Origin of the sequence: Halorhodospira sp. 9622 (genome assembly GCF_022228025.1) — a bacterium.
Lineage (GTDB): Bacteria > Pseudomonadota > Gammaproteobacteria > Nitrococcales > Halorhodospiraceae > Halorhodospira > Halorhodospira halophila_A.
Genome location: NZ_JAJNRE010000014.1, coordinates 1 through 57,671 on the forward strand (window position 1 = coordinate 1; position 57,671 = coordinate 57,671).

A 57,671-nucleotide genomic window follows, 5' to 3' on the forward strand; every position below is an offset into this window, starting at 1 on the left:
CCCCCCCGGCCGGGGGGCGATGACCGGTTGCGTCAACCCGCCTTGCTATTCGGGATTTCGCCTGTTCGCTACCCCGGTCAGCTAACGGCCCGGGAGTAGACGATCAAGGCGTGGCCGCAGAGCAGGATCACAAAGCCGAGCTTGATCGCCAGATCGTAGCCGGCGGCGCTGCCACTAGAGCTGAAGAATGCCTCCTGGTCCACCCGCAGCGATGAACTCGGCAGGCTTGCCGCCATACCGCCGCTGCCCGGGAGATTGTCCCCGCGCAGGTCACGGTAGTAGTTCTCGGCCCCAAAGGCGCCGCCGATGATCATGAGCAGGCCGGCGAGGCCGTTGAGGCCGATGATGGTTGCGTCGTACTGCTCACGCAGGGTGCCCGCCGTCTCCCACCAGGCCCACGCGTGCACATTCATGCCCGCATAGACGACGGCGATAACGGCGAGGCCAATCAGGACAAGGGTCTTCTGGATCGCACTAAACATTCCCCACCTCCGCAATGTGCTGGAACGCTGCCCATTCAATATTGCCGGGCGCGGTGCACTGCACAACGTGATTTCCCTGCGGGATTCCTCTTCGCCGGCGTTGCAGGCAGCAGGCTATGTCGCGCCGCAAAAAGCGCGTATATTCTGAGGGTAGTCCAATGCACGGAAGGCTAGGGGCGTGCCCGGATGTCCAACCCGTATCACCGCATCATCCATCAGAACGAGCAGCGCTTTCGGGTCGCCACCGAAGCCGCCGGGATCGGGGTCTGGGAACTGGACATGCGCGCCGGCGTGTTCCACTGGAATCAGCCCATGTACGACCTCTACGGGGTGCCCTACGGCGATGCGCCGCTGACCTTCGCGGCCTGGGAGCAGCGCCTGCTGCCGGAAGACCGCCGGGCCGCGCTGGAGCGGATCTGGGCGGCGGTGGAGCAGGGCCAGCCCTGGGAGACGACCTTTCGCATCCGCCGGCCGGACGGCAGCCTGCGGGATATCCGCTCCGCCGGACAGCAGCTCTACGACGAGCAGGGCCAGCCGAGCCGGATGTTCGGGATCAACGAGGACGTCACCGAGCAGCGCCAGGCCGAGCGGGCCCGTGCCCGTGCCGAGCAGGAGCACCGCGCCTCCCTTCGGGCGATCAGCCATGGGCTGAGCAAGCCGCTGCGGACCCTGGGCCGGGCCCATGAGCGTCTCCGGGCCTCCGCCCTGGATGCCGAGCAGCGCTACGACCTCGAGCAGGCGGAAATGGCCGGCGAGACCCTCCTCGCCCAGGTCCACGCCATCCTTGGACTGGCACAGCCCGAGCCCGATGCAGGCCAACTGCGCGCCGAGCCCTTCGACCTGCGCCGCTGCCTGTCGGAGCAGGTGGCGCTGCTGCGCGAACTCGCCGAGCGCAAGGGACTGCAGCTGCACCTGGAGTGGGGCGGCGCGCTGCCGCGCCGGGTGCGCGGCGATCCGGTACGCTTTCTCCAGGTGGTCAACAACCTCACCCACAACGCCATCCACTTCACCGAGCATGGCTCGGTGACGGTACGCGTGCGGCGGCTTGAGGGGGCGCGGATCGAGGTGGCGGTGGCCGACACCGGGCCGGGGATCGCCGAGGCGGATCAGGCGCGCATCTTCGAGGCCTTCACGCGCGCCTGCAACTCACCCACCTGTGAAACCGGCTGTGGCTTCGGCCTCTACATCTGCCAGCAGATCGTCTCGCTGCTCGGTGGGGAAATCCGGGTGGAGAGCACCCCCGGCGCGGGTGCGGTCTTCAGCTTCTCCGCCGTGCTCCCGGAGGCCGACAACGACGGCGAGGCCTCAATGGTTGGCGATCTGCTCGGTGACGAGGTCCCGTCCCCGGGTGCGGTGGAACTCGATGTGCTGGTCGCCGAGGACGATGCGGCCAGTGGCCGGCTGCTCTACGAACTCCTGCTGCGCATCGGCTGCGCACCCCGTCTGGTGGACAACGGCGTGGACGCCTTCGACGAGTGGCAGCGCCGGCCCCCGGACCTGATGCTCCTCGACCTGCACCTGCCCGATCTCGACGGACGCCGGCTGACCCGGCTGGTGCGTCAGGCCGAAGCCGAGGAGGACATGCCGCGCACCCCCATTGCTATCATCACCGCCCATCCTCTGGCCGACGTGCAGCGCGACTGCCTGCAGGCCGGGGCGGACCGGGTGTTCAAGGAGCGGGTCGGACTGGGTGTCCTGCAGCAGCTCATCGATCACATCCGCAGGCTGCGGGAACAGTCCACCGGCTGTCCGGTCTGAGCGCGTCTACGCCGGCGCCAGGCGGTCGTGCCTCCCCTCAGGGCGTTTGCTGGCCTCCATCCAGCGGGGAGGTCTTCGTGGCCAGACGGCTCAGCCGCTCGGCAGCCGCCTCGTAATCGAACTGCTCGATCTCCGCGCGCAGCGCCTCGATCGTCGATGCCTCGGCGAAGGTGGCCAGGTGCTCCAGGGCCGCCTCCAGAAGCGCCTCCTCGACCAGTTCGTGGCTGTCCAGGGCCCTCTGCAGTGCTGCCAGGGCCTTCCCTCCGGCGGCCTTGTCCCGGCTGCTCGGCCGCGCAGGGGGTGGTGGCGCCTTTGCCAGCGCTGCCAGGCCGCCGGCCAGCTCGGCCAGGGCCGCGCGCACGGCCTCGTGCAGCTCCTCGGGCACGGCCTCGTTGGCCTTCAGGCAGCCGTCGACGGCGGTCGCGGCCTCGGCCAGCCGGGTGGCTCCGACGGTGGCGGCGGTGCTCTTGAGCGTGTGCGCCAGCCTCTGCGCGGTCGCGGTCTCGCCCCGGTCCAGGGCCGCGGGGAGCTGGCCGAGCTCGCCGTCGAGCTGGTCGGTGAAGCGCTGCAGCAGGCGCCGATAGAAAGCCCGATCCCCCTCCAGGTGGCGTAGCCCGAGGGCTTGATCGATCCCCGGCAGGTGCTCGGGCAGCGTGTCGGCTTCATCCCCTTCGTCGACCGGCGTGGAGGCATCCGCTGCGGCGGACGACGGACGGCTCTCACCGAGCCAGTAGGCCAGGCGCTGGTACAGCAGCTGCCGGTCGATGGGCTTGCCGATGTGATCATCCAGGCCGGCTTCACGGGCGCCTGCGCGGTCGCTGTCGAGCACGGCCGCGGTCAGCGCCAGGATGGGCAGCGAGGGGTGGTCTCGGCGGATCTCGCGGGTGGCCTCGTAGCCGTCCATGATGGGCATCTGCAGGTCCATGAGGATCAGGTCGAAGGGCGCCTCGCGGCAGCGCGCTACCGCCTCGGCGCCGTTGCTGGCCAGGATGATCCGGGCGCCGGTCTGTTCCAGCAGCCGCTGCGCCACCTCCTGATTGATGGCGTTGTCTTCGACCAGGAGCAGCGAGCGGCCGGTCAGATCCGGGATCGTCCCGGTCTCGCAGGCGGTTCCGCCGTCGGCATCGCCGCCCAGGGTGGTCTGGATCATGTCCAGGAGCGTGGAGGCGGTGACCGGCTTGGCCAGGTGGCCGTCGATGTGATCGTCCGCTGCCTCGCCCTCCGGCTGGTAAGCGCTGACCAGGATGATGCGGGCGTCGGTGGCGGGCAGGTCGCCGTGCTCGTGTAGGGTTCGCAGGTGCTGTGCCGTATCCCGGCCATCCGGTCCGCCCGGCAGGTGCACGTCGATCAGCATCAGCTTGAAGGGCCGGCCGCTGCCCTCGGCGCTCCGCGCGGCCTCGATCGCTGCCGGGCCGCTGTCGGCCTCGGTGACCGCGAACCCCCATCCCTCCAGGTGTTCGCGCAGGATCTGCCGGGCGATCCGGTGATCGTCGACCACCAGCACGTGCCCCCCGAACGCCTTCGGTTCAAGCGTGGCCGGCGATCGGGCCCCGGCGGTGGGTAGCCGGAGCTCGAACGAGAAGCGCGTGCCGGCGCCCGGCGTCGAGGACAGTTGGAGTTCACCGCCCATGCGCTCGACCAGCCGCTGGCTGATCACCAGCCCCAGGCCGGTGCCGCCGTAGTTGCGGGTGGTGGAGGTGTCCGCCTGGGAGAAGGCCTGGAAGAGGTGGCGGCGCTGCTCGGCGCTGATGCCGATGCCGGTGTCCTCGACGGTGAAGCGCAGCCGCACGCCCTCGGCGTCCTCATCGATGCGCTCGACGGTGAGCCCGACCTGCCCCTTGCGGGTGAACTTGATGGCGTTGGAGAGCAGGTTGCTCAGGACCTGGCCCAGGCGCAGGGCGTCGCCGGTCAGGGATGAGGGGACGCTCGGCTCCACCCGCAGGAACAGCTCCAGGCCCTTTTCGCCGGCCGTCTCGCCGAACAGGGTCGCCATCTGATCGGTGAGCTCGTGGAGGTCGAACGGGTGCGGGTCGAGGGTGAGCTTGTCCGCCTCGATCTTGGAGTAGTCGAGGATGTCGTTGATGATCCCCAGCAGCATCCGCGAGGCGTTGTGCATCTTCTCCGCGTAGCTGCGCTGGGTGGGCGCGAGATCGGTGTCAAGCAGCAGCTGTCCCAGGCCGATGACGGCGTTCATCGGCGTGCGGATCTCGTGGCTCATGTTGGCCAAGAAGTCGCTCTTGGCCCGGTTCGCGCTCTCCGCCTGCTCCTTGGCCCGGCGCAGGGTCCGTTCCACCGCCTTGCGCTCGGAGATATCCTGGATGACCGACCAGATCACCGTCCGCCCGGTCTGCGGGTCCGTCATGCGGAACCCGTTGAGCAAAACCGGGAAGCGATGCCCGTCGCGGTGGATGAACTCCTTCTCGTACGGCCCATAGTAACCGGTGCCCTCCATGGCCCGGAGTTGCTCCAGCTCTTGCTCTTCGTACTCGCTCGGGGTCAGGTCCCAGTAAGTGAGCCCGGCGAAAGCCTCGCGGGTATAGCCCGCCGATTCGGGCAGCTTGGCGTTGAAGTCGACGAAGGCACCGGTCTCGAAGTCGTTCATCGCCAGCCCCACCGGCGCGAGTTCGAACAGGCCGCGGAAGCGGGCCTCCTGCGCCGCCAGGGCCTCACGGGCCTGGACCCGGTCGGTGATGTCCTCGTTGATCCCCACCACGCGCCGGACCCGGCCCTGTTCGTCGCGGACCGAATGGCCCACGGCGCGGATGTGCCGTACGGTCCCGTCGTCGGGGCGCTCAAAGCGGAATTCTGCCTCGCACGGCTCCTGGGTCCGCAGGGTGCGTTCGACCAGGTCCCGGGTGATCGCCTGACTCTCCGTCGGGAGCAGGGCGCGCCAGCCCGCCAGGCGGTGTTGGAAAACGGTGGGGTCGAAGCCGAAGATGCGGGTCGAGCCGGTATCCCACTCCAGCTGCTCGGTCTCCAGATCCAGTTCCCAAGCGCCGATCCGGGCCGCCGTGGTGGCCAGGCGCAGCCGCTCGTTGAGCCGCCGCTCGTTGCGTTGGGCCTGGCGCTCGGCGGTGATATCTCGCCCGGTGCCCCGGAAGCCGATCAGCGCCCCGTGGTCGTCGAAGATCGGCAGCCCGCTGACCCGCTGCCAGATCCGGGTGCCGTCCGGGTGCAGCGACTCATGTTCCAGGCCCTGCCAGGGGGCCCCGGTCTCGGCCCGCTCGGCGAGCATCGCCTGGATTCGTTGAGCCTCTTCGGCGGGCATGAAATCGACCGGGGAGCGACCGATGATCTCCGCCACCGGTCGGCCGAGAACCGGCTCGATCTGGGCGGTCACCATCTGGTAGATCCCGTTGCGGTCGATCTCCCAGATATACTCGCCGGCCGCGTTGACCACATCGAGAAAGCGCTGCTCGCTGGCCCGCAGGGCCCGGATGGTCTCCTTGCGCTCGGTGATGTCCCGGAAGACGGCGAGCAGCCGGGGGTGTCCGCCAAAATCGATCTGCGAGACCGTGATCTGGACATCGATCAGCGTTCCGTCGCGGCGGCGGTGCTGGCTCTCGAAGTCGTCGCGCCCGTGGCGCCGGATCCGTTCAACGTGCGCGGCGATCTCCTCCGGGGTTTCGACGGCCTCGAAATCGGGGATGGTCAGACCGCATAGCGCCTCCACCGGGTAGCCGAGGTGCTCGGCCGCGGCCGGGTTGCCCTCGAGCACGCGGCCGGTGCCCGGATCGATGAGCAGGGTGGCGTCGGGGAGGTGGGCGAACAGGGTCTGCCACTCGCCGCACCGGCCGGTTGTGCTACCGGGGTTTGCCTCAGCGCCTGTCATGCTGTCACCCCCGAAGCTGCGGTGCCGTGCGTCCCTCCGCCGTACCCTTGTCGGAAGAGGGGTTAAGGGCAGATTAACACAGCGTCCGACGCGGTGCGTCGCAGGGTGTGGGCGGGGCTGCGGCGCCTGCTCAGGGGGCCGGCGCCTGGTGGGTCCGGTTCCGGCCGGCCTGCTTGGCCGCGTAGAGCGCCCGGTCCGCGGCCTGCTGAAGCTGCTCGGCGCTGGCGGTCCCGTCGCCGGCGTTATGGGTGGCCACGCCCACGCTCAGGGTCACGATTCCGGTGGTGGTGTGGCCGTGGGTCAGCTGGAGTGCAGCCACCGCGGTGCGGAATCGTTCGGCCATCCGCCAGGCATCGGCTTTGTCGGTGTAGGGCAGCAGGGCGATGAACTCCTCGCCGCCGTAGCGGGCCACCAGATCGGTGGTTCGCCCCGGTACGCCGGCCAGGGCACGGGCGACGCGGCGCAAGCAGTCGTCACCGGCGCCGTGGCCGTAGTGGTCGTTGAACGGCTTGAAGTGGTCGATGTCCATCATGACCACTGACAGCGGCGTACCGCCGCGCTGGGAGCGCGTCCACTCCTCCCCGAGGCGCTGGTCCAGCACCCGGCGATTGGGCAGGTCGGTCAGCCCGTCGCGCTGCGAGAGCCGCTCCAGCGCGTCGGTCTTGCGCTTGAGCTCGACGTGGTTGCGCACGCGGGTGCGGGTGATCCGCGGGCTGAACGGCTTGATGATGTAGTCCACGGCGCCGAGTTCCAGCCCGCGCTCTTCATCCGCGGCGCTGTCCCGGCCGGTGACGAAGATCACCGGGATGCCCTGGGTGCGCGGGTCGGCCTTGAGTCTGCGGCAGACCTCGTAGCCGTCGGGCTCGGGCATGACCACGTCGAGCAGGATCAGATCCGGCTGCGGATCCGCGGCGGCGATCGCCAGCGCCTTCTCGCCGGCTGCCGTGACCCGGATGCGGTAGTCGTCCTTGAGCAGGTGGGCCAGCGCCTGGATGTTGGTCGGCTCGTCGTCGACGATGAGGATGGTCGGCGGCGTGCCGTCATGTTCGGGCGCCGTGGGGTGTTCTTCCTTCTCCATAGAACGGCATTATGCAGCCTAACGGTGACCCCGAACAGGCACGGCGGAAGCGGCGCTTTTCGAGGATCTGCGCCGGGGCCGCCTGGGTGGGCGGGTCCGTCTTGAGCAGGAGCGGATCGCCTTCGGGTGGGTCCGGGGGCGGCTGCGCCAGCTGTGAGCACCGCCACGGGCCTCGCCGCGATGCGGTTGTGTTGGTAGGGTTGGGCGGTTCGAGGCGAGATCCCGCAGCCACGGAGCCGACCCGTCACCATGGAGCAGCAGCCGGCCGCCACGCCTGCCGAAGGCGCCCTGGACAAGGCCTACCGAACCCTGGTCAACGAGGAGGACGCCCGCGTCTGCCGCGATATCAGCGCGGACGCCTGCCGGGTCGTCCCGGGCAACTTCTTCCTGCAGATCGCCGCGCAGTTCTTCACCAAGCTCGGCGATGCCATCGCCAACCCCAAGACGGTCCTCGCCTGGGTGCTCAGCGCGCTGTCCGCGCCGGGGCTCTTCACGGCCTTCCTGGTGCCGGTGCGCGAGTCCGGCTCGCTGCTGCCGCAGCTGCTGATCGCCAGCTTCGTCCGGCGCCGGGCGGTGCGCAAGTGGACCTACGTGCTCGGCAACCTCCTGCAGGGCGGGGCGGTGCTGGCCATGGCCGGGGTTGCGCTGACCCTCGAGGGGGCGGCCGCCGGTGCCGGCATCATCGCCGCGCTGGTGCTCTTCAGCCTGGCCCGGGGCCTCTGTTCGGTGGCCTCCAAGGACGTCCTCGGCAAGACCGTGCCCAAGACCCGGCGCGGCCAGGTCAACGGCTGGTCCGCGGCCGCCGCCGGACTGGTGACCGTGGGCGTCGGCCTGGCGCTGTGGCTGGGCATGGGCGAGGCCGGGGGAGCCGGTTTCTACGCCCTGCTGCTCGCCGGTGCCGCGGCGCTGTGGGTACTCGGCGCCGGGTTCTACGCCGCCATCCGCGAGGAGCCCGGCGAGACCGCGGGCGGCGCCAACGCCATCCGCGAGGCGGTGGATCGGCTCAGTCTCCTCGCCGAGGATCCGCCGTTCCGGCGTTTCGTCCTGGCCCGCGCGCTGCTGCTCTGCTCGGCGCTGACCGCCCCGTTCATCGTCATGCTCGCCTACGAGCAGACCGGGGCGGCCGCCCTGGCGCTGGGGCTGTTCGTCATCGCCGACGGCCTGGCGGATCTGCTCTCCGCGCCGTTCTGGGGGCGCTTTGCGGATGCCTCCAGCCGCCGGGTGATGATCCGCGCCGGGCTGGCCGCTGCGCTGGTGGGCATCGCGCTGGTGGCGCTTGTCCATCTGTTGCCGGGGGTCGCCGGCCACGCTGCCGTCTACCCCGTCTTCTTCTTCCTCCTCGCCGTGGCCCACGCCGGGGTGCGCATGGGCCGCAAGACCTACGTGGTCGATCTGGCCGGCGGCAACAAGCGCACCGACTACGTCGCCGTCAGCAACACCGTCATCGGCGTGGTCCTGCTGCTCACCGGTCTGATCGGGGCCCTGACCGCGGTCATGCCGATCACCGGCGTGATCCTCATCCTCTCGGCCATGGGCCTGGCCGGCGCCTGGCTTTCCGCCCGGCTGCCGGAGGTCACCGAGGAGGCAGCAACCGGATAGGCCGGGGCGCCGGGATTGCCACCGGACCGCGCAGCGGAGAGCATCCATGCTGATCAAGTCGCTCAAGATCCTCCATACCCTCGGGGCCATCGGCTTCACCGGGGCCGTGGCCGTGCACCTGATCCTGCTCGGCCTGGCCCCGGAGCCGACGGCCATCGAGGAGTACGCCGTCATCCGCGGCAGCATCGCCGCCATCGGCAATTGGCTGCTGTTGCCCTCGCTGGCCCTGGTCTTCCTCTCCGGGCTGATGAGCATGGCCCTCTACACTGGCTTCCGGCAGGCCGGCTGGGTGTGGATCAAGGGTATCCTCAGCTTCAGCATCTTCTCGGCCACCCTGGCCTTCATCCACGGCAATGCGGTGCAGGTCGCCGCGGCGGCCGATGCGGCCGCCGCTGGTCGCATCGGCGTCGACGAGATCCCGCGTAACGTCCACAACGAGCCGCTGGTGCTCTGGGTGGTGCTGATCATCTGCATCGCCAATGTCGTTCTCGGCGTGTGGCGACCGCGCCGGCTGCCGGGCGTGATGGAGCTGGGGAATCGTTAGGGCTGCCGGCGTGATGCTCGCATCGCCGGGGCGTGCAGTGACGACGAGGTGAGCCATGTATTCCGATTGGCGGCCGGAAAGGAGTGTCTCGTGCCCCTACTGCGGTGATCCATTCCAGCTGCTCCTCGACACCGATCGAGAGGACACGGAGTACGTGGAGGACTGTCCGGTCTGCTGCGCACCGATCCAGGTGGCGGTGCGCTGGTCGATAGGGGGCGACGAGCCGGAGGTGGTCCTGCGTCGGGATGACGACTAAGCGCTGGTGCTAGCGGACCCGTTTATTGCGCGATGCGCTCAACCCGCTCCATCAACTCGGTTAGATCACTGAGGAAGGTGCGCTGCATGTGGCGCGGGCCGATGCCCGGTGGTACCCAGAAGTCGGGCCGGATGTGGCTGTCGACGGTGATGCGGGTCGCCTCGCCGTCGGCCTCGAGCAGCCACTCGGTCACGCCGCGGCGCAGATCGCTGTGTTCCGGCAGGATGCGCGCCCGGATGCGTTCCGGTGGTTCCTCCTCCATGGCCTCGACGCGGCGCACCCGGCGGCAGATCAGCACCAGACACCCCTCGGTGACGGTGGCCACCAGGACGGCCTCGCCGGCGCCGTCCGGTACGATCCGGCTCTCCAGCAGGCCGGGAGAGAGTTCGGAGAGTCGCTCGTAGTCGGTGAGCACCGCCCAGACCGCCTCGCGCGGGGCGTCGATCCGGGCGACGACGCGCAGCTGGTAGTCGGGACGCGCGACCTGGAAATCCCGCTCAAGGATCTCCACGGCGCCGGCCGGGGGGTGGACGGCGCCGATCAGGACCACCAGGGCGATGGCGAATAGTCCACGGCGCATACCGTCACTCTAGTCGCGCGGCGCCGCCCTGGCGAGCGCCGCCCGCGGCACACGGGCTCCCCCTTGTGCCGGTCGGGCAGGCAGGCTGCCCGGAAACTGGTACCGTGGCGCGCCAAAAGGGGAGAGAGCATGGACTGGAGCGGCGGTTACGTCTCGGATATCAACTACATCAGCGGCTTCTACCGCGAACTCGCCCCGGGCTATCTGAGCTTCGTGGCCCGGCTCCAGGGCGAGCCAGCGCCCGATCCGGCCCGGCCGTTTCGCTACGCCGAGCTCGGCTGCGGCCAGGGGCTGGGCACCAACCTGCTCGCCGCCGCCAATCCCCACGCCGAGTTCGTTGGCATCGACTTCCTGCCCGGGCAGATCGCCAATGCCCGGGACCAGGCCGCGGCGGCGGGGCTGGAGAACGTCACCTTCCACGAGGCGAGCTTCGCCGAGGCTGCGCAGTGGCCCGACGCCGCGCTGGCCCCCTTCGACTACATCACCCTGCACGGGATCTACGCCTGGGTCAGCCCGGCCAACCGGGAGGCCATCGTGCGTTTGCTCGAGCGCTGGCTGAAGCCGGGCGGCCTGGTCTACGTCAGCTACAACGCCATGCCCGGCTGGGCCGGGGTGCTGCCCTTCCAGCGGCTGCTGCGCGAGCACGCCGCCCGCCACCCCGGGCGCAGCGACCGGCAGGTCGAGTCCGGCCTGGCCTTCATGCAGCAGCTCCGCGAGGCCGGGCTCGCCTACTTCGATCGCCATCCGGCGGCGCCGGCCAAGCTCGACGGGCTCGGCGACACCGCCCGGGAGGCCACCTACCTCGCCCACGAGTATCTGAACACCGCCGCTCAGCCGCTCTATTTCACCGACCTGGTCGCCGAGCTGGCGCCGGCCCGCCTGGACTACGTCGGCTCCGCCGATCTGGTGGAGAACTACGACGCCCTGAGCCTTCCCGAGCCGGCACGCGCGGCCCTGGAGGACGTCGCCGATCCCCACTACCGCGAGCTGCTGCGCGACTACGCGGTGAACCGGGTATTCCGCCGGGACGTCTTCATCAAGGGCAGCCGCCGTGGCACGCCGGCGCAGCAGGACGCCGCCGTGCTCCAGACCGCGGTGGCGCCGCTGCTCACCCGCGCTGAGATGACCCCGGTCTTCCACACCCACCTCGGCGAGCTGACCGGGCAGGCGCGGATCTACCAGCCGCTGATGGATCGCATCGCCCGCGGTCCGACCACCCTCGGCGACCTGCGCCAGGCCACCGGGGTCGAGCTGCCGGCGCTGATCCAGGCGTGCGCCGTGCTGGTCGCCACCGGACAGGCCCACCCGGCGCAGCCACCGGTTGATCCCGGGCCCGCGGGGCGGTTGGCCGAGCTGCTCGCCGAGCGCATCCTCGAGGATGAAGCCCACGGCCATCTGCCCGCGCCGGCCATCGGCAGCGCCGTGGCCGCCTCGGACACCGAGATCGTCGCCCTGGTGGCGCTGCGCCAGGGGGCCCCGCAGCGTGCGGAGCGGCTGGCCGAGGCCGTCTGGTCGCGTTTTCGTCCGGTGGGTCGGCGCATGGTGCGCGATGGCCAGGTGTTGGAAGGCGAGCGGGCCAACCTGCGCGAGCTCCAGGAGCGCGCCCGGGGGATCCTGCGCGAGCGCCTGCCGGTCTGGCAGGGCCTGGGGCTGATCGACGCCGGAAGCGACCGGCGCGGCGGCTGAGGCGGCCGCGACACGGTGTCGCGCAGCCCCACGAAACGCAAGGCAATGGTATGGTGCATCGGAGTTGAAACCGGTGGGCGGCAGCGCTGGCAGGGACTGTCATGAACGGATCGGAGCAGACCGAGGCGCAGCGGCTCTACGCCCGCATGTTCGCCGACAATACCGCGGTCAAACTGCTCATCGACCCGGAATCCGGGGCCATCCGCGACGCCAACCCCAGTGCCGTGCGCTTCTACGGGTACCCCCGGGCGGAGCTCTGCGGCATGCGCATCCAGGACATCAATACCCTCGATGATGCGCAGGTGCACGCCGAGATGGCCCGGGCACGGGCCGAGCAGCGTCGCTACTTCCGCTTCCAGCACCGCGTGCAGGGTGGCGAGGTCCGCGATGTCGAGGTCTACAGCGGGCCGCTGGAGCTCGGCGGCCGGCAGTACCTCTACTCCATCGTCCACGACATCACCGATATACGGCGCTATCAGCGCCGGCTCGAGGTCTTCCACGACCTCTTCCGCTCCCTGCCGGTGGGCATCTACCGCAACACCCCCGGCCCGGCGGGGCGCTTTCTCGAGGTCAATCCGGCCATGGTCGAGCTCTTCGAGGCCGAGAGCGAGGCGGAGCTGCTGGCCACGCCGGTGTCGGCGCTCTACCGCGATCCGCAGCGCCGGGCCGAGATCAGCGACCTGATCGAGCGCCACGGCCACGTCGGCTGGGTCGAGCTGCAGGCCCGCACGCTGCGAGGCCGGCCGCTGTGGCTGCGGCTGTCGGTCCGCCGGGTGGAGGACGAGCAGGGCCGGACCGTCTTCGACGGGATGGTCGAGGACATCAGCGAGCATGTGCGCCTGCAGGGCGAGCGCGACCGGCTGCTCGAGGCCATCAATGAGGGCGTCTGCGGGCTCGACCGGGCCGGGCGCTTCACCTTCCTCAATCCCGCGGCCCGGCAGCTGCTCGGCTTTCCCTCGGAGGAGGCAGCCCTCGGCCGGGACGCCCACGCACTGACCCACCACAGCCACCCGGACGGCAGCCCGTACCCCGCGCAGGCGTGCCCGATCTTCCGGGTGATTCGCACCGGCGAACCCCTGGAGGCGTGGCAGGACTACTTCTGGCGGATGGACGGCCGCGGTTTCGACGTGCTCGTCTACGCCGCGCCCCTGCGCGACGAGGACGATGGGATCACCGGCGCGGTGATCTCCTTCCAGGACATCAGCCGGCGCAAGCGCCTCCAGCGCGAGCGCGACCAGATGCTGGAGATTCTCGATTACCATCCCCATCTGATCCAGCGTTTTCTGCCGGATACCACGCTGCTCTACGCCAACCGCATGGTGGCGGAATTGTTCGGAGTGCCGGCGCCAGAGATGGATGGTCGGCGCTGGATCGAATGGCTGGCGCCGGAGCAGCGCGAGCAGCTCGAGGCCTTCCTGTGCCGTTTCAACCGCTCCGAGCCGGTGGGTACCTTGGAGCTGCCGGTTACCGCCGCCACCGGCGAGCAGCGCTGGGTGCAGTGGACCTGCCAGGCCTTCTTCGACGAGGACGGCCTGATCAGCCACTTCCAGGCCGTGGGCATCGACAACACCGAACGGGTCGCGGCCGAGCGGGCCCGCGCCCAGGCCGACCGCGACCGCCAGACCTTCCTCGCCGCCGTCAGCCACGACCTGCGAACGCCGCTCAACGCCATCTACGGCTTCACCGACCTGCTCCAGGCCACCGAGCTGACCGGGCAGCAGCGCGAGTACCTCGACCTGTGCCGCAGCGCCAGCGAGAAGCTGCTGGCGCTGATCGACACGCTGATGGATCTCTCGCGGATGGAGTCGGGGCGGTTGACCCTGCGCGACGAGCCCTTCGAGCTTGCCGAGGTGATCGAGCGGCAGGTGGCGGTCCTGCGCGCCGTCGCCGAGGAGGCCGGGCTGGCGCTTCGCGTCCGCGAGGCGCCGGGTACCCCGCAGTGGGTGCGCGGCGACGCCACCCGCTTCGGGCAGGTCGTGCACAACCTGGTCAGCAACGCCATCCAGTTCACCGAGCGCGGCGAGGTAGTGCTGGAGGTTGCACCGGAGGGGACCGGACGGCTCTACGTCGCCGTCCACGATACCGGCGTGGGCATCGCCCCCGGGGATCGCGAGCACATCTTCAAGGCGTTCGCCCAGGGCAACCCGTCCTTCCGGCGCCAGCCCGGCAACGGCCTGGGCCTGCGCATCTGCCACGAGCTGGTGCGACTGATGGACGGGCGCCTGGCGGTGGCCAGCGAGCCGGGGCAGGGGTCCACGTTCTCCTTCACGGCGCGGCTGCCCCGCGCGGAGCCACCCCGAGCCGAAGGCCCCGGCGCAGCGGTCTCCGGGCAGGCCGCCGGCCTGCGCGTGCTGGTCGCCGAGGACGACGCCACCAACGCCCTGCTCATCCAGGCGCAGCTGGAGCTGGCCGGCGTCCATCCGACGCTGGTGGAGGACGGCCGCCAGGCGGTGGCCGCCTGGCGGGAGCAGGACTGGGACCTGGTGCTCATGGACGTGCAGATGCCCGGGCTCAACGGACCCGATGCGGTGCGGGCCATCCGCGCCCAGGAGGCCGAGCAAGCGTGTGCGCGCACCCCCATCGTCGCCCTGAGCGCCCACGCCGTGGACCAGGTCCGCGAGGAGTGTCTGGCCGCCGGCTGTGACGACTACCTGACCAAGCCGGTGGACCGGCAACGGCTGGCGGCCATGCTGTCGGGGATCGCCGGCGACGGCTGACCCCGGCGCCGCGCGTTATCCTTGGCGGCAGGGGAGGCGGCGCCGAGGAGCAGCCATGTACTACGAGACCTACCGCGAGCCCGACGGGCGCTGGGCCTTCGAGCTCTTCCACCGGGACGGCACCCGGATCGCCCACGGCAGCGGCTACGAGCAGCAGCGCCAGGCCGAGGCCCACGCCGAGGAGCTGATGCGCCGGACCTACCAGCAGCAGTCCATGGGGCTGCCCTGGTAGGGCCGTTGCGGTCTCCTGCGTGCCCGCCGGCGGCCGCCGATTCCCTGCTCTGAAAACCGCCGAGCATCCGCCGGGAAATGCCTGCGCCCCTGCGCCATTTTGCAGCGCAGCATGCCGATGGAGCACCCGCCCAAGCGTGGACAATACCGGTCCATTGGAACGGTTGTTTCGGGTCCGAAGCAGGGGGGGGCGGGGCCTGATTACCAGTTGGTGATCGCCGGTCGGTCGGATCCGCATTGTCCTCTGATTCCCCCCGTTTGATCGGGGGTGTTGCCGTCGGCGCCGGGAGCGGCGCCCATCGGTGCGACCCCCCATGGGCGGCGCCCCTATGGAATCGTTCTAAAAACAGCATCTTGGGCCGATCCGCGGGAGTGGGATGGGGTGGTTCCTGCGCAGTCTCGATGCTCGCGCTGGGAGCGGGACCCGAATGCCCGGGAGGAAATGGAATCCAGGGGGAGATAATGTTTTTCAGGGCCGCTCCATGGTTCGGGGATTTGGTTCGGTTTTGATTGGTTTTGGCGACGGGTGTTCGATTTTTTCTTTTGTTTGGACCGGTTTTGATACACGTGATAGCGCTTATTCTGGAGCCTTAGGGAGCGGTCCACCGATTCGATAGATAATATCCTCAATAGCAGGGGCGGGAGTGTTTCCGTCTTGAAAAAGTTCGGCTATGTGTTCGTCGTTCCCTTATCAGATCAGCAGGTTGCGGTGTCGCTTCGATGCACTGGCAAGTTCATGGACCTCTGCTAGACTCCGGCGGTTTTGATCCGCGGCCCGTTCCGGGCCCGGTGCCGCCTGCCCCGCGACCCTGCTCGAGTGTCGCAAATCTTTACAGCCCGCGCGCTTGCAGAACCTCCGGACCGGTCTAATCTCGAATTAACCGCTGGGCAGCCTGGCGGCGCTGGCCGAAAAAGACCAATCGGCGCGCCCCATACGCCGGTGGTGTCGTCAGGGTGGATGACATCCCCCAAAAATGCTTATCCGCAAATGGAGTCGGAACCATGAAAGAAACCATCGAGCAGGTCACCGAGCAGGCCCACGACGCGGCCATCGCCACCCGCGTCCAGATCGATGAGGCCCGCGAGGCCCTCAAGCGCCGCATGCGCCGCGGTGTGGGGCGCCGCCAGGGCGGGGCGGCCCTCGTAGAGTACGCGTTGCTGGTGGGGCTGATCGCTGTTGCTGTAATTGCTGGCCTGACAGCGGTCGCCGGGGCGCTGTGGGGCGGCGATGACGGTGAAGGCGTGTTTAACACCATTATCGACGAATTGGGTGGATTGGGAAGTGACGACTAACAGCGGTTAACGTCATCTTGCCCCGGGCCAGGGACGGCCCAAGGAGACCCGCCATGCAAGCCCGAGCCCTCTTCATCCTCTTCATCGCCGTGCTCCTCGGCGGCGTGGCGGTCTATCTGGTGCAGACCGCGCTGGTCCCCGAGGAGATCCCGCGGGAGGCCGCCGCGGAGCCCGCCACCCCGATGGTGGACGTGGTCGTCGCCGCCCACGATGTCACCGTGGGCAGTCGGCTGGAGCCGGAGCACCTGACCACGGCCCCGTTCCCCGCCCAGGCCGTGCCCAGCGGCACCTACCGCACTGTCGCCGACGTCATCGGGCTCGGCCCGGAGGCGGACCGCGGCCCGGTGGTTATCCGCGAGATGCGCCAGGGCGAGGTGGTCCTGCCGCACCGCATCTCCCCGCCCGGCGCCCGTGCCGGGCTGACCGTGCGCATCCCCGAGGACAAGCGCGCGGTCACCATCTCCACCGACGAGATCCAGGGCGTGGCCGGCTTCGTCCTCCCCGGTGACCGGGTGGACATCCTCCACACCACCACGGCCGGCCGTCTCAACGACGACCTGGTCACCCGCAAGCTCATGCAGGACATGCAGGTGCTGGCCATCGACCAGATCAGCGACGAGAACGGCGACGACCCGCGCATCGCCCGGGCGGTGACGCTGCTTGCCACCCCCGAGCAGGCGCAGAAGATCACCCTCGCCCAGCGTGTCGGCCAGGTGAAGCTGGCCCTGCGCAGCGAGTTCGACCACGACAAGGAGATCCCGGCGCGGGTGATCCGCACCGTCGATCTCATCAACCGGGACGCGCCGCCGGTGACCCCCGCCGTCCGCAATGCCACCCCGAACCGCCACCGGGTCGAGGTGATCCGCGGCCTGGAGGTGGAGAACGAGCAGGTCGAGCGCGGTGACGAGCCCGCGTCCGCCAACGCAGCCGGCTGAGCCGGGTGCGCACGGACAGGGACAGGAAGATGATTTACCACCAAAGGAGTGCCCGGGCGATGGCCACGGCGATGCGAACAAGAGCGGTTCTGAGCGTGCTGATCGGCTGCCTGCTGGCCGCCGTGGCCGCCCACCAGGCCGCCGCCAATACCCTGGAGTTCGGCGACGATCTCGACGTCGGCGAGATGACCCTGGCCCTGGGCAAGTCCCAGGTGGTCACGGCGCCGACGGACCTCAGTCAGGTGGTGGTGGGCAACCCCAACATCGCCGATGTCCGTCTGCTCTCGTCCCGGCGCGTCCTGCTGCTGGGCAGGGGCGCGGGGCGCACCAACCTCGCCCTGCGCGATGAGGATGACCAGGTCGTGGCCCTGCTCGATCTGGTGGTCACCCACGATACCCAGGGGCTCAAGCGCAAGCTCCACGAGCTCCTGCCTGATGAGACCGGGATCGAGGTGCGCAGCTCCAACGCCGCGGTGATCCTCTCCGGCGAGGTCTCCGACGCACGGGCCCTGGAGACGGCGCTCACCGCCGCGCGCAGTTTCGCCGGCGACGACGTGCGCAACATGCTCCGCGTCGGCGGCGGGCAGCAGGTCATGCTCGAGGTGCGCATCGCCGAGGTCCGCCGCAACTCCCTGCGCGAGCTGGGGGTGCAGGGCCAGATCAGAGGTTCCTCCGACAGCTTCGCTTACGACCTCATCACGGGTGGCTCCGCCGCCTCGGTGCCGGGTGCCTTCGTCGACGGCCTGTTTGAGTGGACCGACGTCATGCTCCGGCTCCAGGCGCTGGAGACCCGGGGCGCGGCCAAGACCCTGGCCGAACCCAACATCGTGGCCATATCCGGGCAGCAGGCCAGCTTCCTGGTCGGCGGCGAGTTCCCGGTGCCGGTGGTGCAGTCCGGCGGATCGGATGCCATCACCATCGACTTCAAGGAGTTCGGGGTCGGGCTCGAGTTCACCCCCACGGTGCTCTCCAGCGAGACCATCAACCTCAAGCTGCAGACCGAGGTCTCCACCCTCGACCGCGACCGCGGCACCCAGGTGCTGGGCACCGCCGTGCCCGGACTCTCCACCCGCCGTGCCGGCACCTCCATCGAACTGGGCGACGGGCAGAGCTTCGCCATCGCCGGGCTGCTGCAGAACGACATGGACAGCGTCATCCGCGAGCTCCCCGGACTGGGCCGCATCCCGATCCTCGGTGCCCTGTTCCGCAGCAGCGCCTACCAGCGTAATGAGACCGAGCTGGCCATCGTGGTCCGTCCGCGCCTGGTCCAGCCCGGACCGGCCGGCACGGTGCGCCTGCCCACGGACACCTTCATCCCGCCGTCGGCCGTCGATCAGTACCTGATGGGTCGCCTGGAGGGGATGCCGCCGCGGGCCGTCCGTCGGGACGAGGGTCGGCAGCGCGAAGAGCAGTCCCGCGAGGGCGGCCTGGAAGGCGCCTACGGCCACGAGTTCTAGGAGGACAGCAGTCATGACACGGAACGGTTCACTGATGATGGCGGGGGCGGTCGCGGCACTGCTGATCGGCAGCGGGTGCGCCGGCACCGGCCAGGAGGGGCTGCGCGACGGCTTCGGCGATGCCGTCCGCCACAACATCGCGCAGCAGACCATCGATCCGGAGGCCGGCGAGCAGGCGACCGAGGCCGCCGGGCTGGACGGCCGCCAGGCCGAGTCGGCGGTACAGCGCTACCGCACCGCCCGGCCCGAGGCGGCCAGCGGGCAACTGATCAATCCGTAACACGGCATACCGACGGCAGAGGCCGTCCGAGGGAAGCAGAATGAAGATCCGGCACCCGCACAAGCAGAACGGGGCCTTCCTGGTGATCAGCGCGGTGGTGTTCATCGTCCTGCTCGGCTTCGCCGCGCTGGCCTTGGATCTGGGACGGGTCTTTGTCCAGCAGAGCGAGATGCAGAACGCCGCCGATGCCGCGGCGCGGTCGGGGGCCTGGGAGCTCGACGGCGAACCCGATGCTCGTAAGCGCGCGGTGATAGCGGCAAAAGATACGCTGAGCCACCGTGGTCGGTTCTCGCGCAACCCGGAACTCCTCGATCAGCTGGTCTACAAGCCGGGTGATCCCGACACGAGCCCGATCGTCTTCTACAGCTGGATCGGCAGCGCCGAAGATCTTGAAGTAGATGAGCCGAATGAGCACTGCGAGCAGAAGCTGAACGGCGAATGGCTACCCGAGCGCGCTCGCTGCCTTAGCACCGACGATCGTTGGGCACGCTACATGGAGATCTGGCTCGACCCGGCGCGCGCCGGCAACGCCGACGCCTACACCGTGGATCTGCTCTTCCTGCCGGCCCTTGAGGTCCTCGGCGACGAGGTCGCGCGTTTTGCGACGGTGAGTGCGCGGGCCGTGGCCGGGAGACACTTCTTTGCCTGCGATTACCCGCCGATGATGCTCTGCAATCCTCTAGAGGGTATTGGTAAAAACTTTTCCCACGCCGTGGCTGAAGGTTATATCCAGGTTGGGGATTCCGTGGTTCTAAGGCAGGAGAATGTGGGTGGGAGTCACATCTGGGCTCCGGGGAATTTCGGTCTTTTGCAAATCCCGAATGGCAAAAAAGGAGAGGTTAATAAGGGATCGGGAGGAGGTGGTGGTAACTCTAACGGCGGTCTCCGTGCCGTAGGCGAATACATTGCTGACCCGAAGGAAAAGCGCGATGATTGTACCACAGGCTGGGTGGGGACAAGGCCAGGGAACCCTCAGAGTCATCCGGTATGGGGATGGAATACACGCTTTGATTATTATAAAAGCTTTAATGCCAAAGATTTTTCTCCGGCGCCTAATGTCATCGAGTATCCGCAGGATATTGGTTCACGTTACGGCAACGAACTTTTTGGGAATGGGGACTGGGATAGGGAGGGGTACTGGGATACGTTCCACGGATACCATGAAGCTTTGCAGCCGCTGGGGTGGGATAGCTGGACGCGCTATGAGGTGTATCAGTGGGAGCTGAACAGCGGACTAATGCCCTGCGACCCGAATGGCCCGGATGGTATTCGCGGGACTAGTGATGACATTGCCTGCCCGCCGGGGCCGATCTCTCACTATGATCTGATGTCTGGTAGATACTCGGATCCGTGGTCAACCCCGGAGCCGGACCGTCGCGCTCTTTACACAGATCCGGCGGACCGCAGCAGCGGTGCCAATCCTATAGTCGAAGGCCTCCCGAACCAAGAGAACATCTCCGAAACAAGGTCCATGGCTGATCGTCGAGTGATCTTTGTAGCCATTGTGGATTGCACGGCACAGAATCTACGCGGTCAACGTCGGGTGTTTGCCGATACATTCGCCAAGTTTTTTGTTCTGCAGGCCGCGACCCAACGGGGTAGCACCGCGGATTATGTTGTGGAGTTCATGGGCCTCGCCAATGAAGACGACGACGAGTACTTCGTCGAGGTGCAGCTCTATGAATAGCCCCCGGCGGTGGCGTGGTGCGGCCCTGGTGGAGCTGGCCCTGGTGTTGATCCCGCTGATGATCATCGTCTTCGGGATCACCGAGTTCGGGCGGGTGCTCTATCAGGAGAACACGCTGACCAAGTCGGTCACGGTTGGGGCCCGCCATATCACCCGCACCGAGGGGCTGCTCGACGGCAGCGACTGCTCGATCAACGATTCGGCGGACTGGGAGGCCGTAAAGCAGGCCGCCGCCAACCTGGTTGTCTGCGGGGACGCCGCCGGTTGCGGCGAACGCCGGGCGGTGGTGCCGGGGCTGCATCCGGGCCTGGTCACGATACCGGCGCCTGAACGCATCGACGCCGTGCCGGGGCGGGCAGTCTGTCGGGTGGTGGTGGCGGCCGAGGTGGAGTTCGACGCCCTCTTCGGGCAGGGCGTGGTGCCCTTTACCGGCATCGGGCGCGTGATGCTCAACGCCCGCACCGAGGAGCGCTGGAGCGATGACTAGGCACTCGCATACGCAGGCGGTCGTGGGGCGCCCTAAACGGCAGCGGGGGGCGGCGATGGTGGAGTTCGCCCTTGGGGTAACGCTCTTCCTGCTGCTGGTCTTCGGCGGCTTCGAGTTCAGCCGGATGCTCTTGGAGTGGGGGCGGACGGTGGAGGCTACCCGGGCCGGCGTGCGCCTGGCGGTGGTGACAACCCCACCCAGCGGTTGTGACCTCGGCAGCCTCGAGTGCCCCGGCGGTTCGGTGGTCTGCAGCCCCGACGCCGACTCGTCGCTGCTGGCGGCCATGCAGCGCCGTCAGCCACTGATCGCCGGGGCTGAGAACGTGCGGCTCACCTACGCCTGCTCCATCACGGGGGCGGCGCGACGGTTGACGCCGGTGCGCCTGGTGCGCGTCGAGGTGGAGGGATTGGAGTTTGAGCCGGTGGTGCCCGGGCTTCTGGGGATCCCGGCGGCGATCGCGATCCCGGCCTTCCCGAGCACGCAGATCGGGGAGTCCCTGCGGGATCTTGAGGTTTCGGCGCCTTAGGGCCGGGGCCATGGCAACGACGGACAGGTGGACAGAACCATGCTCGTAACACTCAATGTGGTAGCGCTCGTCCAGGAGGACGCCACCGCCGATCAGCTCACCGAGGCGCTGGCCCGGGTTCAGGGGATCCATCTTGCCATCCGGCATGTGGCGACCGGGGAGCGTCCCCGCAACCAGCTGGCCAGCGACGAGCAGCCGGATATCATCCTGCTCGAGCTCGGCGGCAACGAGGCCGAGGACCTCCACGAGGTGGAGCAGATCCTCCACCAGACCGGCGGTCGGGTAGCCGTCTTCGTCGTCTGCGGCCAGAGCGACAGCTTCACCGCGCGGCGGATGCTCGGCCTTGGGGTCCGGCGCGTCTACGCCCGGCCGCTGGAGGTCCAGGGCCTGGTTCTCGATGTCATCGAGTGCATGTCGGAGAAGCGCTCGCGGGTCCAGCGGGCCCGATCCCACAAGGGGGCGCTGACCGCCTTCGTCAACGCCAAGGGCGGCAGCGGGGCGACCACGCTGGCGACCAATGTCGCCTGCACCCTGGCCGCGCGCCATAAGCACAAGGTGGCGCTGATCGATCTGGACGTGCAGTTCGGGGCGGCGGCACTCGGCCTCGACCTGCGGGTCGGCTCGGACATCACCAACGCGCTCTTCCAGCCCGAGCGCATCGACCCGCTCTTCCTCCAGGCGCTGATGATTGAGCACGCCAGCGGGCTGCACGTGCTGCCGGCCCCCGGCGATCTCACCGAGGTGGACACCATCCGCCCCGGGGCCACCAGTGCGCTGCTCCAGGCCGCCCTGGATCTCTACGAGGTGGTGATCGTCGATGTGCCGCGGCTCTTCGTGCCTTGGACCCTCGAGGCGCTGCGCATGGCCCACCCGGTGCTGCTGGTCTCCCAGAAGAGCCTGGTGACCATCCGCGACACCAAGGTCCTGCTCGAGCGGCTGCCGCTCAACGGTGTCCCCCGCGAGCAGATCGAAGTGGTCAACAACCGCGCCCAGAGCCGCATCGCCAGCCTGGATATCCAGGCGATGAAGCGCACGCTCAAGCTCGAGTGCATCCACCGCGTCACCAACGACTACGCCACCGCCGTGGCTGCCCAGGACCGGGGTGTACCGGTCGACCAGGTCAACCGCCGCTCGGCGATGACCCAGGACATCGAGCGTCTGGCCGCCTACCTGCACAGCAGCCTCAGTGGCGAGCAGGTACGCAGCCCGGGGCTCTGGGATCGACTCTTCCGCCGTCGCGCCTGAGCGGACCGCGGGATCTGAACGAGGGAAAGGGACATGGCAGAGCTTGCCCGCAACTGGGCCGAGGATCACGCCAGTGCGGTGCGCGCCCTCAAGGGCCGCATCCACAACCACCTGCTGGAACAGCTGAACCTGGAGGTCATCGACCGGCTCGAGCCCGAAGTCGTGCGCCAGCAGATCGCCGCCCTGGTCGCCGAGCGACTGCGCGAGGAGCGTGTGCCGCTCAACGCCGCCGAGCGCGACCGCCTGATCGAGGAGATGCAGTACGAGATGCTCGGCCTCGGCCCGCTGGAGCCGCTGCTGGCCGATACCTCCATCTCCGAGATCCTGGTCAACACCTGTCGGCAGACCTACGTCGAGCGTCGCGGCGTGCTCGAGCGCAGCCCGGTGAGCTTCGGAAGCGACGCCCACCTGATGCGCATCATCGACAAGATCGCCAGCGCCGTCGGCCGCCGCATCGACGAGTCCTCGCCCATGGTCGACGCGCGCCTGGCCGACGGCTCCCGGGTCAACGCCATCATCCCGCCGCTGGCGGTGGACGGCCCGATCCTCTCCATCCGCAAGTTCAGCGCCGATCCCTACTCCATGCAGGATCTCACCGCATTCCGCTCGCTGACCCCCGGCATGGCGTCGTTCCTTGAGGGCGCCATCCGGGCCCGGGTCAACCTGCTGGTCTCCGGTGGCACGGGCAGCGGCAAGACCACGCTGCTCAACGCCCTGTCCGGTTACATCCCGGCCAGCGAGCGGATCATCAGCATCGAGGATTCCGCCGAGCTGCAGCTCCAGCAGCCCCACGTGGTGCGCCTGGAAACCCGCCCGCCGAACATCGAGGGCCGGGGCGAGATCACCCAGCGTGATCTGGTGCGCAACGCCCTGCGTATGCGCCCGGACCGGATCATCGTCGGCGAGGTCCGCGGTGGCGAGGCCATGGATATGCTCCAGGCCATGAACACCGGCCACGACGGCTCGCTGAGCACCATCCACGCCAACTCCGCCCGGGATGCGCTGACCCGCCTCGAGCACATGGTCGGCATGAGCGGCGTGTCCATCCCGCAGCCGGTGGCTCGCCACCAGATCGCCTCGGCGCTGCAGCTGCTGGTCAACATCGAGCGGCTCATCGACGGCCGCCGTGTGGTGACCAGCATCCAGGAGATCACCGGCATGGAGGAGCATGTGGTCACGACCCAGGAGCTGTTCACCTTCACCCGCCAGGGCCTCGACGGCCACGGCGGGGTGACGGGTCACTTCCGGGCGACCGGGATCCGGCCGTGGCTGCTCCAGCGCTTCCGTGAGCGCGGCGTCGCCATCGATGAGTCGATCTTCGACCCGGAGCGGGTCTATGCCTGACGCCACCGGCACCCGGTCCACCCATCCCGCGGGCAGGGTCCCGCCGAGGAGCGAGCCGTGAACACCACCATTATCCTGATCTCCGTGCTGGCCTTCCTGGCCGTCGTCGCGCTGGTCGAGGGGATCTACCTTATCTGGCAGACCTCCTGGGTGGAGGGGCGCAGCAAGATCCGCCGGCGCCTGCGCAGTCTGGCGGCCGCCGGCGAGTCCGATCGCGCGCAGCTGGAGATCCTCCGCGAGCACCCGTACAGCGCCGATCCGGTGCTCAACCGGATCCTGGTGCGCACGCCCGGGGTCAAGGCCGCGGACCGGCTGCTGCAGCAGGCCGGCTCCGACGCTACGGTGGTGCAGCTCTTTGCCCTGCAGGTGTTGGGGACGTTGCTGGTGGCGCTGGTGCTCGTTCTCGGGGCCGGGACCGTGGGGCCACTGGCCGTGCTCGCCGGCGCGCTGCTGGGCGTGGGTGGGCCGGTGCTCTACCTGCGCCAGCGCCGTCAGCGTCGGCAGCGGCGCTTCGTCGAGCTGCTGCCGGACACCATGGACTTCCTCGCCCGCGGCCTGCGTTCCGGCAGCCCGTTCACCGCGTCGCTGCAGTACGCCGCCCGCGAGATGCCGTCGCCGGTCAGTGACGAGCTCGGCATCGCCTTCGACGAGATCAACTACGGCCTGGAGGTCGAACAGGCCCTGCGCAACCTCCAGGAGCGGGTGGCCAGCAAGGACGTGGCCTACTTCGTCACCGCGGTGCTCATCCAGCGGCGGACCGGCGGCAACCTCGCCGAGGTGCTGGTGCGCATCGCGGCGATGCTCCGCGAGCGCCAGCGCACCCTCAAGGAGGTCCAGGTGCAGGCCGCGGAGATGAAGCTCTCCGCCCACGTGCTGATCGCGCTGCCGATCTTTGTCGCCGGCTTCCTCTCCCTGTTCCGCTGGGAGTATATGGCCGTGCTGTTTGAACACCCCGCAGGGCTGACCATCGTCGGCGCGCAGCTGATGATGATGGGCGTGGGGTACCTGGTGATGCGCCGGATGGTCAACTTCCGGATCTAGAGGAGGGTGGGGGGATGGGGGAGATGATGGTGATGCCCGGCACCCAAGTGCTGGCCCTGGTGGCGGTCTTCCTCACCGTGGTCCTGATGGCGTTCGCCCTGTTGTCCTGGGCGCTGTCCGGGCCGGATCCGGTGCAGCGACGGCTGCGGGAGATCGAGACCGCCTCCGGCGGCGGCAGCACGCAGTCCCGGGAGCCGCACTGGTCGGGCACCTTCCTGGTGCGCTGGGTGGAGCCGGCGGGCCGGCTGCTGCTGCCGCGCGAGGACCTGGCCCGTTCGCGTCTCTACCGGCGCCTGGTCCAGGCCGGTTACCGCGGCCCCCGCGCGCTGCCCATTTACCTCGGCGCCAAGGTGCTGCTGGCCGCCGGCCTGCCGGTGGCCGGGGCGCTGGCCGTGGCGGCCTGGGCCTCCTGGGGCGCGCTGTTCCAGCCGCTGACGGCACTCGGCCTGGTCGGGGTGGCGGCCGCCGGCTTCTACCTGCCGGCGTTCTTCCTGCAGCGGCGCATCGAGCAGCGGCGCAGCGCCTTCGAGGAAGGGTTCCCCGACGCGATGGACATGCTGGTGGTCTGCGTCGAGGCCGGGCTCGGCTTGGACGCGGCGATCCAGCGGGTGGGCGAGGAGATGATGCACGCCCATCCGGTGCTCGCCACCGAGCTGCGGGTGATGAGCCTTGAGCTGCGTGCCGGCAAGACGCGCGAGGCGGCGCTGCGCGGGCTGGCCGAGCGGACCGGCATCGACCCGGTGAAATCGCTGACCACGTTGCTGATCCAGGCCGAGCGCTTCGGCACCAGCGTCTCCGCGGCGCTGCGCGAGCACGCCAGCGGCATGCGCCATGCGCGCATCCAGCGGGCCCGGGAGCGTGCGGCGAAGCTGCCGGTGAAGATGATCTTCCCGATCCTGCTGTTCATCTTCCCGGCCCTGTTCCTCGTTGTCCTCGGCCCGGCGGTGATCGGCATTGCCGAGTCGCTGCTCAACGCGGGGGGGTGAACGTGGCCGCAGCCGGGGGGCGAGGCGGCGCACGGCCTGGGCCGCGCTGCGCCGCGGCAATGGGCCTGGCGCTGGGCGTCGTCGGCTGTGCGGCGAGCCCGTCGTACACCGACAACCTGGAACCGTTGGAGCGTTTCAACGGCCGGGTGGTCGAGCCCTTGGGCGGCGAGCTTGAGCGCGGGCGCGCCCTGCTCGCCGAGGGCGAGTACGGCCCCGCCCTCGAGGCGCTGCACGTGGCCCTGGCGCTGCGTCCGGATTCGATCCCGGCGCTGAACGCCGCCGGAGTGGCCTACGATCGGCTCGGCTATCACGAGTTGGCCCAGGCCCACTACTACCGGGCCCTGGCCCGAGAGCCGGCCTCGGTGCAGACGCTGAACAATCTCGGCTACTCGCTGCTGCTCGAGGGCCGCTACGACGCCGCCCTCGCGGTCCTCGCAACGGCCGGGCGGCTGGATGCGGCGCACCCGCGGGTGGCGGCCAACCGGATGCAGGCAGAGTACCGACAGGCCGGCCCGGCGGCCTACACCGTCGAGGTGGTTAACGGCAACGGCGAGCGCGGCATGGCCGCCCGGGTGGGGGAGCGGTTGCGGGCCGAGGGTGAGGTGGTTGGTTATCTGAGCAACCAACCCGGCTTCGATGTGGCCGAGACCACCCTCTACTACCGCCCGGTGGCGCGGGCCGCCGCCGAGGCGGTGGCTGCGGCCCTGCCGCTGGCGGTGCGCATGGAGGCGAGCGAAACGATGCGCCCGGGCGCCGGGGTGCGCCTGGTTCTTGGACACGATCTGCTGGCTCATGCCAGCGCCTTCGAGGGTGGGGGGGAATGACCATGGGCAAGGGAGTGAGCCGCATTGCGGGCGTGCTGGCCGTGCTGGTTTTCGTGGCCGGGTGTGCGTCCACCGGCGGTCGCGAGGGCGCCGCCTTCGAGGACGACATCGACGCGCTGCTCGCCGAGGCGCGCGGCGCCGCACAGGCCGGGGAACGGAACCAGGCGGCCTTCTACTACCGCGAGATCCTGGAGCGGGACGAGGCCCACCCGGATGCGCTGGTCGGCATGGGTCGGATTGCGCTGCGCGGCGGTGACGCCGGGGCGGCCGAGGCGTTGTTCACCCGCGCCCTGGAGGTCGACGAGACGCGCAGCGATGCCCTGGAGGGGCGCGGCAAGGCGCGGCTGCAGCTGGGCGAGCTGGAGGCTGCGATGACCGACCTGGAGGCCGCGGTGGCGGCGGAGCCGGTTCGCTGGATGGCCTGGAACGCCCTCGGTATCGCCGCCGATCTGCAGGGCCGCCACCCTGACGCGAGGGCGCACTACGAGGCGGCCCTCGAGGTGCTGCCCGGCAATCCGTCGGTACTCAACAACCTCGGCTACTCCCTGCTCATGGCGCAGGCCTACGCCGAGGCCGAGACCGTCCTGCGCGAAGGGCTGCGCGGGGCGCCGCGGGATCCGCGGCTGCGCAACAACCTGGGCCTCGCCCTGGCCTGGCAGGCACGCTACGAGGACGCCCTGGAGGTCATGGAGCCAGCCCTCGGGGGCGCGGAGGCGGCGAATAACGTCGGTTACATCGCCTTGCTCAGCGGTGATGGCGCGGCCGCCCTGCGCTATTTCGACCGGGCGCTGGAACTCTATCCGCGTTACTACGCGCTGGCCGAGCAGAACCGCCGCCGCGCCGTGCGCCTGGTTCAGGAGGGCGCTGCCCCGTGATCGGGTCACCAGGCGCGGCGCTCAGCCGCCGCGGATGGCCAGAAAACCGCCGACCACCAACGGTAGGGTGGCCACGGCGGTGACGGTCTGCACGGTGAGGATCGAGGCCATCAGCGGGGCATCGCCGCCAAGCTGGCGGGCGAGGATGTAGCACGACGCCGAGGCCGGTACCCCGGCGAAGAGCACGAGCACCGCCCCGGTGGTCGCGTCCAGACCGGCGGCCAGGACTACGGCGCCGACGCCGGCAGGCAGGAGCAGGAGCTTGATGGCCGATGATGCGATCAGCAGCCGCGGATGGCGGCCGATCTGCCCCCAGTACAGCCCGGCGCCCACCGCCATCAGGCCCAGCGGCAGCGCGGCCTGGCCCAGCGCATCGAGGAAGGCGGCCAGCGGTGCCGGCAAGCCCACCGGCAGCAGGCTGAGTGCGACGCCGAGCAGACAGGCGAGCACCAGCGGGTTGCGCGCCAGGCTCGCCCAGAAACCCGGTGCCTGGCGTCCGGTGCGCCGGCCGTAGCGGATCAGGGCCGCCACCGCCAGCAGGTTCACCAGGGGGACGAGGACCGCCAGGCTGATCGCCGCCAGGGTCACCCCCTCGGTGCCGAACAGTGCCGCCGCCGTGGCCAGTCCCACGTAGGTGTTGGGCCGGAAGGTGCCCTGCAGCGCCGAGGTGAAGCCGGGGCCGTCCGGCTCCAGCAGCGGCCGGGCGAGGAGCAGCAGGGCGCCGGCGATCGCCACGCCGCCGGCGAGGATGGCCACTACGGGCAGCAGTGGCATCTCGCGCAGCGGTGCCTCGGCCAGCCGCACCACCAGCAGCGCCGGCAGGGCGAAGTAGTAGGTCAGCCGCTCCGCCCCGTCCCAGAACAGGGGCGGAACGACCTCCTGACGGCGCAGCACGTGGCCCAGGGCGATGAGTCCGAAGACCGCCGCCAGGGCGCTGGCCAGGGCGCCCGCCAAGCCGGCCTAGCCGCCCTGGCTCGGCACCAGCGGCTGCCGTGAGGCGAAGCGGTACTGCCAGGCCATCAGCACCGCGCCTACCGCGATCCCGGCCAGGTCGCTGTAGATCCCGCCGTAGATCATCGAGATGGCACCGGCGAGCAGCACGCCGCGCAGCAGCCACGAGACGTGGCCGAACAGCCAGCCCTGCACCGCGGCGGCCAGCAGGAAGATGCCCACCGAGGCGGTCACGCCCACCCGGGCGATCTCCGTCCAGGTCCCTTCACCGAGCATGGCCGGGCTGTAGAAGAACATGAACGGCACGATGAACGCCGCCAGCCCGATCTTGAACGCCGTCACCGAGGTGCGCAGCGGATCGGTGCCGGCAATGCCGGCGGCGGCGTAGGCGGCCAGCGCCACCGGCGGGGTGATCGCCGAGATGACTGCGTAGTAGAAGACGAAGAAGTGGGCGATCAGCGGCTCCACGCCGAGCTGCTGCAGCCCGGGCGCCACCACCGAGGCGGCCACGGCGTAGGCGGCGGTCGTCGGCATGCCCATCCCCAGCATGATGGAGATGCACATGGCGAAGAACATCGCCAGCAGCATGGAGGCGTCCGCCACCCCCAGCAGCATGGACGAGAAGCGCGTGCCCACGCCGGTGAGGCTGATCACGCCGACGATGATGCCGGCGCAGGCGCACACCGCCACCAGCGGGATGACCATGCGCCCGCCCATCTCCAGGGCGCGGAGGATGCGGCGGATGCCCATCGCCTCCGGGGTCAGCCAGCTGACCACCACCGCCGAGATCATCGCCACGGTGCCGGCCCGGATCACCGAGTAGCCCTGGAAGAGGGTAAAGATCAGCACCAGGATGGGGATGAACAGGTAGATCTGCCGCAGCATCCGCCCCAGTCCGGGCAGCTGCGCCCGCGGCAGCCCGCGCATGCCCATCTTGGCCGCCTCGTTGTCGACCATGAAGTAGACCGACAGGAAGTAGAGGGCGGCCGGCAGGATGGCGGCGGCGATGATCTCCACGTAGGGGATGCCGGTGATCTCCGCCATGATGAAGGCGCCGGCGCCCATGATCGGCGGCACCAGCTGCCCGCCGGTGGAGGCGGTCGCCTCGATGGCGCCGGCGCTCTTGGCCGGGTAGCCGACCTTGCGCATCAGCGGGATGGTCAGGCTGCCGGTGGCCACCACGTTGCCGGCGGAGGTGCCGTTGATCATCCCCATCAGCCCGGAGGCGAAGATCGACACCTTGGCCGGGCCGCCGCGGGCCCAGCCGGCCACGGCGAAGGCGAAGTTGACGAAGTAATCGCCGACCCGGGAGACCTGCAGGAAGGCGGCAAAGGTGATGAACAGGATGATGTACGTCGAGGAGACCGCGGTGGTCGGGCCGAGGATCCCGCTGTCGGTGTAGAGGTAGGTGAAGAAGCGGGTGAAGGAGTAGCCGCGGTGCTCCAGGAAGCCGGGCAGCCAAGGCCCGACGAAGGAGTAGACGAGGAAGATGGCGGTGATGATCACCAGCGCCAGGCCGGCGATGCGTCGGGTCAGCTCCAGGATCAGCAGCACGCCGGCGGCCGAGATCCACAGCTCCTGGGCCCCGGCAAAGGGGGTCCCGGCCGCCATTTGCCAGCGGGTCAGTGCCAGGATGATGTAGGCACCGACCATCAGCGCGCCGAAGCCGAGGATCCAGTCCGGCCAGTGCACACGGTTGTCCGGACTGCGCAGGAACCAGCCGGCCAGGGTGGCGACGGCCACGCTGGCGAACAGGGTGTAGCCGAACTGCTGGGCCAGCCACGGCGGGAGCTGGGTGGAGGACATGCCATCCACCTGCAGCAGGTAGGCGATGTAGCCGAGTGCGCCCAGGGCCCATAGCATCAGGGCGGTACTGGCCAGCATCAGCAGCCACTGGAGCATCCCGGTGGGCGCGGCCGGCGCGTCGCGGTCCAGGGTCCGCGCCGAGGTCAGCGCAAAGCCGATGAACAGGCCGCCGGCGATGTGCAGGATCCGGAAGGTCCAGGTCTCCAGCGGGATCACGTTCAGGGTGAAGATGTGGAATGCGGTATAGAGCGCGCACGCCCAGAAGAACAGCTGCTTCTGCCAGCCGGTGAGGGCGCGCTCGTTGCTGCCGAGGGGAATCTCCGTTTCGCCCTGGGTCTCGATCGTTGGCTCCGGATTCGTGGATCGATCGCTCATCGATGGGGATGCCTCGGCCTCGGTGATACCGGTGCGGGACCTGCTACCGGGCAGGCCCCCTGACACAGCCCGCCCCCGGTCGCACGGATGCGGCGCGGGGGCGGGGGATCAATGGGCTGTCCCGCTCGGGGTCAGCCGCGCAGGTCCTCGGGGATCTCGTAGCCGTTCTCCTCGAACCAGCGCACGGCGCCCGGGTGCCAGGGCATCCAGTCGTTGTACTGGTGGTTCTCCGGCAGGGTCTCGCGCGAGGCCCGGTGGATGTCCATCATCCGGTCGTGGTTCTCCATGACCGCCCGGGTGACCTCGTAGACCAGCGACTCGGGCATATCCTGGTGGGTGATGGCGAAGTTCCAGATGGAGATCGCCGGGATATCCGCATCCAGGGAGCCGTACAGGTCCGCCTCGATGTCCGCCGGCGAGAGGGCCGGGAAGGCCTCCAGGAGCTGCTCCCGCTGTGCCTCGTCGACGGAGAAGATGTTGGTGTCGATCTCCGCCTCGAGCTGCGAGAACGCCGAGATCGGCGTCCCGGCAGCGAAGGCGAAGGCGTCGATCAGGCCGTCCTGCAGCTGCCCGGCCAGATCCGAGGCGCCGCCGTTGCGGACGCGCACATCGATGCCGAGCTCATCGAAGAACTGCGGGAAGTACATATCCGCAGTGCCGCCGGAGGGGCCGACCCCGACACGCTTGCCCTCCAGATCCTCCATGGAGGTGAGCTCGTCGCCCTCGCGGGTGATGATGTGGAAGGTGGTCTGGTACATGGGGAAGACCGCGCGGATGTTGCGATGCTCCATGCCCGGAGCCAGCTCGCTCTCGCCGTCCCAGGCGGCGCGGGCCGGTCCCATGGTGACCAGGCCGAACTCGTGGTCGCCGGTCTCGACCAGGGTGGCGTTCTGCACCGGCCCGCCGGTGACCTCGCCGCCGGCGCGGATGTCGAGCATCCCGGCGACCATGTCGGCCCAGCCGCTGCCGTAGATGTAGTAGGTGCCGCCCTGGCTGGCGGTGCCCACGGTGAAGCTGCGGGGCCAGTCGTCGCGGTCGGCCAGTGCCGGTGCCGACAGGGCCAGCGCCGAGGTGGCGCAGATGGCGAGTTGCCAGGTTTTCATTCTCATTCTGTTTGCTCCTCCTCCAGAGCCCGGGGAAGCCCTTTGGTGGGCGTTTCGGTGGTTGGCATAACCCGCACCCGTGACCGGGGCGCAGTGCGCTTTATCGCAGGGGGCACCGCTATTGTCAATTCCCAATCCGCCGTGCGGCGACCGGCGCGCCCCCGGTGAGCGGGGTGGTCAGTGAGTGGCCGGCCGCTGCGGAGCCGCATCACGCCGGGGGGCTGCGGTGTTTCTCCGCAGGGTTTTCCACAGGTTTTGTGAACAAGCCCATCCCGGTCTATCTTGCCGGGGAGGACCGGCAACCAGAACCAGAAAGGAGGAGACCGGTATGGCCGACGATGATCAGAACCGCAAGGAGCAGCATGTCGAGGACATGAAGGCGCGCCTGTCCGAGTGGCAGGAGCAGATCGACCGCGTCCGTGCCCAGGCCGAGGAGGCCGGCGAGGAGATGCGCGAGCGCTATCAGGAGCAGCTCCAGGAGCTGGAGGAGAAGTACGAGGAGGGCAAGCAGCGGCTGCGCGAGATGCAGGACGCCAGCGAGGAGGCCTTCCGCGACATGCGCGAGGGCTCGGAGAGCGCGTGGGAGGCGATGACGCGGGCCTTCCGCGATGCGCTGAACCGTTTCCGCTCGTGATGACCCTGCCCGGGCGGGCCCGGTGGCCCGCCCGCACTGCTCCCGCTCACCCCCGCCCCCCAGGTAAACTGGCGCCATGCCAGACTCCGACATCACCGACGCCATCGCCACGGCCTACCGCCGCGTCCGGGACGAGATGCCCGGCTTCCGCGAGCGGGCCGCGCAGAAACGCATGATCTGGGAGGTGGCCAAGGCCCTCGCAGGGGAGCAGGACCACCGCCTGCTTGCCATCGAGGCGCCCACCGGCACCGGCAAGAGCCTCAGCTACCTGCTCGGCGGGGTCCCGGCGGCGCGCAGCCGCGGGCTGCCGCTGGTCATCGCCACGGCCACCGTGGGGTTGCAGGAGCAGATCCTGCACCAGGATCTGCCCAAGCTGGCCCGCTACGCCGGCATCGAGGTGGATGCCACGGTGGCCAAGGGGCGTGGTCGTTACCTGTGCCCGCGCAACCTGGGTGAGCTGGTCGGGCAGTCGGCCAGTGTCGAGGCCGGGGCGCAGCAGGCGTTGGCCGCCGACATCCTGGGCAGCGCCCGCTGGCCGCGCCCGCCTCAGCCGGGCGAGCCCGAGCAGCTGGAGTCCATGGCCGAGGCCCTAACCGAGGGGCGCTGGGGCGGTGACCTGGACGAGTGGGCCGACGGCGTGGCCGACGACCTGCGCCCGATGGTCACCTCCACCAGTCACTCCTGCTCCGGACGGCGGTGTGCCCACTTTGAGGGATGTCCCGTCTACGCCGCCCGCGACCGGGTGTCCCGCGCCGAGGTGGTGATCACCAACCACGACCTCCTCCTCGCCGACCTGCAGCTCGGCGAGGAGGAGGGCGGGGTCCTGCTGCCAGCGCCCGAGCAGGCGCTTTACGTCATCGACGAGGGCCACCACCTGGCCGCCAAGGCGGTGCAGCGCTTCGCTGCCAGTGCCCGCGTCCAGGCGGCGCGGACGTGGCTGGAGGAGGGCGAAGGCGTTGCTACGGACACCGCGGCGGTGCTGCCGGACGATGCGGTCGGCGAGCCGCCGGACGCCGAGGCGCAACGGCTGCAGGAGCGTCTGGGCGAGGTGGCCACCGCGCTGCAGGAGGCGGATACCTTCCTGCAGCACAACTACCGGGCCGATGCCGAGGGTGAACGCTGGCGTTTCCGCGCCGGTCATGCCCCCGAGCCGGTGCGTGAGCTGGCCGGGCGCGTGGCCGGCCCGGCGCGGGGGCTGCACGACGCCCTGCAGGGGTTCTCGGACCGGGTTTACGCCGCCCTGGAGGCGCAGCGGGGCGACACCCAGGAGCTGGAGCGCCAGCTGCCGCGGCTTGGCTTCCTGCGTGAGCGGGCGGCGAACCTGGCCACCACCTGGGAGCTCCTCGCCGAGCAGGACAATGCCGGAACGCCGCCGGTGGCCCGCTGGGTGGAACGCCAGGCGGAGTCCGACGGTGCCGTGGACCATCGGGTCTCGGTCTCGCCGGTCTCGGTGGCCGGCGAGCTCGCCCGGCGCCTGTGGGACCGGTGCGCCGGTGCGGTGATTACCAGCGCCACGCTGACTGCCCTGGGGCGCTTCGATCATCTGCGCAGTGACCTGGGCCTGACCGACGGGGAGGCCATCCGCCAGGGCTGCCTGCCGTCGCCTTTCGACTACAGCCGATCCCTGCTGCACGTGCCGGCGCTGCGCAGCGATCCGCGCGACGCCGAGGCGCACCTGGCCGAGGTCTGCCAGTGGCTGCCCGAGCTCCTCGACCCCTACGAGGCGGCGCTGGTGCTGTTCACCAGCCGTCAGCGCATGGAGCGGGTGGCCCAGGCGCTGCCCGAGGGCCTGCGGGAGCGGCTGCAGTGCCAGGGTGAGCGCTCCCGCGAGGCGATGCTCCAGCGCCACCGCGAGGCCGTGGATGCCGGGCAGGGCAGTATCCTCTTCGGACTGGCGGGTATGGCCGAGGGGGTGGATCTGCCCGGGCGCTACTGCGATCACGTGGTCATCGAGCGCATCCCCTTCGGGGTGCCCACCGAACCGGTGACCGCCACCCTCAGCGAGTGGCTGGAGGATCAGCAGCACTCCTCGTTCCATACCCTGAGCCTGCCGCGGGCATCGCTGCGCCTGACCCAGGCCTGCGGACGGCTGGTCCGCTCCGAGGATGACCGCGGGCGGATCACCATCCTCGACCGGCGGGTGGTGACCCAGCGCTACGGCCGCCAACTCCTCGACGCCCTGCCGCCGTTCCGGCGCCGTCTCGACTAAGGCAGGCATCCCGCAACGAAAAAGGCCGCCGATCCGGTGGATCGGCGGCCCGTTGCCGCGGGGATGGCGGAACGATCCCCTTGGGGTTACTGCTTCTCGATGACCGTGGTCAGCTCCACGCCCAGGGCCACCGGCAGCAGGAAGTAGACGAACACCGTGGTCAGCACGATGGTGACCAGGTTCAACAGCAGCCCGGCGCGCGCCATATCCGGCACGGTCAGGGCCCGGCTGCCGAAGACGACGGCGTTCGGCGGCGTGGCCACCGGCAGCATGAAGGCGCAGGAGGCAGCGACGGCCACGGCGGCCATCAGCACCAGCGGGTTGAAGTTGGTGGCCACGGCCAGCGCGCCCATCAGCGGGATGAACACCGTCGCCGTGGCGGTGTTGGAGGTCACCTCGGTGAGGAAGACCACCAGGGCCACGCAGGCAGCGATGATCAGGAAGATGGAGACGCCGTCGAGCACCTGCAGGGCCTCGGCCAGGCTCTCGGACAGGCCGCTGGCGCCAAAGCCCGCCGCCAGGGCGAAGCCGCCGCCGAAGAGCAGGACGATGTCCCAGGGGATCTTCACGGCGGTGTCCCAGTCGAGCAGCCGCTGCCCCTTTTCCTTGCCCGAGGGCAGCAGGAACAGGGCCAGGGCACCGGCCATGGCGATGCTGGCGTCGCCGAACTCATCGAGCACGCCCTCGGGCAGGAAACCGCGCAGGACCCAGGCCAGGGCCACCAGCACGAAGACGCTCAGCACGCGGCGCTCGGCGGGGTCCATGCGACCGATCTCGGCCAGCTCCTGGCGGATGGTCTCGCGGCCACTGACCAGATGCCCGATGCCGCGGCAGTGGCGGCTGAAAGCCAGATAGACCCAGGCGATGCCGAGAAAGAGCAGGGACAAGGGCAGGCCGAAGGCCATCCAGCTGGCGAAGGTGATCTCGATGTCGTAGAGCTCCTGGGCCTGACCGGCGAGCACCGCGTTCGGTGGCGTGCCGATCAGTGTGGCGATGCCGCCGATTGACGCGGCGTAGGCGACACCGAGCATGAGCACCACGCCAAAGCCGCGGGGCAGCTCCTGTCCGTTCTGCTCGGCTTCCTCCTGGCTCTGCTTGAGCACCGCCAGGGCGATGGGCAGCATCATCATCGCCGTGGCCGTGTTGCTGATCCACATGGACAGCCCGGCGGTGGCCAGCATGAAGCCGAGGATGATGCGCCGGGGCGAGGGACCGACGAGGTTGATGGTGTGCAGGGCGATGCGCCGATGGAGGTTCCAGCGCTGCATGGTCACGGCGATGAAGAAACCACCCAGGAACAGGTAGATCAGGTGGTTGCCGTAGGCCTCGGTGACATCGCCGACCTCCATGACCCCGAGCAGCGGGAAGGCGACGATGGGGACCAGCGCCGTGGCGGCAAGGGGCAGCGCCTCACTGATCCACCAGATGGCCATCAGGATGGCGACCAGGGCGACGTTCCACTCGGCCTGGGTCAATTCGCCGGGCGGGCCGACCAGCAAGCCGGCCAGGGCCACCAATGGCCCCAGGAACAGTCCAATGCGCTGCCGATAAGACTCCATGGATACCTCCATCAGCGTTCGAAGAGCGCATAAGGTGGACCACAAGCCCCCGCCCCCTCAATAGGTCAATAAAAACGGGGTCCGAGCATTGACCCGAACCCCGTCTCCGTGAACCGCATACCGGGTCCCCGCCCCCCGCGGGTTACCAGCCCATATCGCCCTCGGGCGCCGGCTCCTGCTCAGGCATCGGCTCCTGCTCAGGCTGCGGCTCCGGTGCGGGTGCCGGCTCCTGCTGTTCCGGCTCGCCCCACGGGTCCTCGGCAGGCTCCGGTTCGTCGCCGGTGCCGGCGCAGCCGGCGCCGAGCAGCAGGGCGAACAGCGCGATGATTCCAAGCTTGTAGGGCATGGGTGACTCCCCCTGATTGGTGCATTTCCATGGTGCAGACGCTGGCATGCGCCTGGCGGTTGGGACAATGCCACCCCGGCTCGGGTTCACGGCCGCCGCCCGGAAGGGCCTGCCGCTCGCCGTCAGGCCTCGGCGTCGTCGAGCCGTGCGCCGACCGGGGCGTCCACCGGGCGGACGATGGCCCGCGTGCCTTCCAGCCGGACGATGCGCACGGCACTGCCCGGGGCGATCTCGGGGTCGTCGGCGGGGTCGGGGATGGCCATCAGGTGGTCGCCGAAGGCGCGCACGCGCAGGTGGCCGCGCAGGTCGTAGTAGGCCTCGAAGGCGGTGCGGCGCAGGGCACTGTCATCCGCTGAGGGCGGGCCGCCGCCGCGGCCCATGCGCCGGAAGACCCAGACCATGAACGGCAGCGAGGCCAGCCCGGCGAGGATGGCCACGGCGATCTGCGCGACCAGCGGCGCGCCGAGCAGGGCCATGGCCATGCCGGCGAAGGCCATTACCGCCAGGGCCAGCAGCACCCCGGCGCCACCGCCGGCGAGCAGGATCTCGACGCCGAGCAGCACCACCGCCAGGGTGAGCCATACCGTCCACACCGATTGCGGGTCGTTCATCGGGTCCATGGGGCCTCCGCGCAGGGTCCGGATCCCCAAGGTAGCGAGCCGGGCGGCGGGAGGCCAGCCCCGCCGCCATCAGCGCTGGTAGGCCAGCTCCAGGGTCTCGCCCTGGTGCAGGTCGTGGACCTCGTTGCGGTAGCCGATGCGCACCGGCGGCCACGGCCCCTCCTCCAAGCGCAGGGTGAGCCGGGTGTGATTGACCACCAGGTGGATCCAGTGGCCGCGATAATGGATCTTGTGCTCCACCTCGTGGAGCCCATCGGGCAGCATGGGATCGAGCCACAGGATGCCGTCCCGCGGTTCCATGCCGGTGTAGCCGCGCAGCGCCAGGTCCACGGTGCCGGCCATGGCCCCGAGGTGGATGCCCTCCTTGGTGGTGCCGCCCTGGATGTCGCCCAGGTCGCTGATCAGCGCGTTGCCGAACAGATCCCAGGAGCGCTGCCGGTCGGAGCGCGCCAGCACCCACGAGTGGACGATGTTGCTCAGCGTCGAGCCGTGGGAGGTGCGCGCCTCGTAGTAGGCGATGTTGCGCGGGATGGCCTCGGCGTCGAGCTCGTAGCCCATGTCGGCGAACAGGGTTTCGATCTGCTGCCGGGAGAACAGGTAGAAGAGCATCAGCAGGTCGGCCTGCTTGCTCGCCTGGTAGCGGTTGACGTCATCGCCCTCGGCCTCAAGGATCCGGTCGAGCCGCTGGATGTTGCCGTAATGCTCGCGGTAGCCGGCCCAGTCCAGTTCCTCGAGCTGGTCGTAGCCCTCGAACTGGCTGATGATGCCGTCGCCGTGGAAGGGGATGAACATCCGCTGGCTGATCTCCTGCCAGCGGGTGAGTTCCGCCTCGTCGATCGCCAGCCGGTCGAGGAGCTCGCTGCGTGGCGTCGGGCCGATGACCTCCAGGGCCTGGCGGGCGATGCGCAGGCACCAGGCGGCCATGACGTTGGTGTAGGCGTTGTTGGCCAGCCCGATCTCGTCGCTGCCCGGATAGCGCGTGTGGAACTCATCGGGGCCGACGATGCCGCGGATCTCGTAGCGCTGGCGCTGCGGGTTGTAGGTGGCCAGGCTGGCCCAGAACTGGGCGATGCTCAGGATCATCTCGGCGCCGGCGAAGGCCATGAAGTCGGTGTCGCCGGAGACCTCATAGTAGCGCCAGATGTTGTGGGCGATGGCGGCGTTGACGTGGCGCTGGCGGTGGGTGTTGTCCGGCAGCCAGCGCCCCGAGGCCGGGTTGAGGTGCAGGGTCTGCGTCTCCTCGCGGCCGCTGCTGCCGCTCTGCCACGGGTACATGGCCCCACGCAGCCCCTCGGCGGCAGCCGCCCGGCGCGCCTCGGGCAGGCGGCGGTAGCGGTACATCAGCAGGGCGCGGCTGATCTCCGGGCTGTGCAGATTGAGCAGCGGCAGGATGAACAGCTCGTCCCAGAAGATGTGCCCGCGGTAGGCCTCGCCGTGCAGGCCGCGCGCCGGAACGCCCACGTCCAGATCGGTGGTGTGCAGCGAGGTGGTCTGCAGCAGATGGAAGATGTGCAGGCGCAGGACCGTCTGCTCCTCGGCCTCGCCGTTGTTGTCGGTATGCAGCGTCACGTCCCAGCCGCGCCAGTAGCGTTCCCACGCCTTGGCGTGGGTGCGCAGCAGCTCGTCGAAGGCCGGGGCGCGCTCCACCGCGGAAGCCGCATCGATGCCCGGCTCGCAGATGGCCCGGTCCCGGCCGCTGTAGAAGGCGGCGACCTTCTCGACGCGGATCGGCTGCCCCGGCTCGGCCTGCAGGGTCAGGTCGTCACCGATGTAGTCGTCGGTCTCCAGCCGCTCGCGGTGCTCCGGCCCGCGGCCGTCGGCCTGCCAGGCCCGGGTGCGCACTGCGTGGGCCAGGTCGATGCGCGACTGATTGGTCATGCTGCGCAGCATGACCGCCTCGTCGCTGCAGCGTTCGGTGGCGAGGACATCCAGGTGGCGGGTCTCCAGGGCCCGGTAACGGGCCACGCCGAGGTTCTCGACGCCGCCGTCGATCCCTGAGCGGATGTGCAGCGCGCCGGTCCAGTTCACCGGTTCCAGCTCCCAGTGCAGCGCGGCCAGGTGGCTGTCGCCCATATGCACCAGCCGCCGGCTGGTCAGCCGCGTCTCGCGCCCGTGCGGGTCGCGAAAGTGCAGGTGCCAGGTCAGCACCCCGTGGCGCATGTCCAGGGTCTGCCGGTGGTCCAGCCACTCCACGCCGTCGAAGTCGAACCAGTCGCCCTCGGCCGGGCGGAAGTTCAGGCAGAGCCAGTTGGGAAGATTGACCAAGTCCTCGTTCTCCACCTCGCGGCCGGAGACCAGACTGGTGCGCCGGTTGTAGCCGCCGGCCATGTAGGTGCCGGGGTAGTGGATGTCGCCGGCGGCAGCCCCCTCGAAGGCGCCGCGGGTCGCGAAACGGCCATTGCCCAGCACGCAGATCGCCTCGCGATGCTGCTGCTCCTCGGGCAGCCAGCCCTGGTAGGTCAGTTGCCAGCCTTCGGTCTCCGGTAGCGTCATCGCTGAAGCCCCTTCACAGCATCTGCTCGAAGAATTGGCGGACGGCGGCCACGTCGGCCAGCCGGTAGTCGGCGGCGGTGGCGCGGTCGGGCTCGCCGACGAAGATGCCCACGCCGCGGCCCTCCAGGGCCCGGAAGGCGTGCTCATCGGTCCAGTCGTCGCCGATGTAGATGGGCAGGGTGTCGCCGTTGTTCAGCGACAGCGCCTCAAGCAGCCAGAGCACCGCGCGGCCCTTGTCCCAGGCGACGTCCGGCTGCAGCTCGAAGACGCACTTGCCCGGCCCGCAGCGCAGCTGCGGGTGGCGCTCAAGCACCCCGTCCACGGCGGCCCGGACGCGCTCGACCTGATCCTCCGGCGTATTCCGGTAGTGCACGGCGAGGGCGAAGCGCTTGCGCTCGAGCAGGGTGCCCTCGACCGCCGCGAGGGCGTCGTCGAGTTCCTCGGCCGCCGCGGCCAGGGCGTCCAGGCCGGCCTCGGCCTCTTCGTTGCAGCGGTGTACGCCGCCGGGGCCGACGATCTCGAAGCCGTGGCTGCCCGCGTAATAGACCGACTCCAGACCGACGAACGCCTGCAGCGCCTGCAGGTCGCGGCCGCTGACCAGGGCCACGGTGTGGCGGGCGGCCAGCTGCTCCAGCGCCGCGTGCATGGCCGGATCCAGCCGCGCCTCGGCCGGGTCGTCGACGATCGGCGTCAGGGTGCCGTCGTAGTCGAGGAACAGCGGCGTGCTCCGCCCCTCCATGCGCGTGCGCAGTTCATCGAGCACCGCCGGTTCGAACAGCTCCGGGGGGGATTGCATCGCTTGCGCCTCCTGTGGCTCAGCTCAGTTCGGTCAGCGCCGCCACGGCGACGTCGGCGCCGTGGGCACGCAGGACATCGTGATTGTCGTGGCGGGCCACGCCCACCACCAGGGCGAAGGGCCCGGCGGCGCCGGCCTGGACGCCGGAGATGGCGTCTTCGAAGACTACGCTCTGTCCCGGGGCCACCCCCAGCCGCTCGGCGGCGACCAGGAAGATGTCGGCATCCGGCTTGCCACGCAGGCCCAGCTCGCGGGCGGTCTCGCCGTCCACCCGGGCGTCGAACAGGGTCTCGATTCCGGCGGCCTGGATCATCCGACGGCAGTTGCGGCTCGAGGAGACGATGGCCGTGCGCACCCCGGCGGCCCGCCACTGCCGGACCCGCTCCAGCCAGTCCGGGAAGACCTCCACGCCGTCGCGCTCGATGACCGCCTGGATCAGTGCGTCCTTGCGGCGGCCCAGGCCGTGGATGGTGTCGTGTTCCGGTGGGTCGTCCTCTTCGCCCTCGGGCAGGTCGATGCCGCGCGCGGCCAGGAAACGGCGCACGCCCTCCTGGCGCGGCAGGCCGTCGACGTGCTCCCAGTACTCGGTCTCTGCGTCGAAGGGGGCGAAGGGGGTGCCGGTTCGCTCGGCATGCGCCTGCAGGAAGGCGTCGAACATCTCCTTCCACGCCCGGGCGTGCACCGTGGCGGTACGGGTGACCACGCCGTCCATGTCGAAGATGGCGGCCTGGTAATCGGCGATGTCAACGGCTGACGGATCCATTAGGTTCACTTTGGCGCACCTCCTTCGGGTTGTGCAAGGCCTTATGCGTGACCCCGTCGTCATCCCCGTCCGGTGCCGCGAACCGTGGACCGGAAGCCTAGGAGGGCGGGTCGGGCGGGGTGAGCTGTTCCAGCGGCGCCGGTCGCGCCAGCAGGTAGCCCTGGCCCTGGAGGCAGCCGGCCTCCAGCAGGGCGTCGCGCTGGGCCACGGTCTCGATGCCCTCGGCGATCACCTCCAGCTCCAGGCTGTGGCCGAGGGCGAGGATGGCCCGGGTGATCGTCGCCCCGCGGGAGGGCTGATCGACGTTGTCGACAAAGGAGCGGTCGATCTTCAGCCGGTCCACGGGTAGATCCTTGAGGTAACTGAGCGCCGAGTAGCCGGTGCCGAAATCGTCCACGGCCACGCGCACGCCGTGGCGGCGCAGTTCGTCGAGGCGGGCGATGACCCGCGTGTCGGTGTTCACCAGCAGGCTCTCGGTGATCTCCAGCTCCAGGCGGTCGGGTGGCAGCCCGGTCTCGTCCAGGGTGCTCAGCACGCGGCCGACGAAACCGGGATCGGCGAGCTCGGGGGCGGTGATGTTGACCGCCAGGCGCCCCCAGTCCCGCCCGTTGCGGAGCAGAGCCTGGTACTGCCGGCAGGCACGGCGCAGAACCCAGGCGCCGAGCTGGCCCATCAGACCGGCGTGCTCGGCCACCGGGATAAATCGCGCCGGCGAGATCGGACCGCGTTCCGGGTGCGGCCAGCGCAACAGCGCCTCGAGCCCGATCCATTGCCCGCTGGCCAGGTCCGCCTGGGGCTGGAAGTGCAGGTCCAGGGCGTCGCTGGCCAGGGCCTGGCGCAGTTCGGCGCCGAGCTCGATGCGCTCGCGGGCGCGCTCGGTCAGCTCCTCGCTGAAGAAGCGGTAGCCCACGCCCTCGCTCTTGGCCTCGTACATGGCGGCGTCGGCCTGCTCGAGCAGTACGCTGGCGCCCTGGGCCTGGTCCGGGAAGGTGCTCAGGCCGACGCGCAGGGTGATGGGGATCTGGTGGCCCTCGATCTCCAGCGGTGCCTCGGCGGCGGCGATCAGCCGCTCGGCGGTGCCGGCGGCATCGTCGGTGCTGACCAGCTGGGGCAGCAGCACGCCGAACTCGTCGCCGCTGAGCCGTGCCACCGTGGCCGAGTCGCCCACGGCGGCGTCGAGCCGCTCGCCAATGATCCGCAGGGTGCGGTCGCCGATGGCGTGGCCGAGGCTGTCGTTGACGGCGCGGAAATCACTCAGATCGACGATCAGCACCGCCACCGTGCTATCGCCGCCGCGCCGGCGCTGGCGCTGGTGCTGGCGCAGGGCCTGCTCCAGGCGGTCCTGGAAGAGCAGGCGGTTGGGCAGCTCGGTGAGCGGATCTAGGTGCATGACCCGCTCGAGCTGGCTCTGGTACTCCTTGATCCGCGAGATGTCCGAGAACACCCCGATGTAGTGGGTGGGGTGGCCGGACTCGTCGCGCAGCTCGCGGATGGTGGCCAGCTCGGCGAAGGTGGTGCCGTCGTTGCGGCGGTTCCAGATCTCGCCGGTCCAGTAGCCGTGGCTGCGGATTGCCTCCCACATGGCCTCGTAGAAGGCCTGGCTGTGGAAGCCGGAGGCGAGGAAGCGGGGGTTGCGGCCGAGGGCCTGGTCCTCCTCGTAGCCGGTGATGCGGGTGAAGGCCCGGTTGACGGCGACGATGGTGGCCTCGGCGTCGGTGATGATCACCCCCTCGCGGGCCTCCTCGAAGACGATGGCCGCCTGGCGCAGCTCGCGCTCGACGCGCTTACGCTCGGTCACGTCGTGGAGATTGAGGACGAAGGCCGGATCGCCCTCCCAGCGCATGGTCCGCGCCCGCATCTCGACGATCCGGCTGCCGCCTTCGCCGGTCCGCAGTTCGATCTCCTGGGGCGCTCCGGTCGCCACCGGGAAGCCGAAGACCTGGCCGATCAGCTCGGCGGGCGGGTGGCCGGTGAGGGTGCCGGCGGTGGCGTTGGCGTAGACGATCCGCCCGTGGTCATCCACCACCAGGATGCCCTCGGCGGTGTTGCTCAGGACCCGGTCGAGCTGGTGCTCGCGCTCGCGAGCGCGGGACTCGGCGACGCTCAGCCGGTGCTCGCGCCGGCGCTGCTCGGTGATGTCCTCGAGGATGTGCACCGACTGTCTATAGCGGCCTTCGGCGTCGGTGACGGCGAACGAGCGCGAAATGAGGATCTCGCCGGTGGGCAGGGCCAGCTCCTCGGTGATCTCGCCGCTGCCCCGGCGTTCGCCGCAGCGGCCCTGCTCCATGGCGGCGCGGCAGCTGGGCAAGGGGCCGTCCCGGCGGGGGAAGACCTCCCAGTAGGGGCGCAGCCGGAACTCCTCCGGGGCCAGCCCGGCCCGCTCGGCATAGGCCCGGTTGGCGGCGAGGATGCGGTAGTGCTCGTCGTGGATGAACACCGGCTCGGAGAGGGCGTCCAGGGCGCGCAGCCAGTCGCACGCCTCCGCCCCCTGGGCGGCGATGGTCACCGGGGTTGCCAGGACGGCACTGCGTTGATGCTGGGGGTTCCGACCGCTCGGCAAGGGCGGTTCCTCGCTGGTGCCAGTGCCGGGCCAGGAACCCGGCGATCCGTGATGTTGATACGCTATCACATCGACGAAACAGGGGAATGCCCGGGTGCGGCAATCCGATCGCTGCGGTTGTCTTGACACGGTCTCCGGGGTGGGGCGCTGCCGCGTGCCACCGCCGCAGCGGAATATGCATAGGCCGAAGCGTCCTTTCACGGCGCTGTTGCGCGCGGCGTAGCCTCTCGACTCAGACGGCCCCGGATCCGGCGGGGCCGGTACCTATCGAGACGGGAGGCAACCATGTCGTCATCCATCACCCTGACCGCGCGGGGCAGTGCGGCCCCGATCGCCGGCTGGGCCAGCCTCGGCCTGCTTGCCGTCGGGGCGCTCTACCTTGGGGCATTCATCAGCCCCACGCAGGCCGCGCTGCTCATCGTCGGCGGTGCCCTGGGCGTGGTGCTCTACCACGCCGCCTTTGGGTTCACCGCCGCCTGGCGGGTGTTCATCAACGAGCGCCGCGGTCGCGGGCTGCGGGCGCAGATGATCATGCTGGCGGTGGCGGTCCTGCTCTTCTTCCCGCTGCTCGATGCCGGGTCGGCGTTCGGCAACGAGCTCAGCGGCTACGTCTTCCCGGTGGGCGTGGCCGTCGTGGTGGGGTCGTTCCTCTTCGGCCTCGGCATGCAGATCGGCGGCGGTTGCGCCTCGGGGACGCTGTTCACCGTCGGCGGTGGCAATGCCCGGATGGTCATCACGCTGCTCGGGTTCATCCTGGGCTCGGTGATCGCCACCCATCACGTGGACTGGTGGTGGGATCTGCCGGCCTTCGAGGCGGTCTCGGTGGTCGAGGGGCTGGGCGTGACCGGCGGCCTGGCCCTGAGCCTGGCGCTGTTCGCCACCATCTACGCCGGCACCGTGTACTTCGAACGCCGCCGCCACGGCGCGCTGGAACAGCCGGCGGCCGCTGAGCATGCCGGCTGGCAACGGTTCCTGCGTGGCCCCTGGCCGCTGATCTGGGGGGCGGTGGCGCTGGCCGTGCTCAACGCGCTGACGCTGATCCTCTCCGGGCGGCCCTGGGGGATCACCGCCGCCTTCGCCCTTTGGGGTGCCAAGGGCTTCGAGGCGGTGGGCATCGAGGTGGCGCAGTGGGGCTACTGGCAGCTGCCGGGCAACGCCCGGGCGCTGGAGGCCAGCGTGCTGGCTGACGCCACCTCGGTGGTGAACTTCGGCATCATCCTCGGCGCGCTGCTCGCTGCGGTGCTCGCCGGGCGGCTGGCGCCGAGCCTGCGTATCCCGCCGCGGGCCCTGGCGGCATCGATCATCGGCGGGTTGCTGCTCGGCTACGGCGCGCGGCTGGCCTTCGGCTGCAACATCGGCGCCTATTTCGGCGGTATCGCCTCGGGCAGCCTGCACGGCTGGGTGTGGCTGATCTTCGCCTTCCTCGGCAACGTGGTCGGGGTGCGCCTGCGGCCCTGGTTCTTCGGCGACGAGTCGCGGCAGCCGCGCCAGCCCGCCTCCTGCTGAGCGGAGTCCGCGGGTGTACGCTGGGAAGGGGCCGGCCCGGTGCCGACGCGGGGCCGGCCCGCGATCATCAGGCGCCACGAGGGACGGCCATGAAGCTCAGGCAACTGCAGTTCATCCACGAGGTGGTTCACCGCAACCTGAACATCTCGGCGGCGGCGGACGCCCTGTACACGTCGCAGTCCGGGGTGAGCAAGCAGATCCAGGCCCTCGAGGATGAGCTCGGCGTCCAGATCTTCGTGCGCAGCGGCAAGAGCCTCTCCCACCTGACGCCGGCCGGCGAGCGCATCATCGAGGCCACCGCCCGGCTGCTCGAGGAAGCCCGCAACATCCGCGCCATCGCCGCCGACTACGCCGGCCAGGAGCGTGGCCAGCTGACCATCGCCACCACCCAGACCCAGGCCAAGTACGCCCTGCCGCGGGTCATCCAGCGCTTCCGCGCCCGCTATCCCAATGTCAGCCTGCACATGCACCAGGGCACGCCCATGCAGATCGCCGAGCTCGCCGCCCGGGGCGAGGCGGATTTCGCCATCGCCACCGAGGCCATGGAGCACTTCGAGGATCTGGTGATGATGCCCTGCTACCGCTGGAACCGGAGCGTGGTGGTCCCCGCCGACCACCCGCTGGCCGAGGCGGAGCCGCTGACCCTGGAGGCCCTGGCGGCCCACCCGCTGGTCACCTACGTCTTCGGTTTCACCGGGCGCTCGCAGCTCGATGAGGCCTTTCAGGGCGCCGGGCTGGCGCCGGAGGTGGCCTTCACCGCCACCGACGCCGAGGTGATCAAGACCTACGTGCAGCTGGGGGTCGGGGTGGGGATCATCGCCAGCATGGCCTTCGACCCCGATGCCGACGAGGGGCTGGTGGCCCGCGACGCCAGCCACCTCTTCGCCCCGAGCACCACGAGCATCGGCTTCCGCCGCGGCAGCCACCTGCGCGGATTCATGTACGCCTTCATCCACCTCTTCGCGCCGCACCTGACCGAAGAGGTGGTCGAGCAGGCGATCCGGGCGCGCACGCCGGAGGCCCGCCGGGCGCTGCTCGAGGCGCTGGATCCCGCGCTGGACGCGGGTTCGCCCTGAAGTCGGCTCAGGCCTCGTCGGCGAACCCCGCGCCGACCGTCCGGATCAGCCGCTCGAGATCCTGGATCCGGAACGGCTTGACCAGGTAATCGCTGAAGCCCAGCTCCGCGGCGCGCTCACGCTGGGCGGGCAGGGCGTCGGCGCTGACCGCGACCACCGGCACCGCCGGAGCGATCCCCTGCCCACGCAGTGACTCCATGACCTGGAAGCCGTCCATGTCCGGCAGGTGCAGGTCGAGCAGGATCAGATCGAAGGCCTGCTCCGCCGCGATGCCCAGCGCCGAGGCGCCGTCCTCCGCCTCGGTGAGTTCGGCGTCGCTGCGGTTGTCGATCAGACCGCGCACGAGCAGGCGATTGAGGAACTGGTCCTCCACGTAGAGGATGCGCACCGGTCGGATAGGGGGATGGTCCGCCATGGGCGACTCCGCCGCACGGGACGGCCTGGCGGCCTCTTCGGTCGGCGGGTCCGCCGCGGGCAGGCGCAGCTGGAAGCGGCTGCCCCGCTCGGGGCTGGAGTCCAGCAGCGCAAGGGTCCCCGCCATGAATGTCGCCAGGCGCTGGGCGATCAGCAGGCCGATGCCCGTCCCCTCGATGGTACCGCGGTCCTGGTCCAGCCGGTCGAAGGGCAGGAAGAGCCGTTCGCGCTTCTCCGGCGGGATGCCGATGCCGCTGTCGCTGACCACCACGGAGACCGCGTCGCCGTCCGCCTCCGGGCGGGCATCGAGGTGCACGGTGCCGCCGGGGCGATTGTATTTGATGCCGTTGGTGAGCAGATTGAGCAGGATCTGCTTCAGTCGCATGGGGTCGGCCTGCACCCAGAGATCGTCCGGGACCTCGGCGGTCAGGGCGATCCGGTGCTCGCTGGCGTCCCCGCTGCACACCGCCAGGCAGTCCTCCGCCACGCTACACAGCTGCACGGCGGTGGGCGCGACGTGCATCTCCCCGGCCTCGATCCGCGCCAGATCCAGGACATCGTTGATCAGATCCCGCAGGTACCAGCCCGCCCTGAGGATGTCGCCGTAGTAGCGCTGCCGCGACTCGGCGGAGGGCTCCGAGTGCTCGGCGAGCAGCTGCGTAAAGCCGACGATGGCGTTGAGCGGCGTGCGCAGCTCGTGGCTCATCGAGGAGAGGAACTCCGTCTTCGCCTGGCTGGCCTGCTCGGCCTCCGCCTTGGCGGCGAGGAGTTCCGACTGGTAGGCCTCCTGACGGGTGACGTCGCCCTGGATGCCGATGAAGTGGGTCACCGTCCCGGCGGCGTTGCGGACCGGGTCGATACGCAGGTAATTGCGGAACGGGGAGCCGTCCTTGCGGTAGTTGGTCAGGACTACGCTTACCGGCTCCTGGCGGGAGAGGGCCGCGCGCAGGGTGTCCACGTCCGCGGGGTCCGTGTCCGGCCCCTGCAGGAAGCGGCAGTTGTGGCCGATGGCCTCTTCCGGCTCGTAGCCGGTGAGGGTCTTGAACGATCGGTTGCAGTAGGTCACCGGCAGCCCGGGGACCTGGGCATCGGCGACGACCACGCCCTCGGAAGTCGCATCGAGGGCCTGGGCCTGGAGGCGGACCTGGGTCTCGGCGCGCACGACGCTGGTGTAGTTGACCAGCAGCAGGATGCAGCCCTGCAGCCGGCTGGCGCGGCTCCAGTAGGGCAGCAGCCGCAGCAGGTGGTGCTCCCCCTGGCAATCCAGCCACTCCTCCAGCGTGTCGCCCTCGCGCAGGACCCGCTGGACGCGGTCGCCCCAGTCGTAGAGCCCGAGCTGCCCGGAGAGGATGCTCACCGGCTGCTCCAGCCAGTCCTCCTGCAGCTCCAGCAGGGACTGCGCCGCGGCGTTGAAGCGCTTGATCCGTGCGTGGGCGTCGAAGACCACCAGCCCCTCGCTGAGGCTGTCCATCACCGAGGCGAGGTCGTCGTACGCCTCGCTGAGTTCCTCGCTGCGCCGGTTCAGCTCCTCGTTGACGGTGGTCAGCTCTTCGTTGGTGGACTGCAGCTCCTCGTTGCTCGTCTCCAGCTCTTCGTTGGTCGACTGGAGTTCCTCGTTGGAGGACTGCAGCTCCTCATTGGTCGACTGCAGCTCCTCATTGGCCCGTTCCAGCTCCTCGGTGACGACGCTCAGGTGCTCCCGCGTGGCCGTCAACTCGCCGCGCAGGGTGTCGACGGTCCGCTGCGTCCGCTCGTCGCTCTCGGCGATCTCCGGCGGCGGCTCCTCGTAGGCACCGCGCTCGAAGAGGATCAGGTAGCAGACCGAGCCCTCGTCGGTGGCCGCCGGCAGCGGGGTGATCCGCAGGCGCACCCACTCAAGCTCCGGGCGCAGGCGCAGGGCGGTGCCCATCTGCGGGTGGCCCTCGCGGTGGCAGCGATTGAGCAGGGTGATCAGTTCCGAGCGCAGCTCCTCGCGGATCAGGGCCTGGACGCTCAGGCTGGCGTCGCCGTCGGGCAAGTGCATGTAGTTGCCCGCACCGCGGCTGCGCAGCACCGTCCCGGCGGCGGTGACCACGACGTGCTCCGGCGCGAAGAGCTCCTGCAGCCCCTCGGCGATGCGCTGATCCATCTGCGTGCGCCTGGACGCGGCCGGCGGTGGGGGGCTGCTGCGCTCCGGGGCTGGGCCGCCGTTGCCGAACTTCGGTGGGGTGGCACGGACATCGTTGCGCTTGCGGTAGAGCCGCTGCGCCCCGTCGATGGCGGTGTAGAGGTATTCCCGCCCGCTGATCCCCTCGGCCCGCCCCAGGAACAGGTGCCCGACCGGGCGCAGCCCGTAGTGGAACAGCTCCAGGATCCGTTTCTGCGTATCGGGGCGCAGGTAGATCAGCAGGTTGCGGCAGCTGATCAGATCCAGGCGGGTGAAGGGCGGGTCGTTGAGCAGGTCCTGCCGGGCGAACACCATCATGTCGCGCAGCGGCTTGGCGGCGCGCACCCGATCGCCCTCGCGCACGAAGTAGCGCTCAAGCCAGGCGCCGGGCAGGTCGGCCACCGCCCCGGCGGGGTAGATCCCGCTGCGGGCCTCGGTCAGCGCCTCCTCGTCGAGGTCCGTGGCGAAGATCTGAACCGGGCCCGTGATCTCGTGCTGCGCCAGGGCCTCCTGGACCAGGATGGCGATGGAGTAGGCCTCCTCGCCGGTGGCGCAGCCGGGTACCCAGATGCGCAGCTCGGCGTCCTCGGAGCGCTGCCGGGCCAGCTCGCCGATGACGGTTTCCAGAGCCTGGAACGCCTCGCGGTCCCGGAAGAAGGCGGTCACTGAGATGAGCAGCTCGCGGATCAGCCGGTCCACCTCGCCCGGGTCCGTCTGGAGCAGCTGCTCGTAGTGCGCGGCGTCCCGTGCCCCGGTGGCCACCAGCCGTCGCTGCAGCCGGCGCTGCACCGTGGCCTCCCGGTAGGCACCGAGGTCCATCTGGCGCTCGCGGTAGACGCGCTGGCCGATGCGCTCCAGGGCGTCGCCGAGCGCCGGCTCCCGGTCGTCGGCCGGCTCGCCGCGGGCCAGGCGCGCCAGGCGCTCGGCCAGCCCGCGGCTGTCCGGCACGCTGTCCGCGCACCCGGTCTGCAGCGCGGCCCGCGGCATGCCGTCGTAGGCGGCGCTGGCCGGCTCCTGGGCAAACACCGCACCGCCGGCGGCCTTGATGGCGCGGGTGCCGGCGGCGCCGTCGGTACCGGTGCCCGACAGGACCACCCCGGCGCACAGCTCGTGGTACGCCTCGGCCATGGAGTGGAAGAGGCGGTCCGCCGAGGGCTTCGGTCGCACCGGGTCCGGGGGCTCGGTGAGCTGAATGCGCCCCCTGGAGATGGTGATGTCCTTATTGGCCGGGGTGACGTAAACGGTGTCCGGGGCCAGCTGATCGCCGTCTTCGGCGGTGTGGACGCTGAGCGCGGTCTCGCGGCTGAGCAGGTCGGTGAGGATGCTTCGGTGGTGGGGGGAGAGGTGCTGGGCGATGACGATGCTCAGACCCAGATCGCCCGGGAGCTCGCGGAGCAGGCCGCGGAGGGGGTCCAGCCCCCCGGCCGAGGCCGCAACGCCCACGATAAAGGGCGCGGAAGGGGACTCGGCGGGCGGCAGTCCTTGCGCACGCACGTCGGGCGACCTCTTTGTAAGCAGTTCCGTTCAATTAAGCACACCGGGGTGCAAAACCGCAACCGTCGAAAGGGAAGCAGGGCGCGAGGGCCCGGGGCCGGCGGCTAAAGCTGCGACTCGATGGGCAGCAGGCGCGCGAAACCGGCCACGAAGCGCCGCCACCATCCCGCCTTGGGGTCGCGCCGGTACGTGCTGGTGTCGTCCTCCCAGCGCAGGGCCCCGCGCTCGGAGAGGCGCACCCGGTAGGCGAAGCGCGGGTCGGTGGCCTGCTCGAAGATGGTCTCCAGCGCCGTGGCCATTTCGGAGTCGCGGACGAAGACGCCGAGCTCGGTGTTGATGTGCGCCGAGCGCGGATCGAGATTGAACGACCCCAGGAAGATCTCGTCGCCGTCGAAGACCGCCCCCTTGGTGTGCAGGCTCGCCCGCGAGGCGCCCAGGCCGAAGGCAGCGTCGGCCTGGTAGTGCTGCCAGGCGCTGGGGCGCAGCTCGTAGAGCGCCACGCCAGCCTCCAGCAGGGCGTGGCGGCGGCGGGCGTAGCCGCTGTGGGCCAGGGCCACATCGGTGGCGGCCAGCGAGTTGGTGAGCACCGAGACCGCCACGCTGCGCTGCGCCAGGTCGGTTAGGCCCGCCGTGCCCTCGGCGCCGGGCACGAAGTAGGGCGAGGCGAGCGTCACGCGCTCCTCGAGCGCGGCAAAGCGCTCGCCCAGGGCGTTGAGTACCGCCCGGGTGCTCGGCTCGCCGCTGTGGCCCAGCGCCTTGCTCGGGTTGTCCACGGCCAGCTCGGCGTCGCGGGTCCAGGTGTAGGCTTCGGTCTTCAGCAACGTCGCCACGGGGGCGCTGCTCGGCGCGGGCCGATACAGCGGGTGATCGGTGCGCGCGCGGTGCCAGGCGCGCAGCTCCTCCTGGAGCTGCTCGAGCGGTTCAGCGCCGGAGCGGCCGCGTTGGAGCTGGGCGATGGGGATCGCCGCCGGGCTGTTCCAGTAATCCGTAAAGGCGCGCTCGGCCCGGTGGGCCAGGGGGCCGGCCATGGCCAGGTCGATGTCCATGAAGTTGAACGGCTCGCCGGTGTAGAAGTAGGCGTTGGAGATGTTGCGCCCGCCTACGATGGCCAGCCGGCCATCGGCGATCCACGCCTTGTTGTGCATGCGGTGGTTGAGGTCGCTGGCGCGCAGCAGCAGCTCCACGCCGGCGCGCAGGGCACCGGCCCGAGAGCGGTACGGATTGAACAGCCGGACCTCGGCGTTCGGGTGTTGATCCAGGGCGGCCAGGGCGCGGTCGTCGCCGCGGATGTCCATGTCGTCGAGCAGCAGGGCCACCTGCACGCCGCGTTCGGCAGCATGGAGCAGTTCGGCGAGCAGCAGTCGGCCGGCCTCGTCGTTGCGCCAGATGTAGTACTGCAGATAGAGCCGCTCCTCGGCGAGGCGTGCGCTGTGTGCCCGCCACTGGTAGGCGTCCAGGCCACTGGTCAGCATCTGGAAGCCGGTGGCTCCCTCGCGGGCCGCTGGCACCTCACGCAGCCACTCGGCCAGGGGGCCCTCGTTGGCTGGCAGGCGGGGGGGCTGCTGCGGCGTCTCCGGGGCCTGGTAGACCGGGGCGCAGCCGGCCAGGGCGGCCAACAAAACCAGCGCGAGCGCCACGTGCAGCGCCCGTCGCCGGCGGAGCGCATGGATCATGTTGGTCTCCCGGCGCCGAGCACGGCGTAGCGCGAGAAGCGTGCGTTGATCCACAGCGCGGCGACGATGATGCCCCCACCAATGGCCAGCCGCAGCAGATCGGCGTCCGCGTCCCAGAGCAGCAGGTTGACCAGCAAGCCGGCGGGGACCAGCAGGTTGTTCATCACTGCCAGCGTGCCACCGTCCACCACGCGGGCCCCCTGATTCCACAGATAGAGGCCCAGCCCCGAGGCCGCCAGGCCCAGCCAGAGCAGCACGCCCCACTGCAGCCCACTGTCGGGCATCAGGCTCGGGTCGCCGAACAGGGCGAAGCTCGGGGCGGCGACCAGCAGCGCGCCCAGGAAGAAGTAGAAGAAGACCCGGTAGGCCGGGGTGTCGATGGGGTGGCGCAGCAGCAGGTGCTTGTAGCCCACCTGTCCGGCGGCGAAGGCGGCGTTGGCCACCTGCAGCAGCAGGAAGCCGAGCAGGAACTCATCGGTGATGCCGTCGTAGCGGATCACCCCGGCGCCGATCACCGCCAGACCCGCGGCGAGCAGCGCCACCGGCGCGAAGCGTCGGTGCAGTGCATCGTCGAGCAGGGCGACGTACAGCGGCGTGGTGATGGTGAACAGCAGCACCTCCGGCACCGTCAGATAGGCGAAGGAGCGGTAGAGGCACAGGTAGGTCACCCCGAACTGCAGGGCGCCGAGGAGCATCAGCCCGCCGGCGAGCGACGGCGACAGGCCGCGAAAACGCGCCAGGGGCAGGAAGACCAGCGCGGCCAGCGCCACGCGGCTCAGCACCGCGAAGTCGTCATCCACCTGCCCGGAGAGGTACTCGCCAATCAGGCTGAACGAGAAGGCCCAGAGCAGGGTGACCAGGAGCAGGTACGGCATCGATCGCGGTTGTCGGGTCTGTGTGTGGGGCCGGCGTAGTGTTGGCGACAGCGGCGGGCGTGACAAGGCCTGCGGAGCGCACGCGCGCCCCGCGCTGCGGCCTACGGCGCGCCAACGGCGCAGCCGCTGCGCCGCCGCAGGGGTGGACGTGGACGGGCAGCGCGGCAGAATAGGGCGTTAACCGCCTGTTAGCCGTCGCAGCGCACGGTGGCGCACACCTTGGAGGCGAATTTTGGATAAAGCGACCCTCGGCGGGCTGCTGGTCGGCATCACCATCATCGTCACGGCCATCGCCGCCAGCGGCGATGCGGCACAGTTCCTCTACCTGCCGGCGGTGCTCATCGTCTTCGGCGGCACCTTCTCGGCGACGCTGATCAAGTTCTCGCTCCAACAAGTCATCAACTCGGTGCAGGTAGCCAGCCAGGCCTTCAAACGGCGTCAGGACGACCCCGCCGCGCTCATCGCCCAGACCAAGGAGCTGGCCACTCAGGTCCGCAAGCACGGCTTCCTGGTCCTGGAGGACGCCGAGGTCGACAACCCCTTCTTCCGCAAGGCGCTGGACCTGACGGTGGACGGCGTCGAGCCGGAGCTGGTGCAGCGCATCCTGCGCGAGGAGCTGGAGCTGTCCATGCAGCGCCACGAGGAGGGGCAGCGTATCTTCCGCAGCATGGGCGAGCAGGCCCCGGCCTTCGGCATGATCGGCACCCTGGTCGGGCTGGTGCAGATGCTCGGCAACCTGGAGGACCCGGAGGCCATCGGGCCGGGGATGGCCGTGGCGCTGCTGACCACCCTCTACGGCGCGCTGTTCGCCCAGCTCGTCGCCCTGCCCATCGCCGACAACCTGGAGGTCCGGGCGCAGCGGGAGTACACCAACAACCTGCTGATCATCGACGCCGTGACCTGCATCCACAAGCGCTACAACTCGCGGCTGATCGACGAGGTGCTGTCCAACTACCTGCCGCCGAGCCAGCGCGGGGCCGTGGCCGCCCCCGCCGGGCAGACGGCCGCGGAGGGTTCCGGGAACCAGGGATGAGATACCGCAGCAAGGCCACCGCGCGCGGCTCGCCCGCCTGGATGACCACCTTCGCCGACCTCATGGCGGTGCTGGTGGTCTTCTTCGTCATGCTCTACAGCATGTCGGTGATCGACAACGAACGCTACCAGCAGCTCGCCGAGTCCCTGCGCCAGGTCCTCGGGCCCGCGGTGGTGCAGGAGGACACGCCGCAGGCCGCGCCGACGGTGGTCGACCTGGAGGGGCCGGCACCGACCCCGGAGCAGGAGGTCCGGGATGACCTGCCGCCTTCGGATCCGGAGTACGACGAGACGGCGGAGATCCTCGAGGCGCTGCAGGACGCCCTGGCCGAGGAACTCGCCGCCGGCGAGGTGGAGCTGGGCGAGGGCGAGGACGGCGTACTACTGCGCTTCCCCGAGCGGGCCGCCTTCGCGCTGGGCAGCAAGGAGATCAGCGACCCCTTCGTGCCGGTGCTCGAGCGGGTCGCCGGCGTGCTGTCGGATACCCCGGGGTTGATCCGGGTGACCGGACACACCGACGACATCCCCATCCGCAGCGACCGCTTTCGCTCCAACTTTGAGCTCTCCACCGCCCGGGCGATCTCGGTGGTGCACGTGTTCAAGGACGCGGGGATCACGCCGGAACGGCTGATCGCCCAGGGCCACGGCGAGACGCGGCCGCTGGAGCCCAACGACACCCCCGAGCAGCGCGCCCGCAACCGGCGTGTGGACGTGCACCTGATCGAAGCGGACGACTGACCCGCGCGGGGCCGCCGGCGCCGGGTGGGCCCCGGGGCGTGGTACCTTTGAATGCTTTGAGCAAGCGGAGTCTCGGATGGCCAGTGGCAATGGTGGGGGCGTGGAGCGCGGCATCGGCGGACACAACATCGCGCCGGCGGAGCTGCTGGAGATGGTCGAGGCCGCCCCCGAGCTGGTCGGCGTTGCGGACCTGCGCGGTGGCTGCGAGCTTTACCGAAACCCGGCCATGCGCCGGATCATGGGCGAGCCGCGCCCGGACAAGCCCTTGGAGCAGCGCATCGCCGATTCGCACCCGGAGTGGGCGACCCGGCGCGTCCTCGATGAGGGGCTTCCGGCGGCGCGGCGCGACGGGGTCTGGCAGGGCGAGACTGCGGTGCTCTGCGTGGAGGACGGCCGCTCGATCCCGGTGCTGCAGACGCTGATCGTCCACAGGGATGAGCACGGTGAGGCGCAGCGCTGTTCGACCATCATCCGCGAGCTGACCGAACAGAAAGAGACCGAGCACGCGCTGCGCAAGAGTGAGGAGCGCTACCGCCGCTTCCTCGAGGGCTTTCTGGGGATTGCCTATCAGATCGATCCGGAGGACTGCCGGATTCTTCTGCTTAGCGGGGCCGTGGAGTCGATCACCGGCTACGACCGCGCCTACCTGCTGGATCGGACGAGCCGTTGGTCGGATCTGATCCACCCGGATGACCGCGAACGCGTCGATGTCGAGGACGCCGCCATCCGGAGCCGGGGGGAACGGGTGGGGGATCTGCGCTATCGGATCCGCCACCGGGATGGCTCCACCCGCTGGGTCCGGGATATCTGGCAGATGGTGGAGCTGCCGGCCAACGGGCGCCAGGTCTTCCAGGGCGCGCTGTACGACATCACCGAACGCATGGAGCTTGAGCGGGCGCGCAAGCAGGCGGACCGAGACCGCAGCACCTTCCTCGCTGCGGTCAGCCACGACCTGCGCACGCCGCTCAACGCCGTGGTTGGCTTCACCGGGCTGCTCGAGGATACCCGGCTCGACGACGAACAGCGCCGCTACGTGGAGCTGTGCCGCACCGCCAGCCAGACCCTGCTCGGGCTGGTGGACACCCTGCTCAGCCTGTCGCGGCTCGAGGCCGGCGAACTCCGGCTCGAGCGCGAGCCGTTCGAGCTGCGCGCCTACCTGGCCGACGAGAGCAAGCTGCTGGAGGCCCTGGCCGCCGAGCAGGGGCTGGCGCTGACGCTGACCGTCGACCCGGCGGTCCCGGAGTGGGTCGAGGGGGACGCCGTACGCTTCGGTCAGGTGCTCTACAACCTGGCGAATAACGCCATCAAGTTCACCGAGCAGGGCAGTGTGACCATCACCGTGGCCCCGGCGGACGGCGATGACCGGCTGCTGGTGGCGGTTACCGACACCGGGCCGGGGATCTCCGAGACGGATCAGCAGCGCATCTTCCGCGCCTTCACCCAGGGCGACGATGTCTTCCGCCGGCAGGAGGGCAGCGGGCTGGGACTGACCATCTGCAAGGAGCTGGTTCGCCTGATGGGCGGTGAGCTCGGGGTGCAGAGCACCCCGGGGGCCGGGGCGACCTTCCACTTCACCGCCCGTCTGCCGGCAACGGAGCCCCCGGCGGATGGTGACGCTGCGCCGGCCGCAGCCCCGACGGCCAAGGGAGCCGCGACGGACGCGCCGCTGCAGGTGCTGGTGGCCGAGGACGAGCCAACCAACGCCCTGTTGATCCGAACCCTTCTGGAGCAGCAGACGTGCCGGGTCACGGTGGTCGAAGACGGCGAGGCGGTGGTTGCGCAGTGGGAGCGGGAGCGCCCCGATCTGCTCCTGCTGGACGTCCAGATGCCCGGCATGGATGGGTGCCAGGCCCTCGGGATCCTGCGCGAGCGTGAGGCGCAGCGCGGCTGGTCCCGCACGCCGGTGGTGATGTGCACCGCCCACGCCGTGGAGCAGGTCTGGGAGGACTGCGCCCGCCAGGGCAGTGATGCCACCCTGACGAAGCCCCTCGACCGCGACGAACTCGTGCGTGTGCTCGAGTGGGTCCGCCGGGGCGGCACCGGCCGCGGCTGACGGTGGTGCAGGGCCCGGGGCGCCCGAGAACCCCGTGTGGCGCCGCTCTCGGTGGCCAAAGGCCCGGTTTCCCTGGGGCTGGTGCCTTGAAATTGTGCAATCGAAGCGGTACCGTTCAGCGCCTTTCCCCCGGGGCTGCCCCAGTTTTGTGCGTCCGAGCCCGTGCAGGCGGGGTGGTCGTGGCCCTTCGCACGACGAAACGGAGCCTGATTCCCCATGTCCCAACCCGAAACGGCGGGTAACCGCCAGGCTGTGCCCGAACGCGAGATTCGCGGCAACGAGCGCACCGTGATGGTGCTCTCGGGTGGCTTCGTCCTGGCCTTCATCGCCATGGCGGCGCTGGATCTGGACTGGCTGAGCGCCGCGGTGGACACCACCTTCGGTTACGCCACGCAGTACTTCGGCGCGTACTGGCAGCTGCTGATGCTCGCCACCTTCCTGATCGCCCTGGTCATGGCCTTCAGCCCGCTGGGCCGGCTGCGGGTCGGCAACGACCAGCCGGATTACAGCAACTTCTCCTGGCTGGCCATGATCATGGCCACGCTGCTCGCCGGCGGCGGCGTGTTCTGGGCGGCCGCCGAGCCCATCGCCCACTTCATGGATCCGGCGCCGCTGTTCGCCGCCGAGCTGGGCATCGAGGGCGGCGAGGAGGGGGCGGCCGTCCCCGCGCTGGCGCAGAGCTTCATGCACTGGGGCTTCCTGGCCT

General features: G+C 69.9%; 45 protein-coding genes and 1 pseudogene (1 of these 46 running past the window's edge). 29 read left to right on the forward strand and 17 right to left on the reverse strand.

Annotated features, from left to right (window positions below; genetic code table 11):
• Window positions 1-77: 77 nt before the first annotated feature.
• The gene (locus LRG07_RS09005; RefSeq protein WP_201169347.1) at window positions 78-482 is read right to left on the reverse strand and encodes a hypothetical protein; all 405 of its coding nucleotides are present in this window, start codon (window positions 480-482) and stop codon (window positions 78-80) included.
• 186 nt (window positions 483-668) lie between these two features.
• On the opposite strand from LRG07_RS09005, the gene LRG07_RS09010 reads away from it, so the two are divergent.
• Window positions 669-2,240, forward strand: coding sequence for a hybrid sensor histidine kinase/response regulator (locus tag LRG07_RS09010; protein WP_201169346.1), 1,572 nt, complete (start codon window positions 669-671; stop codon window positions 2,238-2,240).
• Window positions 2,241-2,277: 37 nt separating this feature from the next.
• Here the strand turns inward: LRG07_RS09010 and LRG07_RS09015 are convergent, their stop codons facing one another.
• Window positions 2,278-6,072 carry a PAS domain S-box protein gene (locus LRG07_RS09015; protein WP_238642180.1) on the reverse strand — a complete coding sequence of 1,265 codons (3,795 nt, stop codon included), beginning with the start codon at window positions 6,070-6,072 and terminating at the stop codon, window positions 2,278-2,280.
• A 130-nt stretch (window positions 6,073-6,202) separates the two neighbouring features.
• Entirely contained in the window at window positions 6,203-7,150 is a 948-nt protein-coding gene (locus LRG07_RS09020) for a diguanylate cyclase (protein WP_238635467.1), read from the reverse strand.
• A 52-nt stretch (window positions 7,151-7,202) separates the two neighbouring features.
• On the opposite strand from LRG07_RS09020, the pseudogene LRG07_RS09025 reads away from it, so the two are divergent.
• The 4 genes and pseudogenes from LRG07_RS09025 to LRG07_RS09040 all read left to right on the forward strand — a co-directional run.
• Window positions 7,203-7,307, forward strand: a pseudogene (locus tag LRG07_RS09025) (Wadjet anti-phage system protein JetD domain-containing protein); the annotation flags it as partial.
• A 92-nt stretch (window positions 7,308-7,399) separates the two neighbouring features.
• Window positions 7,400-8,749, forward strand: coding sequence for an MFS transporter (locus LRG07_RS09030; RefSeq protein WP_201169331.1), 1,350 nt, complete (start codon window positions 7,400-7,402; stop codon window positions 8,747-8,749).
• Window positions 8,750-8,795: 46 nt separating this feature from the next.
• The gene (locus LRG07_RS09035; protein WP_201169329.1) at window positions 8,796-9,293 is read left to right on the forward strand and encodes a hypothetical protein; all 498 of its coding nucleotides are present in this window, start codon (window positions 8,796-8,798) and stop codon (window positions 9,291-9,293) included.
• Window positions 9,294-9,348: 55 nt separating this feature from the next.
• A complete protein-coding gene (locus LRG07_RS09040) occupies window positions 9,349-9,549 on the forward strand; it encodes a CPXCG motif-containing cysteine-rich protein (RefSeq protein WP_238642181.1) in 201 nt (66 codons plus the stop codon).
• A 22-nt stretch (window positions 9,550-9,571) separates the two neighbouring features.
• Here LRG07_RS09040 and LRG07_RS09045 read toward each other — a convergent pair whose 3' ends face one another.
• Window positions 9,572-10,129 (reverse strand): SRPBCC family protein, encoded by a 558-nt coding sequence (locus LRG07_RS09045; protein WP_238642182.1) that lies wholly within the window; start codon window positions 10,127-10,129, stop codon window positions 9,572-9,574.
• 129 nt (window positions 10,130-10,258) lie between these two features.
• Here LRG07_RS09045 and LRG07_RS09050 point away from each other — a divergent pair, with 129 nt between their 5' ends.
• From LRG07_RS09050 to LRG07_RS09125, 16 genes are all read left to right on the forward strand, one after another.
• The gene (locus LRG07_RS09050) at window positions 10,259-11,815 is read left to right on the forward strand and encodes a class I SAM-dependent methyltransferase (RefSeq protein WP_238642183.1); all 1,557 of its coding nucleotides are present in this window, start codon (window positions 10,259-10,261) and stop codon (window positions 11,813-11,815) included.
• Between the two features lie 101 nt (window positions 11,816-11,916).
• Window positions 11,917-14,532: a PAS domain S-box protein gene (locus LRG07_RS09055; protein WP_238642184.1), complete on the forward strand. Its 2,616-nt coding sequence runs from the start codon at window positions 11,917-11,919 to the stop codon at window positions 14,530-14,532.
• Between the two features lie 55 nt (window positions 14,533-14,587).
• Window positions 14,588-14,764 carry a DUF1508 domain-containing protein gene (locus tag LRG07_RS09060; RefSeq protein ID WP_238642185.1) on the forward strand — a complete coding sequence of 59 codons (177 nt, stop codon included), beginning with the start codon at window positions 14,588-14,590 and terminating at the stop codon, window positions 14,762-14,764.
• A gap of 1,001 nt (window positions 14,765-15,765) precedes the next feature.
• On the forward strand, window positions 15,766-16,056 hold the full coding sequence (locus tag LRG07_RS09065) for a Flp family type IVb pilin (RefSeq protein ID WP_238642186.1): 291 nt from the start codon (window positions 15,766-15,768) through the stop codon (window positions 16,054-16,056).
• A 53-nt stretch (window positions 16,057-16,109) separates the two neighbouring features.
• Window positions 16,110-16,991 (forward strand): Flp pilus assembly protein CpaB, encoded by an 882-nt coding sequence (gene cpaB / locus LRG07_RS09070; RefSeq protein ID WP_238642187.1) that lies wholly within the window; start codon window positions 16,110-16,112, stop codon window positions 16,989-16,991.
• 59 nt (window positions 16,992-17,050) lie between these two features.
• Window positions 17,051-18,448 (forward strand): type II and III secretion system protein family protein, encoded by a 1,398-nt coding sequence (locus LRG07_RS09075; RefSeq protein WP_238642188.1) that lies wholly within the window; start codon window positions 17,051-17,053, stop codon window positions 18,446-18,448.
• A 13-nt stretch (window positions 18,449-18,461) separates the two neighbouring features.
• Window positions 18,462-18,728, forward strand: a complete 267-nt coding sequence (locus tag LRG07_RS09080; protein WP_238642189.1) for a hypothetical protein — start codon at window positions 18,462-18,464, stop codon at window positions 18,726-18,728.
• Between the two features lie 40 nt (window positions 18,729-18,768).
• Entirely contained in the window at window positions 18,769-20,415 is a 1,647-nt protein-coding gene (locus LRG07_RS09085) for a pilus assembly protein TadG-related protein (protein WP_238642190.1), read from the forward strand.
• Window positions 20,408-20,902 carry a TadE/TadG family type IV pilus assembly protein gene (locus tag LRG07_RS09090; RefSeq protein ID WP_238642191.1) on the forward strand — a complete coding sequence of 165 codons (495 nt, stop codon included), beginning with the start codon at window positions 20,408-20,410 and terminating at the stop codon, window positions 20,900-20,902. Before LRG07_RS09085 ends, LRG07_RS09090 begins: the two co-directional genes overlap by 8 nt.
• The gene (locus tag LRG07_RS09095) at window positions 20,895-21,428 is read left to right on the forward strand and encodes a TadE/TadG family type IV pilus assembly protein (protein WP_238642192.1); all 534 of its coding nucleotides are present in this window, start codon (window positions 20,895-20,897) and stop codon (window positions 21,426-21,428) included. Before LRG07_RS09090 ends, LRG07_RS09095 begins: the two co-directional genes overlap by 8 nt.
• A gap of 39 nt (window positions 21,429-21,467) precedes the next feature.
• Window positions 21,468-22,673 (forward strand): AAA family ATPase, encoded by a 1,206-nt coding sequence (locus LRG07_RS09100; protein ID WP_238642193.1) that lies wholly within the window; start codon window positions 21,468-21,470, stop codon window positions 22,671-22,673.
• A 33-nt stretch (window positions 22,674-22,706) separates the two neighbouring features.
• Window positions 22,707-24,017 carry a CpaF family protein gene (locus tag LRG07_RS09105; protein WP_201242761.1) on the forward strand — a complete coding sequence of 437 codons (1,311 nt, stop codon included), beginning with the start codon at window positions 22,707-22,709 and terminating at the stop codon, window positions 24,015-24,017.
• A gap of 57 nt (window positions 24,018-24,074) precedes the next feature.
• Window positions 24,075-25,058, forward strand: coding sequence for a type II secretion system F family protein (locus LRG07_RS09110; RefSeq protein WP_238642194.1), 984 nt, complete (start codon window positions 24,075-24,077; stop codon window positions 25,056-25,058).
• A gap of 14 nt (window positions 25,059-25,072) precedes the next feature.
• On the forward strand, window positions 25,073-26,044 hold the full coding sequence (locus tag LRG07_RS09115) for a type II secretion system F family protein (RefSeq protein ID WP_238642195.1): 972 nt from the start codon (window positions 25,073-25,075) through the stop codon (window positions 26,042-26,044).
• 2 nt (window positions 26,045-26,046) lie between these two features.
• Complete coding sequence (locus LRG07_RS09120; RefSeq protein WP_238642196.1) at window positions 26,047-26,868, forward strand: LytR C-terminal domain-containing protein; 822 nt, start codon at window positions 26,047-26,049, stop codon at window positions 26,866-26,868.
• 2 nt (window positions 26,869-26,870) lie between these two features.
• Complete coding sequence (locus tag LRG07_RS09125) at window positions 26,871-27,743, forward strand: lipopolysaccharide assembly protein LapB (RefSeq protein ID WP_238642197.1); 873 nt, start codon at window positions 26,871-26,873, stop codon at window positions 27,741-27,743.
• 21 nt (window positions 27,744-27,764) lie between these two features.
• On the opposite strand, the gene LRG07_RS09130 is transcribed toward LRG07_RS09125, so the two are convergent.
• The 3 genes from LRG07_RS09130 to LRG07_RS09140 all read right to left on the reverse strand — a co-directional run bounded on the left by LRG07_RS09130 (window position 27,765) and on the right by LRG07_RS09140 (window position 31,984).
• Window positions 27,765-28,697 carry an AEC family transporter gene (locus LRG07_RS09130; protein WP_238633145.1) on the reverse strand — a complete coding sequence of 311 codons (933 nt, stop codon included), beginning with the start codon at window positions 28,695-28,697 and terminating at the stop codon, window positions 27,765-27,767.
• 6 nt (window positions 28,698-28,703) lie between these two features.
• Complete coding sequence (locus LRG07_RS09135; RefSeq protein ID WP_238642198.1) at window positions 28,704-30,875, reverse strand: TRAP transporter fused permease subunit; 2,172 nt, start codon at window positions 30,873-30,875, stop codon at window positions 28,704-28,706.
• A 131-nt stretch (window positions 30,876-31,006) separates the two neighbouring features.
• Entirely contained in the window at window positions 31,007-31,984 is a 978-nt protein-coding gene (locus tag LRG07_RS09140; protein ID WP_238642199.1) for a TAXI family TRAP transporter solute-binding subunit, read from the reverse strand.
• Window positions 31,985-32,306: 322 nt separating this feature from the next.
• Between LRG07_RS09140 and LRG07_RS09145 the strand changes: the two genes are divergently transcribed.
• Together LRG07_RS09145 and dinG are read left to right on the forward strand one after the other, a co-directional pair.
• Complete coding sequence (locus tag LRG07_RS09145; RefSeq protein WP_201169316.1) at window positions 32,307-32,612, forward strand: hypothetical protein; 306 nt, start codon at window positions 32,307-32,309, stop codon at window positions 32,610-32,612.
• A 76-nt stretch (window positions 32,613-32,688) separates the two neighbouring features.
• Entirely contained in the window at window positions 32,689-34,821 is a 2,133-nt protein-coding gene (gene dinG, locus LRG07_RS09150; protein WP_238642200.1) for an ATP-dependent DNA helicase DinG, read from the forward strand.
• A gap of 86 nt (window positions 34,822-34,907) precedes the next feature.
• Here the strand turns inward: dinG and LRG07_RS09155 are convergent, their stop codons facing one another.
• The 7 genes from LRG07_RS09155 to LRG07_RS09185 form a co-directional block, all read right to left on the reverse strand.
• Complete coding sequence (locus LRG07_RS09155) at window positions 34,908-36,380, reverse strand: DASS family sodium-coupled anion symporter (protein WP_201169312.1); 1,473 nt, start codon at window positions 36,378-36,380, stop codon at window positions 34,908-34,910.
• 142 nt (window positions 36,381-36,522) lie between these two features.
• The gene (locus LRG07_RS09160) at window positions 36,523-36,726 is read right to left on the reverse strand and encodes a hypothetical protein (RefSeq protein WP_238636887.1); all 204 of its coding nucleotides are present in this window, start codon (window positions 36,724-36,726) and stop codon (window positions 36,523-36,525) included.
• A gap of 122 nt (window positions 36,727-36,848) precedes the next feature.
• Window positions 36,849-37,346 (reverse strand): NfeD family protein, encoded by a 498-nt coding sequence (locus tag LRG07_RS09165; RefSeq protein WP_201169310.1) that lies wholly within the window; start codon window positions 37,344-37,346, stop codon window positions 36,849-36,851.
• A 69-nt stretch (window positions 37,347-37,415) separates the two neighbouring features.
• Window positions 37,416-39,839, reverse strand: coding sequence for a glycoside hydrolase family 65 protein (locus tag LRG07_RS09170; RefSeq protein WP_201169308.1), 2,424 nt, complete (start codon window positions 39,837-39,839; stop codon window positions 37,416-37,418).
• 13 nt (window positions 39,840-39,852) lie between these two features.
• Window positions 39,853-40,635 (reverse strand): trehalose-phosphatase, encoded by a 783-nt coding sequence (otsB, locus tag LRG07_RS09175; protein ID WP_201169306.1) that lies wholly within the window; start codon window positions 40,633-40,635, stop codon window positions 39,853-39,855.
• Window positions 40,636-40,654: 19 nt separating this feature from the next.
• A complete protein-coding gene (locus LRG07_RS09180; protein WP_238642223.1) occupies window positions 40,655-41,398 on the reverse strand; it encodes a beta-phosphoglucomutase family hydrolase in 744 nt (247 codons plus the stop codon).
• A 97-nt stretch (window positions 41,399-41,495) separates the two neighbouring features.
• Window positions 41,496-43,958 carry an EAL domain-containing protein gene (locus tag LRG07_RS09185; protein ID WP_238642201.1) on the reverse strand — a complete coding sequence of 821 codons (2,463 nt, stop codon included), beginning with the start codon at window positions 43,956-43,958 and terminating at the stop codon, window positions 41,496-41,498.
• Between the two features lie 285 nt (window positions 43,959-44,243).
• Between LRG07_RS09185 and LRG07_RS09190 the strand changes: the two genes are divergently transcribed.
• Together LRG07_RS09190 and cysB are read left to right on the forward strand one after the other, a co-directional pair.
• On the forward strand, window positions 44,244-45,464 hold the full coding sequence (locus LRG07_RS09190) for a YeeE/YedE family protein (protein ID WP_238642202.1): 1,221 nt from the start codon (window positions 44,244-44,246) through the stop codon (window positions 45,462-45,464).
• 89 nt (window positions 45,465-45,553) lie between these two features.
• On the forward strand, window positions 45,554-46,540 hold the full coding sequence (cysB, locus tag LRG07_RS09195; protein WP_201169288.1) for an HTH-type transcriptional regulator CysB: 987 nt from the start codon (window positions 45,554-45,556) through the stop codon (window positions 46,538-46,540).
• A gap of 7 nt (window positions 46,541-46,547) precedes the next feature.
• Here the strand turns inward: cysB and LRG07_RS09200 are convergent, their stop codons facing one another.
• From LRG07_RS09200 to LRG07_RS09210, 3 genes are all read right to left on the reverse strand, one after another.
• Window positions 46,548-50,594 carry a chemotaxis protein CheB gene (locus LRG07_RS09200; RefSeq protein WP_238642203.1) on the reverse strand — a complete coding sequence of 1,349 codons (4,047 nt, stop codon included), beginning with the start codon at window positions 50,592-50,594 and terminating at the stop codon, window positions 46,548-46,550.
• Window positions 50,595-50,698: 104 nt separating this feature from the next.
• A complete protein-coding gene (locus tag LRG07_RS09205; protein ID WP_238642204.1) occupies window positions 50,699-52,267 on the reverse strand; it encodes a phospholipase D family protein in 1,569 nt (522 codons plus the stop codon).
• On the reverse strand, window positions 52,264-53,142 hold the full coding sequence (locus LRG07_RS09210; protein ID WP_238642205.1) for a carboxylate/amino acid/amine transporter: 879 nt from the start codon (window positions 53,140-53,142) through the stop codon (window positions 52,264-52,266). Before LRG07_RS09210 ends, LRG07_RS09205 begins: the two co-directional genes overlap by 4 nt.
• A gap of 232 nt (window positions 53,143-53,374) precedes the next feature.
• On the opposite strand from LRG07_RS09210, the gene LRG07_RS09215 reads away from it, so the two are divergent.
• The 4 genes from LRG07_RS09215 to LRG07_RS09230 all read left to right on the forward strand — a co-directional run.
• Entirely contained in the window at window positions 53,375-54,175 is an 801-nt protein-coding gene (locus LRG07_RS09215; protein WP_238642206.1) for a MotA/TolQ/ExbB proton channel family protein, read from the forward strand.
• Window positions 54,172-54,912 carry a flagellar motor protein MotB gene (locus LRG07_RS09220; RefSeq protein WP_201169270.1) on the forward strand — a complete coding sequence of 247 codons (741 nt, stop codon included), beginning with the start codon at window positions 54,172-54,174 and terminating at the stop codon, window positions 54,910-54,912. The genes LRG07_RS09215 and LRG07_RS09220 overlap by 4 nt, the downstream gene beginning before the upstream one ends.
• A gap of 76 nt (window positions 54,913-54,988) precedes the next feature.
• Window positions 54,989-56,965, forward strand: coding sequence for an ATP-binding protein (locus LRG07_RS09225; protein WP_238642207.1), 1,977 nt, complete (start codon window positions 54,989-54,991; stop codon window positions 56,963-56,965).
• Between the two features lie 216 nt (window positions 56,966-57,181).
• Window positions 57,182-57,671 carry the start of a BCCT family transporter gene (locus LRG07_RS09230; protein ID WP_238642208.1) on the forward strand. The gene runs 1,115 nt beyond the window's last position, so only the first 490 of its 1,605 coding nucleotides appear in the window; its start codon is at window positions 57,182-57,184; its stop codon lies beyond the right edge, outside the window.

Bases quoted from the DNA above. Each gene is read 5' to 3' on its own strand.
- LRG07_RS09005 (WP_201169347.1), bottom strand. From the start codon at position 482: ATGTTTAGTGCGATCCAGAAGACCCTTGTCCTGATTGGCCTCGCCGTT.
- LRG07_RS09010 (WP_201169346.1), top strand. From the start codon at position 669: ATGTCCAACCCGTATCACCGCATCATCCATCAGAACGAGCAGCGCTTT.
- LRG07_RS09015 (WP_238642180.1), bottom strand. From the start codon at position 6,072: ATGACAGGCGCTGAGGCAAACCCCGGTAGCACAACCGGCCGGTGCGGC.
- LRG07_RS09020 (WP_238635467.1), bottom strand. From the start codon at position 7,150: ATGGAGAAGGAAGAACACCCCACGGCGCCCGAACATGACGGCACGCCG.
- LRG07_RS09030 (WP_201169331.1), top strand. From the start codon at position 7,400: ATGGAGCAGCAGCCGGCCGCCACGCCTGCCGAAGGCGCCCTGGACAAG.
- LRG07_RS09035 (WP_201169329.1), top strand. From the start codon at position 8,796: ATGCTGATCAAGTCGCTCAAGATCCTCCATACCCTCGGGGCCATCGGC.
- LRG07_RS09040 (WP_238642181.1), top strand. From the start codon at position 9,349: ATGTATTCCGATTGGCGGCCGGAAAGGAGTGTCTCGTGCCCCTACTGC.
- LRG07_RS09045 (WP_238642182.1), bottom strand. From the start codon at position 10,129: ATGCGCCGTGGACTATTCGCCATCGCCCTGGTGGTCCTGATCGGCGCC.
- LRG07_RS09050 (WP_238642183.1), top strand. From the start codon at position 10,259: ATGGACTGGAGCGGCGGTTACGTCTCGGATATCAACTACATCAGCGGC.
- LRG07_RS09055 (WP_238642184.1), top strand. From the start codon at position 11,917: ATGAACGGATCGGAGCAGACCGAGGCGCAGCGGCTCTACGCCCGCATG.
- LRG07_RS09060 (WP_238642185.1), top strand. From the start codon at position 14,588: ATGTACTACGAGACCTACCGCGAGCCCGACGGGCGCTGGGCCTTCGAG.
- LRG07_RS09065 (WP_238642186.1), top strand. From the start codon at position 15,766: ATGAAAGAAACCATCGAGCAGGTCACCGAGCAGGCCCACGACGCGGCC.
- cpaB (WP_238642187.1), top strand. From the start codon at position 16,110: ATGCAAGCCCGAGCCCTCTTCATCCTCTTCATCGCCGTGCTCCTCGGC.
- LRG07_RS09075 (WP_238642188.1), top strand. From the start codon at position 17,051: ATGGCCACGGCGATGCGAACAAGAGCGGTTCTGAGCGTGCTGATCGGC.
- LRG07_RS09080 (WP_238642189.1), top strand. From the start codon at position 18,462: ATGACACGGAACGGTTCACTGATGATGGCGGGGGCGGTCGCGGCACTG.
- LRG07_RS09085 (WP_238642190.1), top strand. From the start codon at position 18,769: ATGAAGATCCGGCACCCGCACAAGCAGAACGGGGCCTTCCTGGTGATC.
- LRG07_RS09090 (WP_238642191.1), top strand. From the start codon at position 20,408: ATGAATAGCCCCCGGCGGTGGCGTGGTGCGGCCCTGGTGGAGCTGGCC.
- LRG07_RS09095 (WP_238642192.1), top strand. From the start codon at position 20,895: ATGACTAGGCACTCGCATACGCAGGCGGTCGTGGGGCGCCCTAAACGG.
- LRG07_RS09100 (WP_238642193.1), top strand. From the start codon at position 21,468: ATGCTCGTAACACTCAATGTGGTAGCGCTCGTCCAGGAGGACGCCACC.
- LRG07_RS09105 (WP_201242761.1), top strand. From the start codon at position 22,707: ATGGCAGAGCTTGCCCGCAACTGGGCCGAGGATCACGCCAGTGCGGTG.
- LRG07_RS09115 (WP_238642195.1), top strand. From the start codon at position 25,073: ATGGGGGAGATGATGGTGATGCCCGGCACCCAAGTGCTGGCCCTGGTG.
- LRG07_RS09125 (WP_238642197.1), top strand. From the start codon at position 26,871: ATGGGCAAGGGAGTGAGCCGCATTGCGGGCGTGCTGGCCGTGCTGGTT.
- LRG07_RS09135 (WP_238642198.1), bottom strand. From the start codon at position 30,875: ATGAGCGATCGATCCACGAATCCGGAGCCAACGATCGAGACCCAGGGC.
- LRG07_RS09140 (WP_238642199.1), bottom strand. From the start codon at position 31,984: ATGAGAATGAAAACCTGGCAACTCGCCATCTGCGCCACCTCGGCGCTG.
- LRG07_RS09145 (WP_201169316.1), top strand. From the start codon at position 32,307: ATGGCCGACGATGATCAGAACCGCAAGGAGCAGCATGTCGAGGACATG.
- dinG (WP_238642200.1), top strand. From the start codon at position 32,689: ATGCCAGACTCCGACATCACCGACGCCATCGCCACGGCCTACCGCCGC.
- LRG07_RS09155 (WP_201169312.1), bottom strand. From the start codon at position 36,380: ATGGAGTCTTATCGGCAGCGCATTGGACTGTTCCTGGGGCCATTGGTG.
- LRG07_RS09160 (WP_238636887.1), bottom strand. From the start codon at position 36,726: ATGCCCTACAAGCTTGGAATCATCGCGCTGTTCGCCCTGCTGCTCGGC.
- LRG07_RS09165 (WP_201169310.1), bottom strand. From the start codon at position 37,346: ATGGACCCGATGAACGACCCGCAATCGGTGTGGACGGTATGGCTCACC.
- LRG07_RS09170 (WP_201169308.1), bottom strand. From the start codon at position 39,839: ATGACGCTACCGGAGACCGAAGGCTGGCAACTGACCTACCAGGGCTGG.
- otsB (WP_201169306.1), bottom strand. From the start codon at position 40,635: ATGCAATCCCCCCCGGAGCTGTTCGAACCGGCGGTGCTCGATGAACTG.
- LRG07_RS09180 (WP_238642223.1), bottom strand. From the start codon at position 41,398: ATGGATCCGTCAGCCGTTGACATCGCCGATTACCAGGCCGCCATCTTC.
- LRG07_RS09190 (WP_238642202.1), top strand. From the start codon at position 44,244: ATGTCGTCATCCATCACCCTGACCGCGCGGGGCAGTGCGGCCCCGATC.
- cysB (WP_201169288.1), top strand. From the start codon at position 45,554: ATGAAGCTCAGGCAACTGCAGTTCATCCACGAGGTGGTTCACCGCAAC.
- LRG07_RS09205 (WP_238642204.1), bottom strand. From the start codon at position 52,267: ATGATCCATGCGCTCCGCCGGCGACGGGCGCTGCACGTGGCGCTCGCG.
- LRG07_RS09210 (WP_238642205.1), bottom strand. From the start codon at position 53,142: ATGCCGTACCTGCTCCTGGTCACCCTGCTCTGGGCCTTCTCGTTCAGC.
- LRG07_RS09220 (WP_201169270.1), top strand. From the start codon at position 54,172: ATGAGATACCGCAGCAAGGCCACCGCGCGCGGCTCGCCCGCCTGGATG.
- LRG07_RS09225 (WP_238642207.1), top strand. From the start codon at position 54,989: ATGGCCAGTGGCAATGGTGGGGGCGTGGAGCGCGGCATCGGCGGACAC.